Raw genomic sequence first — 49,368 nt, 5'->3', positions numbered from 1 at the left:
AAGTGACACCACCCGAAGAAACGGAGCAGCCAGAAGTGACACCACCCGAAGAAACGGAGCAGCCAGAAGTGACACCACCCGAAGAAACAGAGCAACCAGAAGTAACACCACCGGAGGAAGATGAGACAGAAGACATTAAGGAGATTATTATAGTTCTTAATGAGATTAGTACAATACAAGTAGGGGATAAGCATTTCCTCAAGGTTGCCTTAGAATCTACTTATGCAGACCAGACAGTGACTTTTGCGACAAGTGATAGAAGTATCGCTAAAGTCAGTGAGAATGGAAATATTAAGGCCATGGCAGAAGGAGAAGTTATTATTACCATTACATCGGCTTATGGTACAAAATATGAAATGCCACTGAGGGTTGTTGAAAATAGCGCCGAGGTAGAAGAACCAGAAACGCCAGAGACCGGTGATAGTATAGAAAATCCAGAAGCCCCAGAGATGGGTGATAATATAGAAAACCCAGAAGTCCCAGAGACAGGCGATAGTGTAGAAGAATCAGAAGTAGGCGATAGTACGGAGGTACAAAGTTTATTGCCAGGGTTTAATGAGGAAGCTTGGAATCTTATAAGTGGGTATAAGCAGTTAGAAAGTGCAGATGCATATAGTATCAAGTTTATAACCCCCACATCTTGGGAAGGAATCTCGCTATGGGGATATGAAGGCCTAGAGGAAGAACAACCTTTAGAAATTGGTTATAATCAGTTAGGCGCTGATAACTTTGTACAAATATGGGTAGATGGAAAATGTATAGTAGATTTGAATAGTAGTGAAATGACAAGTACATGTTTTTCTATTCCAAAGGGAACGAAGAATGTAGATATTTGCATTGTGGCAGGAAAAGACAATACAGTTATTCAAGTTGATGGACTTTATGTAAGAAGCGTATAAGGATAAGAGACAATGAAAGCTTATAGAAATTAAGAAAAGAAGTCATTCATGCCAAGAAAAGAGTTGGTATGAATGGCTTTTTTAAGTTTAGAATATTTCAAAAGAAGAAAAGAGACGATATAATATAAGGGGACGACGCGAAGAAGAAGATTCTGGAAGGAGATACAGATGAGAAAGTTAGCTATAGTATTAATGTGTATAGCGATACTCAGTGGATGTGGCAAAGAACAAATAATAGATTTAACAAAAGAAAATGCGGTTATACAAAGCATTAATTTTGACAGAGAAGAGGCTACCAAACTGGTAGAAGAAATAGAGGCACCGATTAATGAATTAAAAATCAAGGAAACATTAACAAAAGAGATGTACAATGCACTAAAGGAGCAGCTAGAAGAATTGTATCCTAATCCATATGCAAGGGATATCTTAAAGCAGTATGTAAGTGATGAAACAACAGAGCCTATTCAGGTGAGACAAGATGTAGATTATCCTACGCTAAATGAAGAAGGAATAGAAATAATACAAGTTTTTATAGAACGTAAAGAATATGATGCAATAGGTAAGGAAGGACCACCACCTATTCCAAAAGATGATAAAAAGGATGACAAAGGACCTGAACTGGAGAATAAAGAACTAGGTTTAGGGAATAAAGAAATAGGCTTAGAGAATAAAGAACGTCTAATCATAGAAGAAGGTTATATAGGCGATGATGAAGGTTTAAAGGATTTTAAACGTGTGTATAAGTTTAGAAAAAGTAAAGAGGATATTTGGAAGCTGGAAAATATAGAGGTACAGCTCTGGTAAATAATGTAGATTACGCGGATAAGTCTGCTTCGAAATTAGTTTCGTGGCAGGCTTTTTTGTTAATTCAAAATAAAGTCAGAGGCCTATCACCTTTTAAACACATTGTCTAATTATTATAAAACAATAAATGTTCTAACTATTAAGGTAAGATTAAGTTAAGCGCGTAATAATAGGCATTAATAGGGGAACAGAAAATAGATAATGAAAAGAGGTCCTTAAAGTGAAATTATTAAAAAGAATGGAAGAAGTAGCAAATAAAGCAGTTACATTAAGCATAGTAGGTGCTATGGGAGTGGCCAGTTTTACAGTGCCTACAGTGGCGGCAACAACTAAGACATCCACTAAGGCTGTCACAAATATGCAGTTAACGACTAAAGTAGCAACTGATGAAGAGACAACAGAGTTACCAGATAGTACAGTAGTAGGAGAACAGCCACCAGAATTACCAGAGGGCGTATTGCCAGGAGAAGTACCACCAGCTAAACCAGGAGAAGGCGGATTTGATGTAGAGAGTGGCAGCAGTGTAGAAACAACAGGTGTTTATGTAGTTGATACGACTCAAACTATTAGTAATGAGGAGATTACAGCAACAGATTCCAATCAGTCACCTATTAAAGTAACAAGTGGGGGAATCTTAACACTTAAGGATGCCACATTAAATAAAGCTTCTGGAGAGATGACAGTAGAAGAAGCAAGTGACTTTTTTGGTGCTAATGCAGGCATTCTTGTAAATGGTGGTGCGACAGCTAATATTAGCAACGTAGCCATTAAAACAACTGCCAGTGGGGGAAATGCGGTTTTCTCAACAGGAGAGGGGACAATCGTTAATATTTCTAATGCAAGTATTACAACGACTAAAGATCATTCAAGAGGATTAGATGCAACATATAATGGCACAATCAATGCTTCTAATATCTCTATTCAAACGGCAGGTGCCCACTGCGCGGCAGTCGCCACAGATAGAGGAGAAGGAACAGTTACAGTAAAAGATAGTAAGTTAAATACAACAGGTGATGGCTCACCATGTGTTTATTCAACAGGAAATATTACCGTAACTAATTCACAAGGTACTGCAACGGGGTCTATGATTGCTGGTATTGAAGGCAAAAACTCTATTACTCTTGATACAGTCAATTTCACTGGATATGCTATTGGCCGAGGTAATGGAGGCGGCTGTGATGATGTAGGGGTTATGATTTATCAGAGTATGTCTGGAGATGCTAATAACGGGACAGGCACATTTACAGCTAAAAATTCTACTTTAACGATTGCAAAGGATTCCAAGACTTATGCTACAGCGCCAATGTTCTTTGTGACAAATACAGAGGGTGTTATTAATCTTACAAGTACAACGCTTAACTTTGGTAGCGGCATTTTAGTCAAAGCATCAGGTAATGAAGATGGTTGGGGTAAAACAGGAGAAAATGGTGCAGACCTTCAGTTTAATGCAAGTCAACAAACATTAAAAGGGAATGTGATATGTGATGCGATTAGTACAATTGATATGAAACTTCAAGAATCTACAAACTTTACAGGTGCTGTGAATCATGAAAATACCGGAAATGTAACAGTAGTACTTGATAGCAATTCTAAATGGAATGTAACAGCCAATAGCTATGTAAGTGTCTTCACAGATGAAGATGAAACACTTACAAATATCACGTCAAATGGTTATAACATTTATTATGATGCAGCCAATGAAGCAAACGCATGGCTTAATGGCGAAACAATCATCTTAGCAGGTGGTGGCATGCTTACACCAATAGCATAAAATTATGGGGACAGGTCTCTAAAATTGCTGCTAAAGCAGCGTAATTTTAGAGACCTGTCCCCATTTTTATAGCTCAATAAGAAAATAAAAAATGAACTTTTAAAAAACAAAAAATTCTGATAATATAAGAGTTAAGGGATGCAATTTTAAAAATTAATAAGTAGGGGAGAATGGGGCGTGGGCAAAAAAGAAAAAAGTACAAAGCAGTGTGAGTATAGTGTATTTCAAAATATGATGTATACCATGAAAGGAACATTTCAATTTCAAAAGCCACTTATAGCACTATTAATCGTTTATACGATAACATCTGCAATATTGCCGTTTATACCGACTGTAACTGTGAAACTAGTTATTGAACAAATTCAAAATAAGGTTTCTTGGCAACAGCTTTTGGCAGTAGTATTGATGGCACATGGGGTAATGCTAATCTTAAAATTGCTAGATATATATTGTAATCATATGACTTGGTGGCGCTATATAGATAGTCGGATGAAATTTATGCTTTTGAGAGTTCATAAAGTCTTAAATATGAACTTTGAATGTTTAGAAATGCCTAAAGTACTGGATAGCTGTCAGAAGGCTATGCGTGCTACAACGGGCAATACGAACGGTTTAGAGGGAATGATGCGTTCTTTTCAAATGTGCATGAGTACACTTTTGAAGAGTGTTATTTCAATAGGCATTTTATTTACCTTATCACCATGGATGGTAGTGCTATTAGTTGTACTAGGGATGTTGAATTTTTGGAATATGGATGCAGCTAAGAAATGGGATAAAGTACATACTTGGGACCCATTAGCACCTTATTGGCGAAAAAATGCCTATATGCAAAATACAGTATCAGACTTTAATTATGGAAAAGATATGCGCCTTTTTTCAATGAAAGGTTGGATTATGGAGAAGTATGAGCACTTACATGGAGAGATTTATAAAAAGATGGTAGGGAGTAGAAATAGATGGATGCTATGTGGCATTTATAATCAACTTATTATCTTGTTCCAGCAAGGCACAGTATATGGCTATTTGATTTATTGTGTCTTATATAAAGAAATGAGTATTGCAGACTTTTCACTATATTTAGGTACAGCACAGACATTTTTTTATACCCTATATAGTATTTTTAATGGTGTGACAGATATGCGTGAGCAATCTAGAGAAATTAATGATTTTAGGAGCTTTTTAGAGTTTCAGGATGGACAAGAAATAGGCGACATACAACCACTTGTAAAGGCTGAGCAATATGAGTTTGTTTTCGAAAATGTGTCATTTAAGTATCCCAATACGGCAAGTTATGCACTTAAAAATCTAAACCTTACACTTAAGCCAGGGGAGAGATTAGCTGTTGTAGGATTAAATGGTGCAGGAAAAACCACATTTATTAAGCTGCTTTGTCGCTTATATGAACCGACAGAAGGTAGAATTCTTTTGAATGGAACGGACATTAGGAAATTTGAACGCAAAGCATACTATGAACTTTTTTCACCTGTTTTTCAAAATATAGAGGTATTTGCATTTTCCCTTGCTGAAAATGTTGCCATGAGAGAAGAAAGAGAGACAAAAGAAGATTTTGCTGAAGCGTGCCTCAAAATGGCTGGTCTAGGAGAAAAGCTAGACGCATTATCTAAGGGGGTCAAAACACAGCTTTTAAAGATTATTAGCGAAGAAGGTATTGATTTATCAGGTGGAGAAAAGCAGAAACTAGCTTTTGCCAGAGCCTTATATAAAAATGCACCCATTGTCATATTGGATGAACCAACAGCTGCTTTAGATGCATTAGCAGAATATAGGATGTATCAGAATTTTGATAAGCTTATAGGCGGAAAGAGTGCAGTCTATATTTCACACCGTTTATCCTCTACACGTTTTTGTGATCATGTGGCGATGTTTGAAAATGGGCAGCTTATAGAATATGGTACGCATGCTTCTCTTTTAGCAGATGGCGGGGCTTATGCCCGCATGTTTGCGGTACAGGCACACTATTATGAAAAAGAAGGGGGAGCAGTTTATGAATCATAAGAAAAATAATGCAGAAACGCTTTCTATAAAGTATGTGGTGCATATACTTAAGGTGTTTTTTAGGATAGCAGGAAGATTTAGACCTTCTTTTTATATGATTTACTTTGCTTATATCGTAGTAAATGGTATTGCACCATTTATTAATATTATCTTCCCTAAATATATTATTGATGAGCTTTTAGGTAGTAGGGATGTAAAGCGGCTCATATTATATACAGTTTTAACAGTAGGACTTAACACAGTACTTAATATGCTTAAAGACATTATTAATGAAACCAAGAATAAATGTAAGGATGCATTAGACCCCTATTTTGCAAGATTGATTTCTGAAAAGGCTATTACAATGGACTTTGAACATACAGAAAATCCTAAAGTATTAGATCAGATGGAGAAAGCTAAGAATGCTATGGACTGGTATTCTGGTGGGGTATGTGGATTGGCAGATGCATTTTGCAGTATTATTATGAACATCATTACATTATTGGGAGTGGGGGTACTTTTAGTAATGGGTATGCCTTGGCTCATTGTCATTTATGCTATTTCTCTAGTATTAGACCGATATTTTACGAAGAAAGTGAATCAAATAGATATGAAGTCTTTTAAGGAAATGGCTAAGCGAAATCGTGTTTTTGGCTATTTATTCTGGACATTACAAGAAATTCGTTTTGGCAAAGATATTCGTCTATATGGTGCTGAGAAAATGATGGAGGATAAGGCTGCTAGTTATAACAAGGACATAATTGAAATCTGGCGAAAACAGTCTGAGGCACAGCTTGGATATGATGAAGGGAGCGGAATAGTATCTACCTTAAGAAGTCTGTTAACAATATTATTAATAGGATACAAGACGCTAATAGGAGAGATGACATTAGGTGATTTTTCTATGTACTATAATGCAGGAGAAAGTTTGCATGGTAGTTTAAAGTCACTAATATTTAATATTCAGGAATTATATAAAAAGGTATGCTATGCAAAGGAATTTATTGTTTTTATGGAGTATCCAGATGCTACTGTCCATGGCAAAGAATCAGTACCTATAAGTGAGGCTTATACAGTAGAATTTAAACATGTTTCATTTGCCTATCCGCGAAGTGAAGAAAAAGTGCTAAAAGATATTAATATGATTTTGCATCCAGGAGAACATATTTCAATTGTAGGCCCTAATGGTGCAGGAAAGACCACATTTATCAAATTACTTTGCAGGTTGTACGACCCTACTGAAGGTGAAATCTTATTAAATGGCGTTAATATTAAAAATTTTGCCTATGATGAATATGTAAAGCTATTAAGCGTTGTTTTTCAAGATTTCCAGCTATTTGCTTTTCCAGCTAAAGAAAATATTACGCTAGGACAGGTGAAAAGCAAGGATGCCGAGAATAAGAAGAATTTAGATATGATTATTGAAGAGGCGGGGTTAAAGACAACACTATCTAGACTTCCTAAAGGGGAAGATACATATATCTTTAAAGGATATGAAGAAGATGGGATAGAGCTTTCAGGTGGCCAGCAGCAGAAGCTAGCCATTGCAAGAGCGTTATATAAAGATGCATCTATTATCATATTGGATGAACCTACGGCTGCATTAGACCCTATTGCAGAATATGATATTTATCGTCAGTTTAATCATTTAATAGGGAATAAAACAGCAATCTATATTTCGCATAGGCTATCATCTTGTCAATTCTGTGATATCATCTATGTATTTGAAGAAGGAAAAATTAAAGAAATAGGCAAACATGAAGAACTAGTAACACTTAAGGATGGTACATATGCCGGAATGTTTGAAGCACAAGCACAATATTATAGATAGTAGTGCTTGTGCTTAAGTAATAGATACACCTTAAGGCTATAATATTAAGCTTTAAGAGTCAGCTAATAAGGAAGAAATTAATGCAAAGGTATTTTTAGCATTTATTCTAAATGCAAAGTAGCGTTCTAAGGTAAGCATTTTGTCGGTAGAATCTGTACTTTTTAAAATGGTATTTAATTCATAAAGCGCATTATGCATATAGTTAGTAGCATTAAGCAGCAATCTAAGATTATTTATATAAGGTGACTGATTAGATACTGCAACGAGGTCTGTATAAATATCTTTAGCAAGGACGTCTAATGATTTGTCTATGTTATTAAAGCTATTTTCGAGTACATAAGCATTGGTAGCATCTGTAGGAAAAATAGCATATTGAGCAAGAGAAAAAATTTGGTTTTGAAGTAATAATAGGTCATTAGTATAGTGTTTGATATCTGATGGCGTAACTGTTTGTTCAGAGGCATAAAGTAAGCTTGAACATAAAAAAATAGATGACATAAAGACGACTAAGTAGATTTTAAGTTTTTGATTCATTGTTAACACCTTTCTGTATAAAAGGAAATAGAAGATTTTATAACACTAAGTATTTTGTGAGAAATAAGACTGGAATATACTAATAAAAAAGATGAATCCTTAAGTTAAAAAATTGGGCGCTATTGTTAAAAAAATGTGTTTAATATAAAAAATGTTTCAAATGAAATATATTTTTGTGTAAAATGAATTGAAAATATATTATAAATAATTTAAAATATAATAAAAAGGAAGGAAAGAGAAAGGAAAAAGAATTGAATACTAATACTGAGATTTCACATGAAGAAAGAATAGGAGATTTACAACATAAAGATTTGATGGAGGGAGGATGGGCTGTAGTAGAACGCGAAAAAATATTAGAAGAAATGGAAAGGATTCCGTGGTGGAAAAACTTTATGCAACTATTTTACTCTCCCATAAAGATGATGAAGTGGAATTTCACTCAGGACCCTCCTCAGGGAATGAGTGTAGCAGTAGTAGGATTATTACTTTTTGGCATAATTGTTATGGTATTAACATATCTTAATCCTTTATTTAAAGAACAGATTTATGAAATTTATAGAATGTATGGGATAGATGAATCGCAGTTGCAAGAGCAGTATAGGCTAGTTCAGATTACAAGTACAATTACGGCAGTGTTTGGCTTGTTTTTTAAAGGTTTAATAACTGCAATAGTATTAAGTGGGATAAAGCTTTTATTTAAATTACGAGGAGCATTCCAACCACTATGCACATGTGTATTATTAGCTGAAGTTGTCCAAAATGCAATTTATTGTTTGGATTTAATTATAGGAAATATAATTGGGGTATTAGGAGAAGTATTTTCGCTAAAAACTTTATTTGTGGCAGGATATTTAGAGACACACCAGATTATGGGGATTTTGGCAAGTACAATTTCTTTAAATAACATATGTTTTATATGTTTAGTGATTGTTGGTTTTAAAATTATAACAAAAGCAAGTACGGGAAAAAGCATTTTAGTAGTTATGATTATGGAAGGAATGTATTTTGGCTATCAAGTAGGAATCAATAAGATTGGTGAAATAGTTATGATGAAACTAGGAATGTTGTAAATTTAAAAGCTAAGGAGAGAGGAGGGAGACGATGGATAATAATTATTTTGGCATGTTTAAAAAGATTAAAGATAGTTGCAGAGAAAATAATGTATTAGATTTACAGTTTTATAACGAGTATTTTTCATCCTACTATGATGCATTGACTAAAGAAATGGGAGACGAGGATATTAGATTTTACATAAACTACTGTATGAAGTATCAATCGCCAATATTAGAGTTAGGTTGTGGTGGCGGAAGGGTAAGTATTGCACTAGCTAAAAAGAAACTTTATGTAACTGGTGTGGAAAAATCAGAAGACATGTTAAAAATATTTGAAAGAAGGTTAGATACACAATATAAGAGGATAAAAAAATATATAAAGCTTTATCATCAAGATGCACAAGCCCTAAACTTGCCTGAAAAATATAATGTAGTTATTTTTCCAGCAACTACCATACGTCTTATTAAAGGAGAACTCAGTACTTTTTTTAACGGGATCTATGAGGTATTAGCAGCTAATGGATGTTTTATCTTTGATTTTTTAGATGAAGAATCAGTAGATAAAGATGGCATAGGTCTGGGGCCTTTAGAACAGTACAGCTTTACAGATGAAGAAGGACACTTAAATGTTGTGGTGTATCAACCAAAGGTTGATAGCGTTAATCAGTTAATAACATATAACTTTTTTGCCAGCGTATTTAAAGAAAATATTGAGCATTATTTGTCTTATACAAAGCTAAGACGCCTGACAAAGAGGGAGATATGTGAGCAGGCTGAGCAAAGTAAATTTACTTCCTATGAAATAGAATACGTACAGGGGAAATATAATTTTTGTATTTTAAAAAAATAAGTAGGTAGGAGGAACATCATGGAAGATAAAGAAATTTATATGAAATTATTATTGTATGCAAGTTATTTATTAATGGCGATAGGGATTATTAGAGTTATAGTAGTTGTTATAAGTCATGAGATGTCCAATTTAGGATTACCAGTACTTATCTTTGTAGTTGGTGCATTATCTTTTATAAATTATAAAAATATGTCTAAAAGAATGTAAAAACTTATTAATGTAATTAATAGGACACAATAAGTAAAATCCAATAAATACAGAGGAGTTTAGAATGGATAGAAGAATATGTGTAATATACTTGGAAAAGGGGAAAAATGGGCTATACCGCACAAGCAATAATATAAATGGAGCTATGTTAAGGGCTCTAATGAAGAAGTATAATATTGACTCATTTCAGTATGTAGAGGATGAATTACCATCTGTTATGGAGTGTGCTGATGATATTCTTGCAACTATAGATGATGATCTAGTATATATTGTGAATGAGGAAAATGTTCAATTATCCATGGCAATTGCTCATGAGATAAATCAGTTAGAAGAAATAAATCAATATTTTATAATTGAATCAGATATACCCTTTGAAATAAAGATAGAGGATGTAAAGGTATTATCAGGAGATTATGAACAAGAAATATTGAATTTATTAGATGTAGATGTGAAATTAGACATTCATAAGGTAGAAGGTGGGATAGAAGTATATTCAAATAACATAGTTTCTATGGAAAAAGCAGGAGAAGTAGGGGTATATATAGGAAGAAAGAAAAAAGATACATATATGTACCGTGATGTAGATGAAATCTATAAAGAAATAGATGAAATTAATAAAAGGTATGAAGGAATTAATGCATTACGTATTCCACTATTAACGATGGAAATCAATCAGCATCCTAATTATAAAGAGATTATTAATAAGTTACTCACTCAATATAGTCAATTTAGTTTTGAAATGTTGATAGCAATAGATGAGGTAGGTAATTTCATTAATAATAGTGACAATGGAAGATTATTTTTTAAACTGGATATAAAGACAGAAGATGACATTAAGAAGTTAATAAGTATAAAGAGACCACAAAATATTTCAAGTATTAGGTGTAATCATGGCCTTATCAGAAAGTCAGTACAAGATTTTAAAAAAATGATGAAGTATGTGGTTAAAAATGATATTGATACTAGCTTTTATTGTACAGATTTAAGGGATTACTGGATTGAGGATTTGGGAAATGAATTGAAAGAATTTATAAATGATAACCACTCAGAAAATTACAATGCATTATCTTTAGGTTTTACAATAAGCCAGACCTGTGAATATGTAGGTGTCTCATTAGTAGGTTCAACTAAGCATATTGTATTGGATAAAGCACAAGTATCAGTAGAAAACCTATTAAAGCTTAATGAATTCTGTAGTATTAATAGTGCACTTCATATTTATGATGCAGAAGGAGAGAAGTCTACAAAATTAGTAGATAAATATCACTTTAATCGCATTGGAGAAGTTATTAGGTATGATGCATTTCAAAATGAAAAGAAAGAAATTTTAATGCAGCATCATATGTTGCCTATTAATATGGTGACATTTAGTGAAGGTATGCCGATTAATGTGAATGGTATTACTAATGCTACAGGCAAAAAGTATCATCTAATGCCCTATTCACAGGTTGATATAAAGAAGAAGATAGATAAAGAGTATATGATAACTTTAACACTTGAGAAGATAGAGGATTTAGATAAATTACTAGAGGATGCAGAAATATTTAGAGAGACCAATAAGATAGCTCATTCACCACTACAATATTATAATTTGCAAAATGTATGTAGATTTATGAGTCGGAATTATTGCCAAGTTGAAGAATTGCCTCATTTTAGAGTGGATCAAGAAGGTGAGATTTATCCTTGTATTGATAATGCTATAAGTGTAGGTAATATGCAAGAGGCTTATTTTGACATTAAGCAAAATACATATATGTATTATGAAAAAGAAATAAGTAGACGCCAGTGTACAACTTGTTCAGCAGTGGCAATTTGTACAAGATGTGCATATTTACCTGATTTTATGAAAGAAAGATTCTGTGACATTATGAAGACAAAGAATTATGTATCAGATTTTGTAATTGAATCTAAGGTATTACCTGGCATAATTAGATCATGCAAAGGATATGAAAAGGTGAAGATTGAAGATATCAATATTAGCAATGAGTATATGTTTTTATATACAAAGGGTGAAGAATATGGAAAAGAAGTTCCTTATTTTGCAAAGTATGTATTTTTAACTGAATGCAAAGGAATGCATACTATTTGGTCACCTGTAACCAATAAAGTATATAAAATTAGTAAAGAAATTTTTATCATTGCAGAGTGCTTATTAAGACGTTGGAAATTAGAGGATATTAATAATTATTTAGTTAAGGAACTTAATCTTGAAAAGAGCATCATAGAGCAAGTTTGCGATATAGCGTATACAAAATTCTTTGAATATAACTTGCTACATAGACCTATTAAATAATAGAAGGTGGTAGGAATGTTAGAGGAATGTCCAGTAATATTGCCATTACAAAAAGTAGATAGTACATATTCTCATACATTATGTCGTGGTGAGGGGATATACATATATGATGAGCATGGCAAACGTTATATAGATGCAATTAGTGGATTATGGAATATGCCGTTAGGCTATAATAATCAGCTCATAAATGATAGTATTATGAAGCAGTTAGAAAAACTAGCTTATACTAATTTGAATAGTGGTGTAGCAGACATAACTTTGACTTATGCAAGAAAGTTAATAAGCTACTTTAAAGGAGATTTTAATAAACTAATTTATTCATGTAGTGGCTCAGAAGCTTTAGAAGTAGCCATAAAAGTATGTAGAAAGTATCAAAGCTTAATAGGAAGAAGGCAAAGAAGAAAAATAGGTGCATTTGACTTATCTTATCATGGAACAACTTATGGGGCAATGAGCATTAGTGGGATTGATGCACCATTAGTAGAGGATTATAAGCCCCTAATAGATGGGGTGGCTTGGATTAAAACGCCTTATGATAGATGGCGAAGTGTAGAGATATGGTTAAGTAATATTCAGGAATTCTTTGATGCGAATAAAGAGGAATTAGCTGGTGTAATTATAGAACCTATAATTGGTTCAGGTGGTATTTTAGAGGTTCCTAGAGAAGCTATGGAATTAATGAGAAAACTATGTACTGAAAATAATGTTTTATTAGTTTTAGATGAGGTAGCAACTGGATTTGGAAGAACAGGTAAGATGTTTGCTTATGAATATAGCAATATAAAAGGGGATTTATTATGCCTTTCAAAAGCAATTAACAATGGTTATTTATCTATGGGAGTTACACTTATTAGTCCTCAAATTATAGAGGTGTTAAGAAATAACCAAGCGCATATTGAACACTTTTCTACTCAAAATGGAAACCCATTAGCCTGCGCAGCAGCATATAAAACATTGGAGATTTTATCCCAAAATAAACAAATTATAGAGGGAGTAACTGAAAAAGGTGAATATTTCGTAGCCCAATTAAAACATAAATTAAAGAATAGATTTGTTGAGTTTGAAATTAGGCATAAGGGGTTAATGATTGGTATAGAAATAAGAGGGAAACAAAATAAGCGAGTTAGAGGAGATGCTTTAGAGGAGTGTTTGAATAATTTAGAGAAAAGAGGTCTTTTGGTATATCTTTTTGTTACTGAAGTAGGAACTTTGGGATTTAGTTTATTTCCTTCGTACTTAATAAGTAATGAAGAGATAGATAACATAGTAGACGTTTTTTCAAATGTTATTAATAAATATATTTTTAAAGAAATCACCTAATCAGGCAATAACCTTAAAAAGGTTTTGCATACATATTTTCAAAGAGAAGGAGGGGAGCGAAATGAATGCAGAGATGTTATGTTTTGAAGAATTAGAACAAGTTGAAGAACTTGGCGATGGTGCTTATGTTGCAGGTTTTTGCGTAGGTGTAGGAATCATTGGAATTTGTGTTTATGCAGGTATTGCGACATAAAAAAGAGTATAAAAAATAATAGGAAAGGAGGGAAGGAGAATGAATGAAAAATTAGTTCAATTTGAAGAATTAGAACAAGCAGAAGAACTTGGTGCTGGTAAAGACTTCTGTGATGGTGTAGTAGCTGGCGCAGCAGTTGCAGGTGGCTGTGTAGCAGCTTATGCAGCAGTTATTGGTTTAGCAGCAATTCCAACATAAAAAATTGTATAAGATGATTACAGTAAATCGATAAAATGTTATAACTATATAACATTTTATCGATTTATCTTTATAGTAAAAAATGATAAAAGGAGAGAAAAATGAAACATAATTATTTAGAAATTAATCAAGTTAATGAACGTGAGTATATTGTTAAAAATGAATTATCTAATAAGTATGTGAAATTAGGTGCTAGTGAAACTAGTTTTTTACTTGAAGTTTTAGGCATTCAATCTCCTATGGAACTAAATATAGATACTAAGTTGAGTTTTAATTTAAATAATGAAGCTAAAGAGTTATTGATGCAAAAATTTGATGAATGGGGATTTTTACAAGAGGATAGTGAGGTAAATAAGAAGAGGAAAAAGATTCAAAATGTGTCTCATATTCCTTTAGTTGATATTGAGCCAACGAAAGTGCTTAATAAAGTATGTCCTATTATAAGACCATTATTTACAGTATGGGGTGTCATCGCAATTAATGTATTAGCAGTAATTAATATAGTTCTTGCATTATTAAAAATTGAGAACGTATATTCGTCTATAACTCAGATAGGAAGTTTAAAGGGATTAGATATTATTTTGATGATGATTGCAATAATTTTAACTATTGTATTGCATGAATTAGGCCATGCAACAGTGTGCAGTAAATATGGTGGAAAGATTAGCAGAATGGGGATTGTACTATTCTTCTTTTTTCCTTGTTTTTACTGCGATGTAAGTGACATATATTTATTTAAAAAGAGAAGAGAAGCTGCATTTGTGGCATTATCTGGTGTGTATATAAATTTTGTATTAGCTAATATAGTCTTAGGGGTATATTTTTTGTTACTTATAAAGGGAATAGAGGTTAGTGGTCTAGTATATTATTACCTCCTTAATATTGGGATTATTATATATAATTTAATGCCATTAGTAAAAATGGATGGCTATTGGTTTGTAGCAGCTTTAGCAGGCGTTAATAATCTAATGGATAAGTCTATATTAATATTTATGGCAATGTTATTTAGAAAACAAGATTTTAAAAATATTCAAGTCAATGAAGATAAAAAAATATTATTAGCATTATATGGTGGAGCAGCATTTATATTTTATCCACTCTTTTGGTCTATATGTTTGAAGGGATTATGTAATAAAATCATAGCCTTTATTCCAAGATATGGTATGGCAATAGTGATTATGTTAATACTTATTATAATTTGGGATGTAGCAAGGCGAACTCTTTATTATATTAATTTATATAAAAAGGAAAGCAATCGTATATTTAGCTTTATATGATGAAAGTAAATAAGAAAGAAAGTAAAATCTCTTCATACCAATATAAAAAGCAAGTGTGCAGCAAATCATTATAGAATGGCAGCTTAAAGGGCGTCATGCAATTGTTTGAGAAAGGAAGATAGGTTGTGTATACAAAAACAATGAATTTTAATAATAAAAAGGTAATGATTTCAGGAGCTTCACGAGGAATAGGGGAAGGTATTGCTTATACATTTGCAGCACATGGTGCAAATCTTGTTTTATTAGATTTAGAAATACAACAAGAACAATTACAAAAAGTAAAAGGAAGTTTAGAAGCAGAATTCAATGTTGAAGTTGCCAATTATAGCATGGATTTAACTAAATATGAACAGATTGAAAGAGTAGTCAAACAAATAAATGAGGAGCAAGGAGAGATAGATATCTTAATTAATAATGCAGGCACAAATAATTATTGTGATGCTACTCAAGTTACAGAGCAAATATGGGACAGTATAGTTGACTTAAACCTAAAAGGAACATTTTTTTTAACACAACAAGTTGCAATAGCATCACTTTTGAGACGAGAGGGAAATGTGGTAAGTATTGCCTCTCAACATGGAGTGATCGGTAATACTAAAAGAGCACCTTATTGTGCAAGTAAAGGCGGTATAGTTAATATGACAAAGGCATTAGCATATGAATGGGCAAAATATAATGTACGTGTTAATTGTGTTTCACCTACATTTGTTATTACCGAAAGCAATAAGGCGATGTTACAAGAAAGTGCATTTAAAAGGAAGGCACTAAATCAAATTCCATTAAAGCGATATGCAACACCAGAGGATGTAGCTTATGCGGTACTATTTTTAGCTAGCGAAATGGCGACGATGATTACAGGGCATAATATATTAGTAGATGGTGGATGGACAAGCATATAAAAGAGTTATTGATTAAGGAGGGGAATTATGGATTCTGTACTTTTAATTATTAAATCAAATGTAAAAAATAGAGATGCAGCAGATAATTTATATTTACCACCGTTAGGGGTTATGTCAATAGGTACATATTTAGAGATGCATGGATACCATGTGGAAATAATAGATCAATCAGTCACTATTGTATCAGGACAAGATATTATTGACAAAATAGAGGAATTAAATCCTATATATGTGGGAATTTCAGCATATACAGAAAACTTTAATGAGTGTTTGAAGCTATGTAAGTATATTAAAAGAAAACGCCCTATGACTAAGATTGCAGTAGGAGGAGCACATGTTTCATTAGCACAGGATGTGAAACTAAAGGGCATTGATTTTATATTACGAGGTGAAGGAGAATCCGCCAGTTTAGAACTTGCAGAAGCTATTAGAACAAATGAAAAACTTATAAGTTATAGTGAGATAGAGGGGCTTACTTATAAACAAGATGAAAAGACAGAAATTAAGAATGAAGATAGAAAACCAATGAAAGACTTGGATGTATTGCCACTTATAAAGAGAAAATACATACAACGTGCTCTAGAATCATATTTCGTAACGATAAGTTCTAGCCGTGGTTGTCCTGGAAAATGTATTTATTGTGCAGCACCTAAAATGGCCGGTGCAAGATATCGCATTAGGGATATAGAAAATGTTTTTATGGAGACGTTACTAGCTTTAACTGAGGCTGGGTGGGATAAGGAAGTATACTATATTGATGATACATTTACTGCATTTGTAAAAAGAGTGAGAAGATATGTGGAATTAATTAAAGAATCAAAACTTCAGTATAAGTGGAGATGTGAATCTAGAGTAGATGCTTTATATGGAAATGGTGAACTGGTAAAAGAAATGGTGGAAAGGGGATGTCAACGTTTACAATATGGGATAGAAAGTGGCAATCAAGATGTTCTAAATAAAATACATAAGCAAATGAATATAGAGCAAGCAGAAGAACTGATTGATTTTTCAGTAGGGACAGGCGTAAGAGTTGCCTTAAGTTTTATTTTTGGTCATTATTGTGATACAAAGGAAACTATGAATGATACATTAAGTTTTATGGAGAGAATGTACAGTAAACATTTTGGGAAGATAGAGATATATTATTCATTTAATACACCTTTTCCAGGAACAGAACAATATGAACGTTTAGAAGAATTAGGTATGAAGTGGTTAACCAATAAGTATGAGGAATTAGATTTATTACATCCAGTTGTAGTGACAGACCAATTTGATTTAAACATGCTTAATGAGTTTGGGAATAAAGCAAGACTACTTATGCAGATAAGATAAGGAGAAAAATATGGATAGAATAGTGGTTACGAACAGTCATTTAATTAGTTATTCAGGTGAAGTTATATTTGAAGGGGAATCAAATGAATTCATTGGTTTAAGGCCTAGTGTAAAATCTGAGGTATGTGTTTTCTTTAGGAAAAGTGATATTTATAGAATTATATATTCTAATGGGCGAAATGACATTTACAATGAAATACAAGATTCACAAGCTCCAGAGGAAATTACTGACCAGAGTATATTAGTAAAGCTAAATAATGGTGCTTCTTTTAGAGGAGCAAGGGAAGAGAGTATTATTGATGAATGGCACAGAGAAGACGGCTTTTTCTTATATCCTATAAAGTCTAAAAATATATTCTTTTGGATTCCGGAGAGTGAAATTAAAAAAATTTACAGAGAAGATAAGCAAGTAGTCTAATAAAGTGGAGGTTGAGAGTGTGGATAAGATAATTTATTTTATGCTTCCCTTATATGGACATATGAATCCTAATATAAATTTATTAAAACAATTAAGTGAGTCTAATAATAAGGTTATTTGCTATACTACCCCTAAGTTTCAACATATGTTTGAAGGGCTAAATATACAAGTAAAATATTATACTAATCAAGTAGAGGAATTTTATAGGTTGCCAGCTAATATTCAAGAAGATAAACAGTTAGGGCCATTTCAATTAGATATTTCAAGAGGAATAAGAAGTCAGGCAATTCGTGCTAATGTAGAGCTCATATCAGCTGTGTATAATTCCCATATAGATGAAGTGAAAGCCTTTAAGCCAGAATGTATTTTGTATGATTCTGTGGCAAATTGGGGAAGTGTATTTGGGGAGAAATTGAATATACCATACTTTTCAATAGAAGCTGCTACATGGGATAGTATGGATAAGTACAACAAAACATATAGAGATTATTTAAATAATGTAGTGGTAAAAGCAATAAATAAAGAAATTAATATCGAACAAATTATTTTACATAAGAAAAAATTAGCAAGAGAATTAACAGATAGATATAGTGCCATTGTAGGAAAGAGGAGCAAACATATACCTAATCTAAGTATTGCTCTTGCCTCACCCATGCTTCAAATTGCTAGTAATGAACTAGATGCATCCCATAAATATTGTGGATTTCATTTAGAAGTAAAGGCGCCAAGTAAGGACAAAAATTTAATTTATGTAACGAGAGGAACGGTACAAAATCAAGAGGAACTTAATGTACTAAGAAAAATGATATGTTGTTTGAAAAGTACTGATGAGCAAATAGAGGTATCAAGTGGAGGAAAAGCACAATATCAATTATTAAAATACAATGAAGATGAGTTACCTAAGAATGTAATGATAAATGAGTTTATCAATCAAATAGATATATTAACTAAGGCAAAGATAATGGTTTGTCATGGTGGGATAACAGGGGTGAGAGAAGCAATATTTTGTGGCACACCAATGATTATATATCCATATAATTATCATTGTTATCAAGTAGGAAGAGCCGTAGAAAAGGCTAAAGCGGGTATTTTATTAAAGAACTATCCATTTGATCCAGAGGAATTATTACAGGCAATAAAAACAATAGAGCAAGATGATATTTATCAACAAGGAGTTGAAAGAGTAAAACAAGAATTAGAGCAGACATATAAGACACAATCTGTAATATCTATTATTGAACAGTATATGAAAACGGGTAAATGAGTGCATGACAAAAAGTAGGGGGGAATACCTATGATAGGACTAATATTGGCTGCAGGAAACGGAACAAGGATAAAAAAGATTACTGGTAAAAATAATAAGTGTATATTACCTATTGAGGGAAAAACTATTATTGCACAAACTGTAGAGAACTTATTGGAATGTAGAGAAATTAATAAAATTATTGTGGTAATAAGTAGCACAGAAGAGGAAATACAGAAGGAATTAAGTGTTTATAAAGATAAAATTCAAATCGAATATCTCATACAACAGGAAGCAAGGGGAATATTAGCAGCTATAGCATTATGTTATGAAAAGGTCAAGGAGGAAGATGTCTTTTTAAGTTTGGGAGATGAATACTTTAAGAAACCAAAGTATAAAGAGATGATAGAGAAATATTATGATGAATCATATGACATAATCTTAGGGACACTTCATACTAAGAATGAGGAAGCTATTAAAAATAATTATGCCGTGATATTAGATTCCAATGGCAATATTTCAAATCTTATAGAGAAGCCAACACATATAGAAAATGATTTATTAGGGACTGGTTCTATTATCTTCCATGGGCAATTTTTTTCAGAGATTAAAAACGTACCGATAAACCCTAAGAGAAAAGAAGCAGATTTAGTAGGACTTATTTTGTTAGCTATAAAGGAGAAGAAAAAGGTAATAAATTTTGATTTAGCATGTACATATACGAATATTAATTCTAAACAACAATTATTGGAATGCTACAGTCATAGTGGATACTATCCCAAAGAACGTAATATTGTAGATTTATTTAGAGAGCAAGTAGAAAGTAAGAGAAATGAAGTAGCTATTGTATGTGAAGATAAGCAAGTAACATACTTAGAATTAGATGAGCTTTCAGAAAGAGTTGCGTATAGCTTAAGGCAGGAGATAGGAGCTAAAAATGGTGTGATAGGTATATTGTTACCACGTTCTATAGAATATATTGTAACATTAGTAGGTGTCTTAAAGGCAGGATATACATACATACCATTAGATGTAATATACCCTGTTGAACGTATAGAATATATGTTAATGAATGCTAAGGCAGATGGATTTGTTACGCATAAGAAGATAAACAATATGTCACTTAAAGAAGTGAAAGAATGGGAGTATAATGCAATAATAGAAGGCAAGATGAACAGTAGCAAAAAGGAAGAAGTTAATATTGAGCCTTTAACACGTGCATACATTATGTACACATCGGGTTCAACAGGAAAGCCTAAAGGTGCACAGATAACCCATAAAAACATTTTAAATATGGTCTGGGGCTTAAAAAAAGAAATTTATGATATGTATCCTGAAAAAAGATTAAATATAGGTGTGGTAGCTACTTTCGTATTTGATATGTCGGCACAACAAATATATCCTTCATTATTATTTGGACATACGCTTTATATTTTACCTGAAGGATGGAACAGAGATGCAAAGAAGGTACTAGAATTTTTTGAGACTAATAAAATTGATATTAGTGATGGGACACCTGTTCTTTTAAATATGATTAATAATATATTGATAAAAGAAAAGACAAATTGTATGTTAAGACATTTTGTGGTAGGAGGAGAAGTATTGCCGAATAAAAGCGTAGCGACATATTTTAAGTATCATCCTTTAGGACGGATTACTAATATTTATGGACCAACAGAGTGCTGCGTGGAAGCGACAACTTATTATTTAGATCAACAGATAATCAAAGAAGAACCACAAGTTTTTATTGGAAAGCCAATGAATAATATTAGAATTTATATTTTAAATGAGAAGCAAGAAATGGTAAAAGCTAATGAGTGTGGAGAAATATATATAGCAGGGGATTGTGTAGGACTGGGATATATTAATAATAAAGATTTAACAGAACAGGCATTTTTGCCAGATATATTAGCAGATGGTTGCCTGATGTATAAGACAGGTGATTTAGGTAGATGGGGAAAGAATGGAAATGTAGTTTATATTGGAAGGAAAGATAAACAAGTTAAAATTAGAGGGTATCGTGTTGAGTTAGGTGAAATCGAACAAGCTTTAGAGCGTTTAGCCTATATAGAGGGGGCTAAAGTTTTAGTAAGACAAAATGAAGATAAAAATATGATAGTAGCATATATTCAAGTAAGGCAGCCTAATATAAGTGCTGCTAGGATTAGTGAGGAATTAAGTTCTTTTCTACCACATTATATGATTCCGGCATTATATGTTCCTGTAGAAAGTTTTCCTAAAAATATAAATGGAAAGGTAGATGTGGAGGCACTTAAAAGCTATAAATTAAATTTTTTACGTAGTATAGATAAAGAAGTAGTTAGAAATGAAGAGGAACAATTTATTTTAGAAAGTGTACAAGATATATTGAATGTGGAGGCACCTCAACCTATAGAAAACTTTATGCTGTTAGGAGGAGATTCACTAAGTCTTATTAAATTGTTAGATAAAATAGAACAACAGTGGCATTTAGGAATATCAATTTTAGAAGTTAAAGAAACAATGACATTAAGAGAAATTGCAGATGTAATCAAAAGAAAAAGAGCGTATAAGACTGATGAGATTGAGGTACAGAGCAATAAAAAGGTGAGATGTTTAACATTTCAAGAGCATTTATTAAATATAGAACAGCAAATGCGAGTTAATGGCAATGAGAAAAAACTGAATATAATGAGATATTTAATACCATTGGTTCAGCCATTAGATTATGAGCGATTTGAACAGGCATTTAAGGAAACGATAAATAATAATGATGCCTTTAAGTTGAAGTTTGAGTCTAGAGGCAAGAAATATTGGGTGCGTTTAGGAGAAGAAGCAAAATTTTTGGGAGTAATAAGAGAAGTAAATAGCGTAGCCCTTGAGGATCTGATGTGTATTCAAAGTTTAGTTGATATAAAAAATCAGATATTAATAGAATACCAGATATTGAAAAAGGATAAGCGCGAAATACTTATGTTAAGTATACACCATGCTGTATTTGACTATTTATCATTTTATTTATTTATGGATGAATTAGAAACACGTTATTTAAAAAAGGTATATCCTAAAAGAATTGGTACTCCTTTTATAGGATATATGCGCCAACAGTCAAAGATGATAGGAATAGATGACATAGAGGAAGAAGAAAAATGTAAGGTATATGTTAATAATATCTCACCAGTTGGTTATGATATTAGAGATAAGAAGATAGAAGGATTTAAGCTTAATAGGGTATATAAGAATGTCATAAATGTAATGGAGAACACATTGCTTATAAAAATAAGAGAATTTTGTAAGGTATATCATGTGTCAGAATATATTACTTTATTAGCTGTTTTTATGAGAAATTTAGCTAGAAGGAGCGGTGAAGAAAAGATTACTATAGGTTTATTTAATGATGGAAGAGGAAGGCTTAAAAAAGCTAATACTATAGGATTCTTTACTAAGTTTGTATATTATAATTTTTATAATAAAGAAGAGAGTTTATTACAAACTATATCAAGAGTAAAAGATGATATTGAAGAAATTAGACAGAATTCAGGACGATATGACGTAGTTGAATTGGGACAGAAGTATAAGGATATACCTATCGTATATGTAGTTTTTGATTATCAAAAGCTTATGAATAACTTTAAAGGAGAAGATAGAATATGGGACTTTGCATATAGTGCAGATTATGGGGAAATAGAATACATATTTGTATTAAGAATTTTTGATTATGGTGAGCAGTGTACATTAAAAGTACAGTATGCTAATGATGTCTATCTTAAAAATGACATAGAGAGTTATTTAGAGGAATATATAGGAGCGTTACAAGAGATATAAAAATACTAAATAAGAAGGGGATTTTGTATGGTTGACATTGGCATAATAGGTGGTTCTGGATTTTATGAGTTCTTTGAACATATGGAAGAAGTAAGTATAGATACACATTATGGAAAAGCAAGTGATAAGATAGCTATAGGAACATTTGAAGGCAAAAAGATAGCTTTTATTCCTAGACATGGCAAGCAACATCAATATGCACCACATAATATTCCATATAAAGCAAACTTAGCTGCATTAAAAGAATTAGGAGTGAAATGGATTATTGCACCAACCGCATGTGGAAGTTTAAATGAAAAAATGAAGATAGGAGATTTTGTAATTACAGATCAATATATAAATTTTACGCACAAACGAGATAATACCTTTCGCATAGAAGGGGTAGAGCATATATCAATGGCGCAACCATATTGTGAAGCTTTACGAGAGTTAGCAATAAAGGTTGGAAATGAAATGGGAATAACAGTACATAAACAGGGAACTATGATAGTAATAGAAGGACCGATGTTCTCAACAAAGGCAGAAAGTAGATTTTATAAATTGATAGGCGGAGATACTATTAATATGACACAATATCCTGAATGCTATTTGGCAAGGGAATTAGGAATGTGTTATTTGAATATATCAGTTATCACAGATTATGATGCTGGTTTAGAAGGCAATCCTAATATAAAACCAGTCAGTTATCAGCAAGTACAAGAGAGCTTTGCACATAGTATTGATACATTAAAGATGTATATTAAGTTAATTTTGAGGCAGTTAGATACGACTCAGATTAATTGTTGCAATAAGTAGAAAAAGGCCTAGCAGCTACAATTAAGTGGAAGCTAGGCTTTCTTTGCGTTTTAAATACTTTAAAGCTAATCGGAGTGACGTGACTTGAACACGCGATCTCTAGACCCCCAGTCTAGCGCCTTACCAGCTAGGCCACACCCCGGTAAGTTATTAAATATTATATAAAATATTAATAAATTTGTAAAGGAATTTTAGAATAGATAAAAAATGAATAGATATATAGTCGCAAGATATATGCCCAAAATATATGCCCAAAATATATGCCCAAAATATATGCCCAAGCATATGATAATAGTGCAACAAGCTGTATTAATATAAGAGAGGATGAGGTGTAAATGGAAACTCACACCCAGGCGAATGAAAAGAAGCGATATAGAAGAGCAAAAGAGAGGCAGGTATGTAGTTTGCAAATGAATCAACAATGTGGGACATTGGATACAGGATGTCCACAGCCGGCTATTTCGTATATTGATAATTCTATGTGCAATGGTGTATTTTCACCTGTATGCGCACCTGAGGTTTGTAATGTGCCGAGGATGAGTCATCATGAAACGCTTATAGAGGGAGGGGGCACTATACTAGATAGAAGAAGTGGTACTAGAATGAATTTTACTGTATTAATAGAGCGTGAGATGCAAGTATATAAGGGAAAAATACAACTGACTAGTGAGATAAACGGTATAACTATGGTGAATGTAGAGGCATTAAAATATTTTGAAGGTGATGGAGAACATTATGGCGTTGCCTTATTTAAAGAGGACGGATCAACACAAAGTATTTTATTTACACTTCAACATCAGCATGTAGATAAAGGGGCACAAATATATGTTTATGCAACAGATTTACAGGGGGCGCCTATTAATATTGAAGGAGAAGTTATAGCAGGGGAGTTAAAATTTTACAAGGATCATAATGTGCATGAGCATTAATAAATAGGGGGATTGATTATGTCAGTAGGACCTGTAAGTAAAAATAGAAAAGCGCATCAGAAAAAAGAGTGTACGAGTGTGAAGACAACTAATAGATTTACGCGAGAAGACTTAGCTAATGAACTAAGAGCATATTTAAATGAAGTCTTATTAATTGTCTTAGATGCTAATCAATTGAATATACTCAATCAAGTATTTAGACCTATTCTATGTGCACAAGTAGCAGAGGTAACAGATGAATATGTTGTGCTTACAAAAGTAAATATTAAGATGAGCAATGCGCCAGAGTACATCTTTCCGACAGAACTTATTATTCCATTAGTGAATGTAGTATGGTTTACACCATTTGATTATAATATTAGGTTTTCACTTTATTAAGAGGAGGAAGAAACTGTGAGAAGTTCATTATTAAATAAGTTATCAGCAGGCATCGGAAATAAAATACTTGTTATGACAGAAGCTTTTCCATTTTTTGTTGTAGGCACCTTACAAGATGCAGATCCTAGTCAAATCTATGTATTAAGTGAGTTTGGTGTACCTGCACCATTAAAGAATCGTGTTTTTACAATTCAATTAGATCAGATTTCAGCTTTTTTTGTAGAAGAGGTACCGGGCCAGATGCCAGCGATTAATTAGACAGGGGGCAAGAAATAATGGTTAGACATTTTGATATATCAGCCATTCAAGTTCCTATTGTCTATAATAAATATGGTGATGTGGACCCGAATGGTCTTATGTATGTTTTAGATGAAAATAAGGAAAAAGTAAAAGATGCTATAAGAAGATGTCCAGGAACCTACGTTGATTTAGTGCAACCCTTAGTTATACGTGTCCATGAAGGAGATACAGTAGAAATTAGCTTTACGAATGAGCTGTGTTTTGCGGCATCCATAAATGTCAAGGCTTTGCCTTACAAAGTGCAGCAATCTAATGGGGCTTTTGTAGGCGGTAATGTAAGTACACTAGCACAACCTAATAAAACAATTGTTTATAGATGGGAAGCAGAAATTCAAGGAGCCTTTCATTTTAGTGATTTGGGAAATGCTTTAAGTTCAGAAATCGGAAGCAATATACATGGATTATTTGGTGCTATTGTGGTAGAGGCACCGGGTAGTACATGGACAGATCCACAGACAGGATGTCCACTTAAGAGTGGTGTTTTTGCAGATATACATCATCCATTTAGACCTGATTTTAGAGAGTTTGTAACTATTTTTCATGATGAAGCGGCCGTTAAAAATCGATTTGGTGAAACACCAGTAGATCCCATGACAGGCTTTGCGGCGATGACACACTCTATAAATTACCGTGCAGAACCTATGCGTAATAGAATGAATCTTATTATGGAGGGGGTCGTATGTCCTTTCTGTGAAGGCGAAGAGGTACACCATGATTCATGGGTTTTTGGTGATCCACCACCTACCATTCTTCCTAGATGCTATAAGGGTGACCCTGTAAGATGGTATGCTATTCATGGCGGCGTTAAAGAAACGCATATTTTCCATTTGCACTTACAGCAATGGTTATCAGAGCCTAGTGTACAAGAATCCTTTTTAAATGACTCACGTGCATTAAGTCCAGGTGAAACGATTGGATTTGATATCTTATATGGTGCAGGAAGTTTGCAGAAAGCCTATGGAGATGTTATTTATCACTGCCATTTATATCCTCATTTTGACGAAGGCATGTGGGGAATTCAACGTATTCATGATGTCCTTGAAGAAGGCAATCGCTGCTATCCGGATGGCACACCAGTTACGAGATTGATGCCACTTCCAGATAGGCCATGTCCGCCAAAACCTACAGCAGAGCGTCCTGGCTTCCCATTTTTTATTCCTGGCAAAGTGGGTTGCAGAAGTCCAGTACCACCCATTGGATTTGATAGAGATTTTCCAATTACGCCATTAGAACAGAATGCATTAGTAGATGATTTTAAAGAAGGTGCATTATTTGTAAATCCCTGTCCGCCAGGTGCACCGATACGGCGATATGATATTGTAGGTATTCAGCGAGATATTGTTTATAATGAAGCCAATTGGCATGATCCTGAGGGCAGATTCTATGTATTAGCAAAAGATGAAGAAGCAGTTATGAAGGGGCTTAAAAATCCAGAACCACTATTCATTAGAGCACTGGCAGGAGAATGTATAGAAATTCATTTTACAAATAAGTTTCCAGAAGAATTAGGACCTAATGCCTTTCAGCTTCTTATCCATACCTTATTTGCATCTACACACGTACACTTTGTAAAGTTTGATGTGTTATCTTCTGATGGAGCCAATACGGGCTGGAACTATATGACAGGTACGGCACATGAACAGACGGTTATTTATAGATGGTATGCAGATGTTGAATTGAAGGTTTGTTTCTTCCATGATCACCTTTTTGCAAATTCTGTACAGCTTCACGGTTTATTCGGGGGTGCGATTATAGAATCAGAAGGCTCTAAGTTTTTTGACTCGCATACAGGAGAACCTATTGAAGCTGGGACACAGGCTGTTATTAAGAATCCATTTAGTCCTGATTTTAGGGAATTTTGTTTAGCTGTACACGACTGGGTACCAGCTTATGATGATAATAATCCGCTTAATCCACCAGATGAACCAGGTATGATGGAGGATATGGGTATTGTCGCCTTTAATTATCGTAGTGCACCATTCCAAATTCGAGGCGGAGACCCGGCTTATGTATTTAGTTCATATGTACATGGAGATCCGTGGACACCTGTATTTGAAGGCTATGCAGGAGATCCTGTAAGAGTAAGATTAATCGATGGGGCCCATGAGGAATCTCATGCAATTAACTTTAATCGTTATATGTGGCATAGAGATAGAACAGATGTAGATTCCCCAATTGTACAAGAACAGCATATAGGTATTTCAGAAACATTTACCTTTGAATTTTCATTAGATAGCTTAAGTGATGAGAGAGACTTTGATGTACTTTATTATTCTGGTGGTATGGATGACTTATGGTTAGGTGTTTGGGGAATTACTAGAGTAAGAGGCACATTTATGCCTAGCTTATATCCGCTTGGCGATAGGCCACTTTTACCACCAAGGAGAACACCTTTACCAGAAAAGACAGGAAGCCCTCCACCTAAGGCAACATCACCAGGACATCCATTCCCGAAAGGAACTAAGGTTAGAAAGTATCATGTAGCAGCAGTTCAGAAGAAGATTAATTACAATCAATTTGGAGATAACGATCCATATGGTATGGTATTTGTAGATTATAAGGATGCGGTAGCAGTTATGAGTGGCAGCAAAGAACCAGAACCTTTTATTATTACAGCTAATGCAGGAGAAGGTATCGAACTTACACTTGTGAATCTGATGCCTAAAGAATTAGATGTTCCTCAGTTTCCTGAAGTACCCGTACAGAAACCTTGGCCTTATAGTCCGAGAGTTTCTATGAATAGTCAGGGAGCGGAATATGATGTACTTGGTTCGGATGGCGCAACTGTAGGCTTTAATCCAGATCAAACAATAGGTGTATGTGAGTCTATTACCTATAGATGGTTTTATCCTGAGACTACTACGCAGGCTATTGTGGTAGATATGGGAGATGTGATGAATCACAGAAAACATGGTTTATTTGGTGCTGTAAGTTTATCAGAAATGGGTTCAAAATATTATAATCCTTTTACGGGTAAGAGAACACGATGGGGAGAACAGCTTATTATAGCTAATCCATTTTTACCAGATTACAGACAGTTCGTATTACTTGTACAAAATGGTATTTATATGGAGGATAAAAATGGAGAAATCCTTCCTAAGTTTTTCTTTAATCCTGAAATCGCACCAGATGGTGATGAATTTGATACAGAGGATCAAGGTATGAAAGGATATAACCTTAGAAGTGAGCCATTTTATAATAGGTTATTGCTTAACCCTAATATAGGCGATGTATTTTCTTCAATTCCAGGAGATTTATCAGATATAGCAACACCAATATTTTATGCAAACCCAGGTGATCCAATTACCTTCAAGTTGCTTATGGCAGCAGATAAACCAAGGGCAACGAGTTTTTATCTGCATGAACATGCTTGCCATAGTGAAAGTGAAAATATTAATTCACCAATTATAGGTACAGAAGGTGCAATAACTATAGGAGATAGTTATAAGAGAGAAATGTTAGGTGGTGCAACAGCGGGAATAGGTCAAGCAGGCGATTATATGTATCAATCTGCCAATATTACATGGGACGTTGAATCAGGTATGTGGGGAGTTATGCATGTGGTCGAAGAGGGGAAGGAACCCCTAGTGCCATTAAGAGATTAGAAAGCAATAGATTTTAATAGTTTAGATAAAAAATACCTTTCGCATTATAGAAAAGTCATATCTATAAATCGAAAGGTATTTTTATTTGAGAGCACTGTTCTATCCTAATGAAAATATAATATATATAAGAAACAGGACACAATCCATATCTAGATGCACCATAGGAATTTGTAAATGCAGTCAAAGAAATATTAAGTCATTTATAATGTTTTAGTGAGGAAGGGTTGCTATGGAAAATAAAGAAATTTATATGAAATTGTTGTTGTATGCAAGCTATTTACTTATGTTTATTGGCGGGGTAAGAATTGTAGTTGTGCTATTAAATAGGCTTATGATGAGTTTGAGTATGTCCGTTCTTATTTTTGTAGCAGGTGTATTATTTTTTACAACGTATAAAAACTTATCCAATAAATGATACTAAAATGGGAAATGAAACAGACGCTCTTAAGTTTTAAAGATTGACTTTAATGGGGAAGCTAGGTAGAGTAAAAGGGGAGATAACTTAGGAGAAATAATATGAGTATAGAAAAATTAAATGTACAAGAAGCAAAAGCTAATTTAGATACAAATAAGGAAATCATTTTAATTGATATTCGTTCAAGAGCAGAATATGAGGAGGGCCATATTCCAGGCTGTATTCATATTCCATTGCCAGAATTAGAAATGCGCATTGAAGAAGTGGCACCAGATTTTGATCAGCCAATTTACTACTATTGTAGAAGTGGTGTAAGAACTTTAACTGCTGGCGCTATTTTAGAACATATGGGATATACAAATTTATATGATATGGGTGGTATTATGAGCTGGCCATATGAAATTGAAAAGTAAAGTATATTAAGGGCATAAAAAAAGCTATTCTTATAGAGAGTAGCTTTTTTTATGCGAATATTTAATTGAAAATAATAAAATTAATAATGATAATTGTTATCATTGACAAAGCTGAGATTGTCTGATAATATATCATTATCTTAACAATACAACTGATGAGCAATCATCACTACTTCATGTGGTTGGGCAAGCTGTGGGAGTTTGCCCGACTCCACTTTATGTTTAGATTAATTTAACATACATAAGAAAGAGGGAAAGGAAATGACAAAATATTATATTGAATCTGTAGTAGGAAGAGAAATTCTTGATTCTAGAGGAAATCCAACTGTTGAAGCTGTTGTAACATTAGTAAATGGTGTAGTTGGCATTGGTGCAGCACCAAGTGGGGCTTCAACAGGAATTTTTGAAGCATTAGAATTACGTGATCAAGATGAAAAGAGATATTTAGGAAAAGGAACAGAAAAAGCAGTAGCCAATATCAATGAGATTATTGCACCAGCTCTTTACGGTATGGATGTAACAAATATTGCAGCTATTGATGAAAAGATGATTGCTTTAGATGGCACAACTGATAAATCTAAATTAGGTGCAAATGCAATCTTAGCTGTTTCTTTAGCAGCAAGTAAAGCAGGCGCACAAGCACTTGGTTTACCACTTTATCGTTTTATTGGTGGGATTAATGCAAATACATTACCAGTACCAATGATGAATATTTTAAATGGTGGTGCCCATGCTGCCAATAATGTAGATATTCAGGAGTTTATGATTATGCCGATAGGGGCACCTTCTTTTAAAGAAGCGTTACGCTGGTGTGCAGAAGTTTTTCATAACCTAGCTAAAATTCTTAAAGGAAAAGGGTTATCTACAGCTGTTGGAGATGAAGGTGGATTTGCACCTAACTTAGAATCAGATGAAGAAGCTATTGAGCTTATTTTAGAAGCCATTAAAGCTGCTGGCTATGAACCAGGTACAGACTTTGCATTAGCAATTGATGCAGCATCTAGTGAGTGGAAAGCTGAAAGTGGCTATTTACTTCCAAAATCACAAAAAACTTATACTACAGATGAATTAATAGCATTTTGGGCAGATTTATGCAAACGTTATCCTATTCGCTCTATAGAAGATGCACTTGATGAAGAAGATTGGAATGGGTGGGAAAAGCTTACAGCTGAGTTAGGCAAATCAGTTCAATTAGTTGGAGATGATTTATTTGTAACGAATACAACACGCTTAGCAAAAGGTATTGAAATTGGTTGCGGAAATAGTATTCTAATTAAATTAAATCAAATTGGTTCATTAAGTGAAACATTAGCAGCTATTAATATGGCCCACAAGGCGGGATATCGCGCTGTTGTTTCTCATCGTTCAGGTGAAACAGAGGATACCACAATAGCAGATTTAGCTGTTGCTATAAATGCAGGACAAATTAAAACAGGTGCGCCAAGTCGGAGTGAACGTGTTGCTAAATACAATCAATTATTACGCATAGAAGCAGAACTTGGTTCAAATGCAAAATACTTAGGTAAAGATTGTTATTAAAATTATAGTGTATAAACCATAAATAGAGTTATAAGAAATGCCACGAAACGTGTTAAATAGTTTCGTGGCATTTTTTATAGAGTAGGAAAGTTAGGTCTTTAACTTTTCTATCTCCACAGATAACGTGATGTTAGTTGCTTTATCTGTGGGCACAAAGGTGGCTGTTAGATTTCTAAATGAGAAATAAATTTTCATAGTGATAAGACAGAGATAAAATAGAGATAAAATAGAGATAAAATATAAAACTAAAAACTTGATAATATTTAATAAAAGTGTGAAAATTATAGTGGATTATGTGGATAAAAATCCAGCTGAAACAGCTATCTGTGGAAAGTTGAGCCTCTAAAGCAGAAATCGGATTTATTCTAGTAAGATTAGAATAGATAAAAAGATTGAAGGCCTATTATGCAAATTAGACTAATATTTTGCAAGGCATGGCAAATAGGCTAATGGATGGAAATGTAAGCGGATAAATGTTTAAGCCAGATAATTAGACGAAAGAGGCGAATATGAAATGCAGTACATCATGACATATTTTACTGAGTTTAGAAATAATGCAATAGAAGAAATTAAGAAGGTAGATCCGGAGGCTGTTTTGACGCATATTAGGGTGGAATTTACGCTTATATCTACTAAAATGAATGGTAATCTATTTATAGAAGCACTTAAAAAGAGTCAGCCTATATTCATAAGACATATAATGCCCGTGGCTTATGAAATGACATTAGCAAATGAGCGAGAAAAAGATCTTGAGATGATGCTTAGTGGTGTGCAATCTATTTGCAACTTACGGGCAAATGAATACTTTTCTGTACAGGCACGAATCATAAGAGGGACTATGGATTATAATGCCAAGCATATAGAAGTATTCATAGGGGAGTACTATGAGGAAAGAGGCAGTATTCCAATATTTTCAGATAGCATGATTATCAATTATGATATCAACATCATTTCTATTTTCATCAATAGAAACTATTGTTACATAGGTTATTCCAAGGCTGAGGATAATTTGAACTTTCAAAGTGATGAATATCGCGTTCTCGGTAAAGAAACAGCAGAAATATCACGTGCTGAAAATAAGTTAAAGGAAGCTATTAGCAAATTTAAGATAAAAGTTAAGGGGGAAGGCTATGCCTTGGATATAGGTGCCGCGCCAGGGGGCTGGACGAAGGTCCTTGCAGATTATGGTTTTCATGTAGATGCAGTGGATCCAGGAGAACTGCATGAAGATTTAAAAGGAAATAAAAATATTACTCATTATAGAGCTCATGTAGAAAACATAAACTTTGTACATCAGTTTAACCTAGTAACCTGTGATATGAACGTAGATGCAGTCATTGCAGCAAGGGTTATATGTAATTTACATCATAAGATTATAAAAGGTGGGGAATGTATTTTGACACTTAAACTGCCTTTCAAGGATGAGGAAAAGCGTATATATGACGCTGTGAATATTTTAAAAGAGAAATTTGAGATTATTATGATTAAGAATCTAACGCACAATCGCAGAGAAGTAACTGTATATATGAGAGCAAAATAACTATTAATCTAAAAAACAATCTAAAGAGTAATCTAAAAAGTAATCTAAAAAGTAATCTAAAAAGTAATCTAAAAAGTAATCTAAAAAGGTATAAAACGTTATAAAAAGCTAATAGGCTGCCGCACTTTGTGTGTATAGTGCAGGAACCTATTAGCTTTTTTATTTAGATAATAAGCTATATTTAGCTTCTGTATTAAAACCATGTACATTATAAAGGAATAATACATCTTTAATGCCGTTTTGAGTTGCATAAGTTGTAATTGGCATATTTAAAAGTCTAAGATCCATAATATGAATTTCTTCATAGTGATTTGTTAAAAATGGCACTAAGCTATTGGCATAAGAATCTTTAATGACTAATAATTTTTTACCATTTTTAATGCCTGTTTTAATCGTAATAAGTGGATGGTTGCCATCTAAGAAGACGCTGTATTTATCTTTTGTGTCTAAGTGGCTGTAGGCATATAAACTATTTGAGATAGTATTAGTTGCAACATAAGTGACTTCAACGTCTACTTTTTCTTTTGGCTCAAAGATTTGGATGGTATCAGGTTTTGCAAAGGTAAAGTTACCCTTTGAGAAAAGCGTCCCATAAAACTCTGAACTAGCGTCAATGATATTAAAGTCATTCAGACTAAGTGGTGTAAAACCAGCAGACTTGGCAAATTCCGTGTAAGCATAGTAGGCACCAAGCGTTGTCCAGTGATGGTCTGTTTTATAGTAGATGTCTTCTGTATTTTTATCTAATAAAGTATCTAAGACATTAATTTTATACACATCATTTGAAAGTTGTCTATAGAAATCATGAATATAAGTACCCTCATCATAAGGTACTGCATAAGCAGGTAATTTATAAGAAAGCACCTTAGTTGAAGTCGGTGAAAGCATCATATAGACATTGAAATTTTTAGCAAATTCATTAATATAAGCTGCATTTTTATCAAGTAGTGTAGTATCTGGGCCCGCAAAGTCTTGTAAAAAGTAATGATCACGACCGATAAAGACACCGTTATTATCTTTTTTTTGAAGAGCCAGCTCACTATAAGCTTTAAGGCTTATAAAGTTATTACGCAGTGGAAATTGGTCAGCAATATATTTTTCAAAGTCTTCACCATAACTGCCGCTTAAGAAAGCTTTTTTAGTGAAGGTTGGTGCTGAAGCTAAGTCACGATTTTCAAGTTCTGAGAAGGTTTTATCCGTTGCAAAGACTTGAAGAGCGAAGAAGCCAAAGACATAGGCTACTAGGGTAGCGCCCATAGCAATTTTTAATTTCATAGCAAATCTCCTAAAATCTAAAGTATAAAAATGGATTAAAAGTTGAATCCACAAGGTAAGCTGTACTAAGTACGAGAATTCCTACATAAAAGAGGTAAAGGACTATGTCAGGAGCCTTTTGTTTTAATTTATTCATAAGTGGTGTGGCAAATAAGATGCCAATACCAAGAATGAGTCCATAGTTTGTTAGGCTATAAAGTGACTGCGTGCTTGAAAAACTTGTTCCCCCTAAATTGAACATGACTTTTAAGTAGTCAAGGCCTTGCATCAAGCTGTCGTGTGAGAAGAATACCCAACTAATTAAAATCATTAAAATAAGGTAAATACGACTTACAATGCTTGGTAATTTTTCAAGCCAACTGAGTAGGAAACTTCGTTCTAACATAATAAGTACAGCGAAGAAAAGTCCCCATACGATGAAGTTCCAGCCAGCACCATGCCAGAAACCTGTAAGGAACCAAACGACGAATAAATTAAAGAATAAACGTGCTTTACTTACACGGTTACCGCCAAGGGGAATATAAACATATTCTCTAAACCAGCTGCCTAAAGTCATATGCCAGCGTCTCCAGAATTCAGAAACACTTTTTGCAAGATAAGGGTAGTTAAAGTTTTCTGGGAAGTTAAAGCCGAGCATTTTACCAAGGCCTATCGCCATATCTGAATACCCACTAAAATCGAAGTAAAGCTGAAGTGCAAAGGCAATAATGCCAAGCCAACTGCTCATAACAGTAAGTTCACTCGCTCCTGTATGTGACACTGTATCCCAAAGGCGGCCAATGTTATTTGCAAGAAGCACTTTTTTACCAAGCCCCTCTATAAAACGAATACTTCCTTCACCAAAAGTTTCCCAATTTGTACTACGCACATTTAATTCTTTTTCCACATTATTGTAGGTGACAATAGGTCCAGCAATAAGCTGTGGGAACATAGCTACATAGGCACCAAAGGAAATGATATTTTTTTGAACACCAATTTTACCACGATATAAGTCAATGGTATAAGACATAGTTTGGAATGTGTAAAAAGAAATACCGATTGGCAAGGCCACATGCAGAAGTTCTATAGGTGAAGATAGAAAATGATTAATATTACTAATTACAAAGTCAGAATACTTAAAGAAGCCAAGCATACCAAGATTAGTACAGACAGAAATGATAAGGACAAGCTTTGGAATCACTTTATGGTTCCTAAAGTGGTCAATAAGTCTACCACAGGTATAGTCTAACACTGTAGAGAAAATCATAATGAGCACATAAATAGGCTCGCCCCATGCATAGAAGATGAGGCTTGCCATAAATAAAATAAAGTTTCTAAAGTTTTTAGGAACGATAAAGTAGGTTATTAAAAATAAAGGTAAAAATATAAATAAGAATAATAAACTACTAAATACCATAATCTTATCCTATTTCACTGCACTATTAAAATTAGCGACAAGTGTATCAATTTCATCTTCCATTGCAAAGAATACGAAGTTACCATTTACAACTGTTTGACGATTTTCATAAGCTTCTTGAAGTGATGGGTAAAGGTATTGTGGATTGATGCCACCTGCTCTTTTTTCAATACCAGCTTTTACAGTTTCAATATCTGAAGCATTGTTTACTTCGAAGATGGCGATTTCTGTAATATGTGCGCTCATTACAGGTGCCACAACTTTGAAGCTTTTAAGGATACTTGTGTCAATCCCGTACATATCACTAATCATTGTGCTATCCATTTCCATTGTTGAAGGAAGTTCTACGCCAGCAATTACTTTATCAAATACTTGTGAAGCTGTAAGTGATGATGTTTCAGGTTTTGTGCTAGCTTCAGGTTTAGTAGATGCCTCTGGAGTAGTTTCAGGTTTATTTGTATTTGGTTTACTTGTGCTAGTAGAGTTATTTGTATTTGGTTTGCTTGTGCTAGCTGAGTTATTTGAGCTTGGTTTGCTTGTGCTAGTAGAGTTATTCGTACTAGGTTTAGTTGTTGTAGTAGGTGTTGTATTTGGTTTGCTAGTTACTGTATCTGTTTTATCTGTAGTTTCTGTTTTAGAAGCTTCTTCTGTTGTTTCTTCTTTTTGCACTGTATCAGCAGAAGCTTCTTCTTTTTGGTCAGTATTTTCTGTTTCTGCTTCAGCCTCTACATCAGTAGCAGGTGTTTCTTCTGGTGTTTCTGTATCAGCAGGCGCTTCAACTTCAGTAGAAGGTGTCGGTTCTACTACCGTATCTTTTGAACCACATCCGATAAGTGTTGTGCTAAGGGCAAGAACTGCCATGAAATATGTAAATTGTTTTCTCATTAGATAAAACTCCTTTAAAATTTAAGTATAATAACATAAGACGAGGCGAAATATAAAAAGGTTCCACTTAAATTAAAAATTTCAAGTTGGAAATAAATTCATAAATTAAATAGGCTATAAAGGAAAATGTTGTATTGGTAAAATTATGTTTTGGTTTGGAAATAAATAATGTATACTAGCTAGTGGAAGTGTGATTTTGTTGAGGGTAGTAAGTAGAAAATTTGCATACACTATCTAAAATAGGGATGAATGGGTTAAGCACTGAATAATGTGTTTAAAATAATGTGTTTATTAGATAAGATTTATAGAAATAAATTGATAAAACAAAATGAGGACAAGATTAATATTCCAGATAAAAAGGGATATAGAAAATAAATAGAAAGGGCATAAAGCAAATTAAACTAATGGATATACAACAATATGTATAATGATACGCTTTATGTAATAGGAGTAGTTAAATGCTAGAAAAAATACAGAAGTTATTTACTCCAGAAGAAATTTTAGCAGGAAGTTTTGGTATTGAAAGAGAAGCATTACGTGTAAAAACTGATGGAAGATTAGCAACCACACCACATCCTGCAATCTTTGGAAGTAAACTTAAGAATCCATATATCACAACAGACTTTTCTGAAAGTCAAGTAGAGCTAATTACACCTAACTTAGGAACGACTAAGGAGACATATGATTTCCTAAATGCACTTTATGATATTGTGGCACTTAATATTGGAGAAGAATACTTATGGCCACAATCTATGCCTTGTGATATTCCAGAGGATGAACAAATTCCGATTGCAGAATATGAAGACTGTGAGGTATGTCAGAAAGCAAGATTATACCGTGAAGAGTTATTCAAGAAATATGGGGGTAAGAAGCAACTTATCTCAGGGATTCATTATAATTTCTCATTCGATGAAGAATTTATAAAAAGACTTCATGAAAACTTTGGAGAAGGAAAAAGTTATAGAGTTTTTAAAGATGAAGTGTACTTAAAGGTTGTAAGAAATTATTTAGAATATAGATGGCTTATGATTTATCTTATTGCAGCAGCGCCTGTCATTCATGAATCGTATACAAAAGAATGCGTTAAACATCTTGAAAAAGTAGGTCCTAAAAGCTATACAAGTGAAGGTGCTATGTCTTATCGCTTAAGTGAATGTGGATATAAAAATGATGTAGATTTATATCCTGACTATACCAGTGTAGCAAGCTATATTAAGAGCTTAAATCAATTTGTAGAGGATGGACTTATTCAAAATTATAAAGAACTATATAGCCAAATTCGTCCTAAAGCTATCGATAACACAAATTTATTAGAGTCCATAGAAAAGGACGGGATTTTATACATTGAAGTAAGAAGTATTGATAATAACCCATTTGATAAAGGGGGAATTACAATCGATGAGCTTGATTTCTTACATGTATTTATGATTTATCTTCTATTTAAAGAAGAAAATAAAAAATTAAGTAGTCAAGAAATTCAAAAGGAAGGTAATCATAATCAAAGATTAATTGCTAAGTCTGGACTTTTAGATATTAAGCTTCTTCACAATGGGGAAGAAGTGGACAAAGTAACATGGGGCTTAGAAATTTTAAATGAAATGTTAGAGATGAATAATGCTTTAGGCCTTGGCAAAGAAGCACTCATAAAAAAAGCAATGGAAAAATTAAAAGATCCAAAGCTTACTTATGCATATCGTTTCAAAAAGCTTGTTAATGAAAAAGGTTATTTAGAAGCTCAAGTAGAATTGGCAAAGGCATATGCAAAAGATGCGTATAATCACCGTTATAAACTTTATGGTTATGAAGATTTAGAGCTTTCAACGCAGATTTTAATGCGTGATGCGATTACAAGAGGTATTAAAGTAGAAGTATTAGACCGCTCTGACAACTTTATTGAACTTAAAGATGGTAGCCACGTAGAATATGTGAAACAAGCTACTAAAACATCTAAAGACAGCTATGTGACGATGCTTATGATGGAGAATAAAACAGTTACTAAAAAAGTGCTTGAACGTAATGGCGTAAATGTACCAAAAGGCATTGAGGTTACAAAGGGGCAAAGTTTACAGCTTGCAGCTAGAAGATATGCAGGTAAACCAGCTGTTGTAAAACCTAAATCAACCAACTTCGGTAAAGGAATCAGCATTTTCCCAGAAGGCGGTAGTGAAGAAGATTTAATACGTGCATTAGAAATTGGTTTTGAACATGATGATACAGTTTTAGTAGAAGAATTTGCAAGAGGAAAAGAATATCGTTTCCTTGTAATAGGCGATGAAGTAGCAGGCATTCTTCACCGCGTGCCAGCTAATGTAAAAGGCGATGGCAAAAGCAGCATCCGCCAGCTTGTAGAAATCAAAAATCAAGACAGTTTAAGAGGAAAAGGCTATAAAACACCGCTTGAAAAAATCGGCTTAGATGCCAGCAGTGAATTGTTCCTTAAACAAAAGGGCTTAAACTTTGATTATATTCCAGCTCAAGATGAAATTGTGTACCTTAGAGAAAATTCTAATATCAGCACAGGTGGCGATAGCATTGACTATACTGATATTATTCCAGAACGCTTCAAACGAATTGCAGTAGAAGCAGCTCAAGCGATGGAAGCCAAATTCTGCGGCGTTGATATGATGCTCGAAGATTATAGTGACCCAAACAGCAACTATGCAATTATTGAGCTGAATTTCAATCCAGCCATTCATATTCACTGTTACCCATATGAGGGAACGCAGCGTAACATCGGAGAAAAAGTATTAAAGGTATTAGGCTTTGATAGCGTAGGCTGTGGAAAGTAGTAAAAAGTATAAAATGAATAATTAAATAAATAACTTATTTTTTGTTTTTTTTGAGTATGAATTTTTAAGCTCTGTGAGAAACTAGTGGGGTGTAATGAGAAAAAGAAGTATTAACCAATTAAAAGCAAATAGTTGCATGAAAACTAGTTTTAGAAAGGAGCAATTCATATGTCAAAAACAATTATGACCGTAGATGGTAATACGGCGGCTGCTTATGTGGCTTATGCGTATACAGATGTAGCAGCAATCTACCCTATTACCCCTTCTTCAACCATGGCAGAAGTTGTGGATGAGTGGGCAGCAAATGGGCGAAAAAATATATTTAATCAAACAGTTAATGTAGTGGAGATGCAATCAGAAGCAGGTGCAGCAGGTGCATTTCATGGTTCTCTTCAAGGTGGGGCATTAACCACCACCTTTACAGCATCTCAAGGTCTATTACTTATGATTCCTAATATGTATAAGGTAGCTGGAGAATTACTTCCAGGCGTATTCCATGTCAGTGCCCGTGCACTTGCTGCACAAGCTTTAAGTATTTTCGGAGATCATCAGGACGTTATGGCAGCAAGACAAACAGGATGTGCTTTATTATGTACAGGCTCTGTTCAAGAAGTTATGGATCTTGCACCAGTTGCGCATCTTGCAGCTATTAAAGGACGTGTACCATTTATTCATTTCTTTGATGGATTTAGAACTTCTCACGAAATTCAAAAGGTAGAAGCACTTGGATATGATGATCTTGCAGGGCTTATTGATCGCGATGCCCTTCAAGCCTTTAGAGATAATGCTTTATCACCTAATCATCCAGTTATTCGCGGTACAGCACAAAACCCTGATATTTATTTCCAAACAAGAGAAGCTTGTAGTAAGTTCTATGATAATTTAGTACCTATTGTAGATGAATACATCAGTAAGATTAATACGTTAACAGGTAGAAACTATGGTCTTTTCAACTATTATGGCGCTGAAGATGCGCAGGAAATTATTATTGCAATGGGTTCTGTAACTGAAACCATTGAACAAACTATTGATGAGCTCAATAAACAAGGTAAAAAATATGGTCTTGTAAAGGTTCATTTATATCGTCCATTTTCAGGAAAACATCTTCTTGACTGTGTACCAAAGACAGTTAAAAAGATTTGTGTCTTAGACCGTACAAAAGAGCCTGGAGCCCTTGGCGAACCACTTTACCTAGATGTAAAAGCTGCTTTCTATGGCTGCGACAATATAAAAGAAATCATTGGTGGTCGCTATGGTTTAGGGTCAAAGGATACTGTACCAGCAGATATTAAAGCTGTTTTTGATAACTTATGCAGTGATAATCCTAAGAATGGATTCACTATTGGTATCAATGATGATGTGATGCATACTTCACTTGAACGCGACAAGAACTTTAGAATTGTAAAACCAGGTACAATCCGTTGCATGTTCTGGGGACTTGGTTCAGATGGTACAGTAGGAGCGAATAAACAAGCCATTAAAATCATAGGAGAGCATACCGATATGTATGCCCAAGCATACTTTGATTATGACTCTAAAAAATCTGGTGGACTCACTATGTCACATCTTCGTTTTGGTAAAGAGCCTATTAATAGCCCTTACCTTATTGATGAAGCTGATTATTTAGCATGTCACAATCAATCCTATCTCAATCTTTATGATATGGTCAGCATCCTTAAAAAAGGTGGAACATTTGTACTCAACTGTTTATGGGATGAAAGTGAACTAGATGAAAAGATTCCAGCAAAGGTTAAAAAATATATCGCAGAAAATGATATTAATTTCTATACGGTTAATGCCATTAAAATAGCTTCTGAAATCGGTCTGGGCAATCGTATTAATATGATTATGCAGTCTGCATTCTTTAAACTTGCTAATATCATTCCAGAAGAAGATGCTAAGAAATATCTTAAAGAAGCTGTTGTAAAAGCCTATGGTAAAAAAGGTGAAAAAGTCATTAATATGAACTATGAAGCCATTGACCGAGGATTTAGTGCAGCTGTTAAGGTAAATGTTCCAGAGTCTTGGAAAAATGCAGAAGAACCAGCACCAGAAAAAGTGGAAGAACCAGCATTTATCAAAGATATTTTACGTCCTATGAGTGCACAAGAAGGTAATAAACTTCCTGTAAGTGCCTTCAATGGCATTGAAGATGGTACTTTCCCAACAGGTACAGCAGCTTATGAAAAACGTGGCGTTGCTATTATGATTCCAGAGTGGGTACCTGAAAATTGTATTCAATGTAACCAATGTGCATTTATATGTCCTCACTCAACAATTCGTCCATTCTTATTAGATGAAGAAGAACAAGGCAAGGCGCCAGAAAGCTATACAACGTTAAAAGCAATGGGTAAAGGCTTAGAAGGTATGGCATTTAGAATTCAGGTAGCACCTATGGATTGTACAGGCTGTGGTAACTGTGCAGATATTTGTCCAGGCAAGAAGGACCAAAAGGCACTTGTCATGAAACCAATTGCATCTCAAGTGGAAGCAGAGGTACCAAACTGGGCATTCTCTGTAGAGCAAGTTAAAGATAAAGGAGACCTCGTACCACCAAATACTGTTAAAGGCAGTCAATTTAGACAACCTCTTTATGAATTCTCAGGGGCTTGTGCAGGATGTGGTGAACCAGCTTATATCAAGCTTATTACGCAACTTTATGGTGATCATATGATGATCGCAAATACTACCGGATGTTCTTCTATTTGGAGCGCATCAGCACCAACAACCTCTTATACAGTTAACTGTGAAGGCAAGGGACCATCTTGGGCAAATTCATTGTTTGAGGATAATGCAGAATATGGCTATGGTATGTATTTAGCTGTGAAACAACTTCGTAATAAACTTGCAGATGCCATCCGTGAACTTGAAAACTGTAATGTAGATGAAAGCGTTAAAGAAATCTGCAGAGAGTGGTTGAGCACTAAAGAAGATGGAGAAGGTTCTAAAACAGCAAGTAAGAAAGTACTTGAAATGCTTGAAAGCAATAATATTAGTGATGAGGCGGCTAAAGTGCCTCTAGATACAATTAATAAGTACAAAGATTATCTTGCAAAACGTTCTATATGGATTGTTGGTGGAGATGGTTGGGCTTATGATATTGGTTATGGCGGTTTAGATCACGTCATGGCATCTGGGGAAGATATTAATGTCTTAGTTTATGATACAGAAATTTATTCAAATACAGGTGGTCAAGCATCTAAGGCTACACCAACAGCAGCTATAGCTAAATTTGCGGCTTCCGGTAAGAAATCTCGTAAAAAAGATTTAGGCATGATGATGATGACCTATGGAAATGTTTATGTGGCACAAGTAGCTATGGGTGCTAATAAACAACAATGCATGAAAGCGATACTTGAAGCAGAAGCACACAAAGGTCCATCTATTATCATTGCATATGCGCCATGTATCAGCCATGGTCTAAGAGAAGGTATGGGTAGAACATCAGCTAACCAAGAACAAGCAGTTAAATGTGGTTACTGGCACTTATATCGTTATAATCCAGATCTTAAAGCTGAAGGTAAGAATCCATTTGTACTTGATTCTAAAGAACCAACAGAAAGCTTCAGAGACTTCATTATGGCTCAGGTTAGATACTCAGCTCTTGCAAAACAATTCCCAGAACAAGCAGAAGAATTATTTGAAATGACAGAGGAAAATGCTAAGAAACGATATAACAACTATAAACGATTAGCTGAGAATTCAACTATTGAATAAGGAAAAATAATTCATAATTAATGATGGCGGATTAATGATGAATGGAAGATTATTGATAGAGAGTTAATAGTTGTGAAATAAAGATGATGCTTAAAGCATAGAGTTTTGTAATCGAATATAAATAGAAACTTAGGTGATGATGTAAGATTTTATATAAATTTTGCATTGTCACCTATTTATTTTTACTAGAGAAATGAAGAAAAGATAAAGTCTAATGATATATTATTATAAAGTTTATATAAAAAGCTAAATAAAAATTTGAGTTATTAGAATAATTTGTATATAGTCCAAATGTTTACAAAATTAAAATAGTGAGATAAAATAAAAAGTAACATAGTGTTTGGAAAATACTTACACATTTCCGAATAGGTGTGCCAATAATTTTATAGATTTATAAGGAGTGATTATATGTCAAAGACAATGATGACCGTTGATGGTAATACTGCGGCGGCTTACGTTGCATATGCTTTTACAGATGTAGCGGCTATTTATCCTATTACACCATCATCAACTATGGCGGAGGTAGTAGATGAATGGTCTGCGAATGGCAGAAAAAATATTTTTGGTCAAACAGTTAATGTAATTGAAATGCAATCAGAAGCGGGTGCAGCAGGTGCATTCCATGGGTCATTACAAGCAGGTGCTCTAACAACAACATTTACAGCATCTCAAGGACTTCTTCTTATGATTCCAAATATGTATAAAGTAGCTGGTGAATTATTGCCAGGTGTATTCCACGTTAGCGCACGTGCGCTTGCTGCACAAGCTTTAAATATCTTTGGGGATCATCAAGATGTTATGGCTACAAGACAAACAGGTTGCGCAATGCTTGCTACAGGTTCTGTTCAAGAGGTTATGGACCTTGCTCCAGTTGCTCACCTTGCGGCTATCAAAGGTCGCGTACCATTTGTACATTTCTTTGATGGATTTAGAACATCACATGAAATTCAAAAAGTAGAAGCAATTGATTACGCTGATTTAGCTAAACTTGTAGACCAGGATGCTCTTAAGAGATTCAGAGATAATGCCCTTTCACCAAATCACCCAGTGACAAGAGGTACAGCTCAAAATCCAGATATCTACTTCCAAACAAGGGAAGCAAGCAATAAATTCTATGAAAACCTTGTACCAATTGTAGAAGAGTACATTGGTGAAATGAATAAATTAACAGGTAGAAACTATGGTCTCTTCAATTACTACGGTGCAGATGATGCTGAAAGTGTTATCGTAGCTATGGGTTCTATCACAGAAACTATTGAAGAAACAGTACAGGCTTTAAATGCTAAAGGTGCTAAACTTGGTGTTGTAAAAGTACATCTCTTTAGACCATTCTCTACAAAACATTTATTAGCTGCTGTTCCTAAATCAGTTAAGAGAATCTGTGTACTTGATCGTACAAAGGAACCAGGTTCAAATGGTGAACCTTTATACTTAGATGTACGTGCAGCATTCTATGGCGAAGAAAATGCACCAATGATTATCGGTGGACGTTTCGGACTTGGTTCAAAAGATACAACACCTACAGAAATCAAAGCTGTATTTGATAATTTAAATAGTGAAAATCCTAAAAATGGATTTACAGTAGGTATCAATGATGATGTAACTGGTACATCTATTGAAATCAAAGATACACTTAAAATTGCAGAGCCTGGTACTGTTAGATGTAAATTCTGGGGACTTGGTTCAGATGGTACAGTTGGTGCTAATAAACAAGCTATTAAAATTATTGGTAACCATACAGACATGTATGCACAAGCTTATTTTGCATATGACTCTAAAAAATCTGGTGGTGTAACAATTTCTCACCTTCGTTTTGGTAAAACACCTATTCGTTCACCATACTTAATTGACGAAGCTGATTATATTGCTTGTCATAACCAATCTTATGTACATCAATATGATGTATTATCAGGCCTTAAAAAAGGCGGTGTATTCGTACTTAACTGTATTTGGGATGAAGACCAAGTAGAAGCAAATCTTCCAGCACATATGAAACGTTATATTGCTGAAAATGATATTAAGTTCTACACAGTTAATGCAACTAAGATTGCTGGTGAAATCGGACTTGGTAGCAGAGTAAACATGATTATGCAATCTGCATTCTTCAAACTTGCTGAAATCATTCCAGAAGCAGATGCTATCAAATACCTTAAAGAAGCCGTTGTTAAAGCTTACGGTAAAAAAGGTGAAAAAGTTGTTAATATGAACTATGCAGCTATTGATAGAGGATTTGAAGCAGCAGTTAAAATTAATGTACCAAATGAATGGTTTGGTGTAAAAGATGAAGCAGCAGTAACAGTAGATGAACCTGCATTCATCACAAATATCTTAAGACCTATGAATGCTCAAGAAGGCGATAAACTTCCAGTAAGTGCATTCAACGGTATTGAAGATGGTACATTCCCAGCAGGTACAGCAGCATATGAAAAACGTGGTATTGCGATTAAAGTACCAGAGTGGATTCCAGAAAACTGTATTGAATGTAATCAATGTGCATTCATCTGTCCACATGCTACAATTCGTCCAATCTTAGTAGACGAACAAGAGTCAGAAAAAGCACCAGAAAGCTTTGTAACTAAGAAAGCTATTGGTAAAGGCTTCGAAGGACTTACATATAGAATGCAAGTAAGCCCACTTGACTGTACAGGTTGTGGTAACTGTGTAGACGTTTGTCCAGCTAAAACAAAAGCACTTGTGATGAAACCACTTGACTCACAAACAGAAACTGAAACAGTTAACTGGAACTTCGCTATGAAAGAAGTTGCACCTAAAGAAGACTTAGTACCAGCTAACAATGTAAAAAATAGCCAATTCAAACAACCACTCATTGAGTTCTCAGGCGCTTGTGCAGGTTGTGGTGAACCAGCATATATTAAAATCGTTACACAATTATTCGGTGATAGAATGATGATTGCCAATGCAACAGGATGTTCATCTATCTGGGGCGGTTCAGCACCTTCAACACCTTATACTAAAAATAGTAAAGGTCATGGACCATCATGGGCTAACTCATTATTCGAAGATAACGCAGAGTACGGACTTGGTATGTACTTAGGTGTTAAACAAATGCGTAACAAACTTACAGATACAATGAAAGCTTTAGTCAATAAAGAAATCAGTGCAGAAGCAAAAGCTGCCTTTACTGAATGGCTTGATACGAAAGAAGAAGGTGCAGTATCAAGAGCTGTAAGTGAAAAAGTTCTTGAAGTACTTGATAAAGTAGGTAGTGAAGATCCAGAAGTTAAAGCTTTAGTAGCTGAAATTGATGATAAGAAAGACTACCTTGTAAAACGTTCTGTATGGATGCTTGGTGGTGACGGATGGTCATATGATATTGGTTACGGCGGACTTGATCATGTACTTGCTACAGGAGAAGACGTTAATGTATTAGTATTTGATACAGAAGTTTACTCAAATACAGGTGGTCAATCATCTAAAGCAACACCAACAGCTGCTATTGCTAAATTCGCAGCATCAGGTAAGAAATCTCGTAAAAAAGATTTAGGTATGATGATGATGAGCTATGGTAACGTATATGTTGCACAAGTTGCATTAGGTGCAGATAAAAACCAATTCATGAAAGCTATCATGGAAGCAGAAGCACACCATGGTCCATCAATCATTATCTGTTACTCACCATGTATCAACCATGGTTTAAAAGAAGGTATGGGTAGAACAATTGCTAACCAAGACCAAGCAGTTAAATGTGGTTACTGGCATTTATACCGTTTCAACCCAGATGTACCAGAAGGAACAAATCCATTTACATTAGATTCAAAAGAGCCAACAGAAAGCTTCAGAGATTTCATCATGGCTCAAGTAAGATACTCATCACTTGCTAAACAATTCCCAGAACAAGCAGAAGAATTATTCGAGCTTGCTGAGGAAAATGCAAAAGCTCGTCTTGAATCTTATCGCAAACTTGCTCGTCAGTAAGTAAGATGAAGTAGAGCCACAGAGGGGGAACCCTCGCTTACAGCTACTGTCTACGTGAGACTAAGAATGTCTAAGTTCGTATTACTTATGAACGCGTGAAACTCGTGCGAAAACCACGCACTCAAACAGTCACGCTAAAACCCATAAGCAACACTTCACTAAGACCTTCTAAGCCTCACGCCGAATGTAGCTTACAGCGAGTGTTCCCCCTCTGCTATTCTACGTATTTAAGAGTCTCGCATGGCGGATAAGAGAACTTGCTGTGGTGGAAAAAGAAAGTGCTCGTCAGTAAGTAAATGGCGTAGGGGTGCAGAGGGGGAAAATATGCCATATTATGCTAAAAGTATATTTAAGAAATGTCCTAAATACCTAGCTAAAATGTGTAATATACAAATAGAAGAGAGTGCTTTAGAAAACAATTTAAAGAATAAAATAGAAAGTCAGATACCCATTAAAAATAAAATGGCAGCGATGCAACTAAATACAATTATTTTACCAGCAGTTGCTACTTATGAAACATTACTTTCAATGGGATGTACAACAGAAGAATGCCATGATTGTATTAGGCAGTATGTTTTATTTTATTATAAGTCACAAGCGGCAATTATTAATTGCTGTGGCAGGCTGCCATTTTTTAGGCAAATTTTTAAGTATTTTTTCTCTTTGGCTATGAAAATGTATCCAACTGAATTTTGGAATATAGAGTGGGTTGAAAATACTAAAGATAAAATTGCATTTAATATGCATGACTGCCTATACTTTAAAACTTTAAAAGAGTTTGGTTGTGAAGAATTAACATCTATTTTTTGTGCCGTTGATAACTTGTTTTATGATAATATGAGCAAGCATGTTAAGTTTATACGTACTCAAACTTTGGGGAATCAAGGTAAACTTTGTGATTTTAAATTTATTTGTAAAAAATAAAAATAATTTTATGAGGGGGTGTTTAGATGGAGATTAGGGGATTAGTAGAAAAAGATATGCCTAAGGCATTGGCATTAGTTTTGGAGGTGTTTATGGCGTATGAAGCACCGGAATATTCTAAGGAAGGGGTTGAGACTTTTACCCAGTGTGCAAAAGACCCTAGTTGGGTTAAGTCACTGAAGTTTTATGGGGCATATAAAGATGATGAAATAGTGGGGGTTATTGCGACTAGAAATAATGGGAATCATATAGCGTTATTCTTTGTGAAAGGTGAATGTCATAAGCAGGGAATTGGGCGAAAATTGTTTGAGGAAGTTGTTAAGAATAATAAGGGTAATGCTATTACTGTGAATTCATCACCATATGCGGTAGGAATTTATGAGCATTTAGGATTTTCAAAACTTCAAGAAGAGCAGTTAGCAGATGGCATAAGATATACGCCGATGGTATTTAGAATTAATAAGCGTGAACTGTATCATAAGTAATATTTCAAATTACAATTTAACTGTAAATTTATGCAATAAATAATTTTTTGTATTTATTTTTTATAAAAATTTATATTGATGTATGATATAGATTTCACATTTATAAGATTTAGTTATTCATAGTTTTTAGTAATGTGAAATCATTGAGAGAAATCTATTTACCTACATGTATATTTCAAGTTTTTAGTTGATTTCTCTATATAAAAAATGGAATTATATATTATGATAATAATAAAGATAAAATAACATCAAAATGATTATAAAGGGAGTGAAGTCGATAGATAAAACTTATAAAACAAGTGAAGTAGCTAAGTTGATAGGAATACATTCAAATACTGTACGTATGTATGAGGATTTAGGGTTAATATCAAAGCCTATTAGAAAAGACAATGGGTATCGTGTATTTACAGATTTGCATATATATCAGCTTAAGTTAGCACGTAAGGCTTTTGAAGTTGAAGTTCTGCAAAATGGATTAAGAAAAAAGGCAATAGCTATTGTTAAGATGTCAGCTAAACAAGATTTTGATGAAGCGATTGTATTAACTAAGGAGTATATTAAATCTATTAAAAAAGAGATGGACAATGCTAATGAGGCTGTAGATATTGCAGGTAAGTTAATGGATAGATTAAATTATGAAAAAGACTTTAATTTGAAGCGTAAAGAGGTTTCAGAATTGCTTGGAATATCTATGGATACTCTTCGTAACTGGGAGATGAATGGATTGGTAAATATTAAGAGAAAGCAAAATGGATATAGGATTTACACTTATGAAGATATCCAACGCTTAAAGGTTATTCGCTCTCTCAAATGTGGTAATTACTCTCTTTCTGCTATACTTAGAATGCTTAATAAATTATCAGAGCATAATGAAGCTGATATTAACGAGGTATTAAATTCACCTAATGAAAATGAAGATATTATTTCAGTATGTGATAAGCTTATAATTTCTTTGAATTTAGCTATCCAAAATGCTGAAGAGATATTAGAAATGTTATATGAAATGAAAAGAAAATATTCAAACCCTCCACTTTAACACCAGACTTTTGTTTGGTGTTATTATTTTTACATCAAATAGGTAATTGCGAAACTACTGTTTAAAAATGAATAGCACTCCTTTTAAACAT

37 protein-coding genes and 1 tRNA gene are annotated in these 49,368 nt (G+C 34.0%); 33 read left to right on the top strand and 5 right to left on the bottom strand.

From position 1 onward, the window contains the following. The 5 genes from AC1VAQ_RS13760 to AC1VAQ_RS13740 form a co-directional block, all read left to right on the top strand. A partial coding sequence (locus AC1VAQ_RS13760) for an Ig-like domain-containing protein (protein WP_479904037.1) occupies positions 1–899 on the top strand: 899 nt, incomplete at its 5' end. A 168-nt stretch (positions 900–1,067) separates the two neighbouring features. Beyond that, positions 1,068–1,703 carry a hypothetical protein gene (locus AC1VAQ_RS13755; protein ID WP_302596522.1) on the top strand — a complete coding sequence of 212 codons (636 nt, stop codon included), beginning with the start codon at positions 1,068–1,070 and terminating at the stop codon, positions 1,701–1,703. A 220-nt stretch (positions 1,704–1,923) separates the two neighbouring features. Next, on the top strand, positions 1,924–3,474 hold the full coding sequence (locus tag AC1VAQ_RS13750) for a hypothetical protein (RefSeq protein ID WP_302596523.1): 1,551 nt from the start codon (positions 1,924–1,926) through the stop codon (positions 3,472–3,474). 177 nt (positions 3,475–3,651) lie between these two features. Next, on the top strand, positions 3,652–5,490 hold the full coding sequence (locus AC1VAQ_RS13745) for an ABC transporter ATP-binding protein (RefSeq protein ID WP_479904036.1): 1,839 nt from the start codon (positions 3,652–3,654) through the stop codon (positions 5,488–5,490). Beyond that, positions 5,480–7,300, top strand: coding sequence for an ABC transporter ATP-binding protein (locus AC1VAQ_RS13740; RefSeq protein WP_479904035.1), 1,821 nt, complete (start codon positions 5,480–5,482; stop codon positions 7,298–7,300). Before AC1VAQ_RS13745 ends, AC1VAQ_RS13740 begins: the two co-directional genes overlap by 11 nt. 51 nt (positions 7,301–7,351) lie before the next feature. Here AC1VAQ_RS13740 and AC1VAQ_RS13735 read toward each other — a convergent pair whose 3' ends face one another. After that, on the bottom strand, positions 7,352–7,834 hold the full coding sequence (locus AC1VAQ_RS13735; RefSeq protein WP_302596526.1) for a hypothetical protein: 483 nt from the start codon (positions 7,832–7,834) through the stop codon (positions 7,352–7,354). Between the two features lie 251 nt (positions 7,835–8,085). Here AC1VAQ_RS13735 and AC1VAQ_RS13730 point away from each other — a divergent pair, with 251 nt between their 5' ends. The 14 genes from AC1VAQ_RS13730 (at position 8,086) to mtnP (ending at position 23,715) form a co-directional block, all read left to right on the top strand. Continuing rightward, entirely contained in the window at positions 8,086–8,904 is an 819-nt protein-coding gene (locus tag AC1VAQ_RS13730) for a hypothetical protein (RefSeq protein WP_302596527.1), read from the top strand. A 31-nt stretch (positions 8,905–8,935) separates the two neighbouring features. Continuing rightward, on the top strand, positions 8,936–9,736 hold the full coding sequence (locus AC1VAQ_RS13725; protein WP_479904034.1) for a class I SAM-dependent DNA methyltransferase: 801 nt from the start codon (positions 8,936–8,938) through the stop codon (positions 9,734–9,736). Between the two features lie 18 nt (positions 9,737–9,754). After that, positions 9,755–9,943, top strand: a complete 189-nt coding sequence (locus AC1VAQ_RS13720) for a hypothetical protein (protein WP_302596529.1) — start codon at positions 9,755–9,757, stop codon at positions 9,941–9,943. 64 nt (positions 9,944–10,007) lie between these two features. Beyond that, positions 10,008–12,236: a hypothetical protein gene (locus tag AC1VAQ_RS13715; protein ID WP_479904033.1), complete on the top strand. Its 2,229-nt coding sequence runs from the start codon at positions 10,008–10,010 to the stop codon at positions 12,234–12,236. Between the two features lie 15 nt (positions 12,237–12,251). Beyond that, positions 12,252–13,556, top strand: a complete 1,305-nt coding sequence (locus AC1VAQ_RS13710; RefSeq protein ID WP_302596531.1) for an aminotransferase family protein — start codon at positions 12,252–12,254, stop codon at positions 13,554–13,556. Positions 13,557–13,617: 61 nt separating this feature from the next. Further along, on the top strand, positions 13,618–13,749 hold the full coding sequence (locus tag AC1VAQ_RS13705) for a daptide-type RiPP (RefSeq protein ID WP_302596532.1): 132 nt from the start codon (positions 13,618–13,620) through the stop codon (positions 13,747–13,749). Positions 13,750–13,788: 39 nt separating this feature from the next. Then, positions 13,789–13,947 carry a hypothetical protein gene (locus tag AC1VAQ_RS13700; protein WP_302596533.1) on the top strand — a complete coding sequence of 53 codons (159 nt, stop codon included), beginning with the start codon at positions 13,789–13,791 and terminating at the stop codon, positions 13,945–13,947. Between the two features lie 101 nt (positions 13,948–14,048). After that, positions 14,049–15,224, top strand: a complete 1,176-nt coding sequence (locus AC1VAQ_RS13695) for a M50 family metallopeptidase (protein ID WP_303244085.1) — start codon at positions 14,049–14,051, stop codon at positions 15,222–15,224. Between the two features lie 140 nt (positions 15,225–15,364). Further along, entirely contained in the window at positions 15,365–16,123 is a 759-nt protein-coding gene (locus AC1VAQ_RS13690) for an SDR family NAD(P)-dependent oxidoreductase (protein ID WP_479904032.1), read from the top strand. 27 nt (positions 16,124–16,150) lie between these two features. Beyond that, positions 16,151–17,455, top strand: a complete 1,305-nt coding sequence (locus tag AC1VAQ_RS13685) for a B12-binding domain-containing radical SAM protein (RefSeq protein ID WP_302596536.1) — start codon at positions 16,151–16,153, stop codon at positions 17,453–17,455. A gap of 10 nt (positions 17,456–17,465) precedes the next feature. After that, entirely contained in the window at positions 17,466–17,873 is a 408-nt protein-coding gene (locus AC1VAQ_RS13680; protein ID WP_302596537.1) for a hypothetical protein, read from the top strand. A gap of 19 nt (positions 17,874–17,892) precedes the next feature. Continuing rightward, a complete protein-coding gene (locus AC1VAQ_RS13675) occupies positions 17,893–19,137 on the top strand; it encodes a nucleotide disphospho-sugar-binding domain-containing protein (protein ID WP_303244086.1) in 1,245 nt (414 codons plus the stop codon). Between the two features lie 30 nt (positions 19,138–19,167). Continuing rightward, positions 19,168–22,920 (top strand): amino acid adenylation domain-containing protein, encoded by a 3,753-nt coding sequence (locus tag AC1VAQ_RS13670; protein WP_303244087.1) that lies wholly within the window; start codon positions 19,168–19,170, stop codon positions 22,918–22,920. Positions 22,921–22,947: 27 nt separating this feature from the next. Next, positions 22,948–23,715 (top strand): S-methyl-5'-thioadenosine phosphorylase, encoded by a 768-nt coding sequence (mtnP, locus tag AC1VAQ_RS13665; protein ID WP_302598831.1) that lies wholly within the window; start codon positions 22,948–22,950, stop codon positions 23,713–23,715. Positions 23,716–23,784: 69 nt separating this feature from the next. Here mtnP and AC1VAQ_RS13660 read toward each other — a convergent pair. After that, positions 23,785–23,857, bottom strand: a tRNA-Pro gene (locus AC1VAQ_RS13660). A 193-nt stretch (positions 23,858–24,050) separates the two neighbouring features. Here AC1VAQ_RS13660 and AC1VAQ_RS13655 point away from each other — a divergent pair. The 8 genes from AC1VAQ_RS13655 to AC1VAQ_RS13620 all read left to right on the top strand — a co-directional run bounded on the left by AC1VAQ_RS13655 (position 24,051) and on the right by AC1VAQ_RS13620 (position 32,834). Further along, on the top strand, positions 24,051–24,644 hold the full coding sequence (locus AC1VAQ_RS13655; protein WP_302598832.1) for a hypothetical protein: 594 nt from the start codon (positions 24,051–24,053) through the stop codon (positions 24,642–24,644). 18 nt (positions 24,645–24,662) lie between these two features. After that, entirely contained in the window at positions 24,663–25,022 is a 360-nt protein-coding gene (locus AC1VAQ_RS13650) for a hypothetical protein (RefSeq protein WP_302598833.1), read from the top strand. A gap of 15 nt (positions 25,023–25,037) precedes the next feature. Beyond that, complete coding sequence (locus AC1VAQ_RS13645; RefSeq protein WP_302598834.1) at positions 25,038–25,280, top strand: hypothetical protein; 243 nt, start codon at positions 25,038–25,040, stop codon at positions 25,278–25,280. Between the two features lie 17 nt (positions 25,281–25,297). Then, positions 25,298–28,927: a cupredoxin domain-containing protein gene (locus tag AC1VAQ_RS13640; RefSeq protein WP_302598835.1), complete on the top strand. Its 3,630-nt coding sequence runs from the start codon at positions 25,298–25,300 to the stop codon at positions 28,925–28,927. A 229-nt stretch (positions 28,928–29,156) separates the two neighbouring features. Then, positions 29,157–29,342 carry a hypothetical protein gene (locus AC1VAQ_RS13635; RefSeq protein ID WP_302598837.1) on the top strand — a complete coding sequence of 62 codons (186 nt, stop codon included), beginning with the start codon at positions 29,157–29,159 and terminating at the stop codon, positions 29,340–29,342. A gap of 101 nt (positions 29,343–29,443) precedes the next feature. Beyond that, positions 29,444–29,755 carry a rhodanese-like domain-containing protein gene (locus AC1VAQ_RS13630; protein WP_302598838.1) on the top strand — a complete coding sequence of 104 codons (312 nt, stop codon included), beginning with the start codon at positions 29,444–29,446 and terminating at the stop codon, positions 29,753–29,755. A 261-nt stretch (positions 29,756–30,016) separates the two neighbouring features. Continuing rightward, a complete protein-coding gene (gene eno, locus AC1VAQ_RS13625; RefSeq protein WP_302598839.1) occupies positions 30,017–31,294 on the top strand; it encodes a phosphopyruvate hydratase in 1,278 nt (425 codons plus the stop codon). 514 nt (positions 31,295–31,808) lie between these two features. Then, positions 31,809–32,834 (top strand): SAM-dependent methyltransferase, encoded by a 1,026-nt coding sequence (locus tag AC1VAQ_RS13620; protein ID WP_302598841.1) that lies wholly within the window; start codon positions 31,809–31,811, stop codon positions 32,832–32,834. 159 nt (positions 32,835–32,993) lie between these two features. Here AC1VAQ_RS13620 and AC1VAQ_RS13615 read toward each other — a convergent pair whose 3' ends face one another. Genes AC1VAQ_RS13615 through AC1VAQ_RS13605 form a run of 3 tightly spaced genes read right to left on the bottom strand, consistent with a single transcriptional unit; the run spans position 32,994 to position 36,390 of the window. Then, positions 32,994–34,109: a DHHW family protein gene (locus AC1VAQ_RS13615; RefSeq protein ID WP_302598842.1), complete on the bottom strand. Its 1,116-nt coding sequence runs from the start codon at positions 34,107–34,109 to the stop codon at positions 32,994–32,996. 10 nt (positions 34,110–34,119) lie between these two features. Beyond that, positions 34,120–35,505, bottom strand: coding sequence for an MBOAT family O-acyltransferase (locus tag AC1VAQ_RS13610; protein WP_302598843.1), 1,386 nt, complete (start codon positions 35,503–35,505; stop codon positions 34,120–34,122). 9 nt (positions 35,506–35,514) lie between these two features. Continuing rightward, positions 35,515–36,390, bottom strand: coding sequence for a DUF4358 domain-containing protein (locus AC1VAQ_RS13605; RefSeq protein WP_302598845.1), 876 nt, complete (start codon positions 36,388–36,390; stop codon positions 35,515–35,517). Between the two features lie 458 nt (positions 36,391–36,848). Here AC1VAQ_RS13605 and gshAB point away from each other — a divergent pair, with 458 nt between their 5' ends. From gshAB to AC1VAQ_RS13575, 6 genes are all read left to right on the top strand, one after another. Next, positions 36,849–39,179, top strand: a complete 2,331-nt coding sequence (gshAB, locus tag AC1VAQ_RS13600) for a bifunctional glutamate--cysteine ligase GshA/glutathione synthetase GshB (protein WP_302598846.1) — start codon at positions 36,849–36,851, stop codon at positions 39,177–39,179. 168 nt (positions 39,180–39,347) lie between these two features. After that, positions 39,348–42,896 carry a pyruvate:ferredoxin (flavodoxin) oxidoreductase gene (gene nifJ, locus AC1VAQ_RS13595; protein ID WP_302598848.1) on the top strand — a complete coding sequence of 1,183 codons (3,549 nt, stop codon included), beginning with the start codon at positions 39,348–39,350 and terminating at the stop codon, positions 42,894–42,896. A gap of 408 nt (positions 42,897–43,304) precedes the next feature. Next, positions 43,305–46,832: a pyruvate:ferredoxin (flavodoxin) oxidoreductase gene (gene nifJ / locus AC1VAQ_RS13590; RefSeq protein ID WP_302598850.1), complete on the top strand. Its 3,528-nt coding sequence runs from the start codon at positions 43,305–43,307 to the stop codon at positions 46,830–46,832. Between the two features lie 240 nt (positions 46,833–47,072). Further along, positions 47,073–47,756: an L-2-amino-thiazoline-4-carboxylic acid hydrolase gene (locus AC1VAQ_RS13585; RefSeq protein WP_302598851.1), complete on the top strand. Its 684-nt coding sequence runs from the start codon at positions 47,073–47,075 to the stop codon at positions 47,754–47,756. A 26-nt stretch (positions 47,757–47,782) separates the two neighbouring features. After that, positions 47,783–48,241 (top strand): GNAT family N-acetyltransferase, encoded by a 459-nt coding sequence (locus AC1VAQ_RS13580; RefSeq protein WP_302598852.1) that lies wholly within the window; start codon positions 47,783–47,785, stop codon positions 48,239–48,241. Between the two features lie 277 nt (positions 48,242–48,518). Next, positions 48,519–49,277: a MerR family transcriptional regulator gene (locus tag AC1VAQ_RS13575; protein ID WP_334306962.1), complete on the top strand. Its 759-nt coding sequence runs from the start codon at positions 48,519–48,521 to the stop codon at positions 49,275–49,277. The last annotated feature ends 91 nt before the right edge of the window (positions 49,278–49,368 follow it).

This window comes from Cellulosilyticum sp. (assembly GCF_982396655.1).
Note: the sequence above shows the minus strand (reverse complement) of the source record. Positions and strands in the feature narration are given on the sequence as shown.

Bases quoted from the DNA above. Each gene is read 5' to 3' on its own strand.
- AC1VAQ_RS13755 (WP_302596522.1), top strand. From the start codon at position 1,068: ATGAGAAAGTTAGCTATAGTATTAATGTGTATAGCGATACTCAGTGGA.
- AC1VAQ_RS13740 (WP_479904035.1), top strand. From the start codon at position 5,480: ATGAATCATAAGAAAAATAATGCAGAAACGCTTTCTATAAAGTATGTG.
- AC1VAQ_RS13735 (WP_302596526.1), bottom strand. From the start codon at position 7,834: ATGAATCAAAAACTTAAAATCTACTTAGTCGTCTTTATGTCATCTATT.
- AC1VAQ_RS13725 (WP_479904034.1), top strand. From the start codon at position 8,936: ATGGATAATAATTATTTTGGCATGTTTAAAAAGATTAAAGATAGTTGC.
- AC1VAQ_RS13720 (WP_302596529.1), top strand. From the start codon at position 9,755: ATGGAAGATAAAGAAATTTATATGAAATTATTATTGTATGCAAGTTAT.
- AC1VAQ_RS13715 (WP_479904033.1), top strand. From the start codon at position 10,008: ATGGATAGAAGAATATGTGTAATATACTTGGAAAAGGGGAAAAATGGG.
- AC1VAQ_RS13710 (WP_302596531.1), top strand. From the start codon at position 12,252: ATGTTAGAGGAATGTCCAGTAATATTGCCATTACAAAAAGTAGATAGT.
- AC1VAQ_RS13705 (WP_302596532.1), top strand. From the start codon at position 13,618: ATGAATGCAGAGATGTTATGTTTTGAAGAATTAGAACAAGTTGAAGAA.
- AC1VAQ_RS13700 (WP_302596533.1), top strand. From the start codon at position 13,789: ATGAATGAAAAATTAGTTCAATTTGAAGAATTAGAACAAGCAGAAGAA.
- AC1VAQ_RS13695 (WP_303244085.1), top strand. From the start codon at position 14,049: ATGAAACATAATTATTTAGAAATTAATCAAGTTAATGAACGTGAGTAT.
- AC1VAQ_RS13690 (WP_479904032.1), top strand. From the start codon at position 15,365: ATGAATTTTAATAATAAAAAGGTAATGATTTCAGGAGCTTCACGAGGA.
- AC1VAQ_RS13685 (WP_302596536.1), top strand. From the start codon at position 16,151: ATGGATTCTGTACTTTTAATTATTAAATCAAATGTAAAAAATAGAGAT.
- AC1VAQ_RS13680 (WP_302596537.1), top strand. From the start codon at position 17,466: ATGGATAGAATAGTGGTTACGAACAGTCATTTAATTAGTTATTCAGGT.
- AC1VAQ_RS13670 (WP_303244087.1), top strand. From the start codon at position 19,168: ATGATAGGACTAATATTGGCTGCAGGAAACGGAACAAGGATAAAAAAG.
- mtnP (WP_302598831.1), top strand. From the start codon at position 22,948: ATGGTTGACATTGGCATAATAGGTGGTTCTGGATTTTATGAGTTCTTT.
- AC1VAQ_RS13655 (WP_302598832.1), top strand. From the start codon at position 24,051: ATGGAAACTCACACCCAGGCGAATGAAAAGAAGCGATATAGAAGAGCA.
- AC1VAQ_RS13650 (WP_302598833.1), top strand. From the start codon at position 24,663: ATGTCAGTAGGACCTGTAAGTAAAAATAGAAAAGCGCATCAGAAAAAA.
- AC1VAQ_RS13640 (WP_302598835.1), top strand. From the start codon at position 25,298: ATGGTTAGACATTTTGATATATCAGCCATTCAAGTTCCTATTGTCTAT.
- AC1VAQ_RS13635 (WP_302598837.1), top strand. From the start codon at position 29,157: ATGGAAAATAAAGAAATTTATATGAAATTGTTGTTGTATGCAAGCTAT.
- AC1VAQ_RS13630 (WP_302598838.1), top strand. From the start codon at position 29,444: ATGAGTATAGAAAAATTAAATGTACAAGAAGCAAAAGCTAATTTAGAT.
- eno (WP_302598839.1), top strand. From the start codon at position 30,017: ATGACAAAATATTATATTGAATCTGTAGTAGGAAGAGAAATTCTTGAT.
- AC1VAQ_RS13620 (WP_302598841.1), top strand. From the start codon at position 31,809: ATGCAGTACATCATGACATATTTTACTGAGTTTAGAAATAATGCAATA.
- AC1VAQ_RS13615 (WP_302598842.1), bottom strand. From the start codon at position 34,109: ATGAAATTAAAAATTGCTATGGGCGCTACCCTAGTAGCCTATGTCTTT.
- AC1VAQ_RS13610 (WP_302598843.1), bottom strand. From the start codon at position 35,505: ATGGTATTTAGTAGTTTATTATTCTTATTTATATTTTTACCTTTATTT.
- AC1VAQ_RS13605 (WP_302598845.1), bottom strand. From the start codon at position 36,390: ATGAGAAAACAATTTACATATTTCATGGCAGTTCTTGCCCTTAGCACA.
- gshAB (WP_302598846.1), top strand. From the start codon at position 36,849: ATGCTAGAAAAAATACAGAAGTTATTTACTCCAGAAGAAATTTTAGCA.
- nifJ (WP_302598848.1), top strand. From the start codon at position 39,348: ATGTCAAAAACAATTATGACCGTAGATGGTAATACGGCGGCTGCTTAT.
- nifJ (WP_302598850.1), top strand. From the start codon at position 43,305: ATGTCAAAGACAATGATGACCGTTGATGGTAATACTGCGGCGGCTTAC.
- AC1VAQ_RS13585 (WP_302598851.1), top strand. From the start codon at position 47,073: ATGGCGGATAAGAGAACTTGCTGTGGTGGAAAAAGAAAGTGCTCGTCA.
- AC1VAQ_RS13580 (WP_302598852.1), top strand. From the start codon at position 47,783: ATGGAGATTAGGGGATTAGTAGAAAAAGATATGCCTAAGGCATTGGCA.